Annotated in this window: 56 protein-coding genes and 2 pseudogenes (2 of these 58 only partly in view); 28 read left to right on the top strand and 30 right to left on the bottom strand. The window is 57.7% G+C overall.

All coding sequences use genetic code 11. The features are described from left to right. Positions 1-346, bottom strand: partial view of a helix-turn-helix domain-containing protein gene (locus tag ACK9YZ_RS26350; protein ID WP_416068206.1) — the 5' end (the start) only. The gene continues 563 nt to the left of window position 1, outside the view; only the first 346 of its 909 coding nucleotides appear in the window; its start codon is at positions 344-346; its stop codon lies off the left edge, out of view. Positions 347-431: 85 nt separating this feature from the next. On the opposite strand from ACK9YZ_RS26350, the gene ACK9YZ_RS26345 reads away from it, so the two are divergent. The 7 genes from ACK9YZ_RS26345 (at position 432) to ACK9YZ_RS26315 (ending at position 7445) form a co-directional block, all read left to right on the top strand. Beyond that, the gene (locus tag ACK9YZ_RS26345) at positions 432-1706 is read left to right on the top strand and encodes an extracellular solute-binding protein (protein ID WP_216760507.1); all 1275 of its coding nucleotides are present in this window, start codon (positions 432-434) and stop codon (positions 1704-1706) included. Between the two features lie 80 nt (positions 1707-1786). Beyond that, a complete protein-coding gene (locus ACK9YZ_RS26340; RefSeq protein ID WP_416068205.1) occupies positions 1787-2647 on the top strand; it encodes a carbohydrate ABC transporter permease in 861 nt (286 codons plus the stop codon). Further along, entirely contained in the window at positions 2644-3480 is an 837-nt protein-coding gene (locus ACK9YZ_RS26335; protein ID WP_416068204.1) for a carbohydrate ABC transporter permease, read from the top strand. Before ACK9YZ_RS26340 ends, ACK9YZ_RS26335 begins: the two co-directional genes overlap by 4 nt. Positions 3481-3491: 11 nt before the next feature. Further along, positions 3492-4577: an ABC transporter ATP-binding protein gene (locus tag ACK9YZ_RS26330; RefSeq protein WP_416068203.1), complete on the top strand. Its 1086-nt coding sequence runs from the start codon at positions 3492-3494 to the stop codon at positions 4575-4577. Between the two features lie 36 nt (positions 4578-4613). Beyond that, positions 4614-6617: an aldo/keto reductase gene (locus ACK9YZ_RS26325; RefSeq protein ID WP_416068202.1), complete on the top strand. Its 2004-nt coding sequence runs from the start codon at positions 4614-4616 to the stop codon at positions 6615-6617. Between the two features lie 170 nt (positions 6618-6787). After that, the gene (locus ACK9YZ_RS26320) at positions 6788-7006 is read left to right on the top strand and encodes a hypothetical protein (protein ID WP_416068201.1); all 219 of its coding nucleotides are present in this window, start codon (positions 6788-6790) and stop codon (positions 7004-7006) included. Positions 7007-7070: 64 nt separating this feature from the next. After that, a complete protein-coding gene (locus ACK9YZ_RS26315; protein ID WP_416068200.1) occupies positions 7071-7445 on the top strand; it encodes a hypothetical protein in 375 nt (124 codons plus the stop codon). 33 nt (positions 7446-7478) lie between these two features. On the opposite strand, the pseudogene ACK9YZ_RS26310 reads toward ACK9YZ_RS26315, so the two are convergent. Both ACK9YZ_RS26310 and ACK9YZ_RS26305 read right to left on the bottom strand, forming a co-directional pair. Next, positions 7479-7688: pseudogene (locus tag ACK9YZ_RS26310) on the bottom strand (DUF2934 domain-containing protein); the annotation flags it as partial. Positions 7689-8049: 361 nt separating this feature from the next. After that, complete coding sequence (locus ACK9YZ_RS26305) at positions 8050-8823, bottom strand: siderophore-interacting protein (protein ID WP_416068435.1); 774 nt, start codon at positions 8821-8823, stop codon at positions 8050-8052. Between the two features lie 320 nt (positions 8824-9143). Here ACK9YZ_RS26305 and ACK9YZ_RS26300 point away from each other — a divergent pair, with 320 nt between their 5' ends. Next, positions 9144-9407, top strand: coding sequence for a DUF982 domain-containing protein (locus ACK9YZ_RS26300; protein ID WP_183725293.1), 264 nt, complete (start codon positions 9144-9146; stop codon positions 9405-9407). Positions 9408-9523: 116 nt separating this feature from the next. Continuing rightward, positions 9524-10429 (top strand): transglycosylase SLT domain-containing protein, encoded by a 906-nt coding sequence (locus tag ACK9YZ_RS26295; protein ID WP_416068199.1) that lies wholly within the window; start codon positions 9524-9526, stop codon positions 10427-10429. A gap of 246 nt (positions 10430-10675) precedes the next feature. Here the strand turns inward: ACK9YZ_RS26295 and ACK9YZ_RS26290 are convergent, their stop codons facing one another. The 5 genes from ACK9YZ_RS26290 to ACK9YZ_RS26270 are packed head-to-tail and all read right to left on the bottom strand — an operon-like array spanning position 10676 to position 15624. After that, complete coding sequence (locus ACK9YZ_RS26290; protein ID WP_416068198.1) at positions 10676-11749, bottom strand: DUF2218 domain-containing protein; 1074 nt, start codon at positions 11747-11749, stop codon at positions 10676-10678. Then, positions 11746-12588 carry an ABC transporter ATP-binding protein gene (locus ACK9YZ_RS26285; RefSeq protein WP_416068197.1) on the bottom strand — a complete coding sequence of 281 codons (843 nt, stop codon included), beginning with the start codon at positions 12586-12588 and terminating at the stop codon, positions 11746-11748. Before ACK9YZ_RS26285 ends, ACK9YZ_RS26290 begins: the two co-directional genes overlap by 4 nt. Beyond that, positions 12585-13625: a FecCD family ABC transporter permease gene (locus tag ACK9YZ_RS26280; protein ID WP_416068196.1), complete on the bottom strand. Its 1041-nt coding sequence runs from the start codon at positions 13623-13625 to the stop codon at positions 12585-12587. The genes ACK9YZ_RS26285 and ACK9YZ_RS26280 overlap by 4 nt, the downstream gene beginning before the upstream one ends. Then, a complete protein-coding gene (locus ACK9YZ_RS26275) occupies positions 13622-14665 on the bottom strand; it encodes a FecCD family ABC transporter permease (RefSeq protein ID WP_416068195.1) in 1044 nt (347 codons plus the stop codon). Before ACK9YZ_RS26275 ends, ACK9YZ_RS26280 begins: the two co-directional genes overlap by 4 nt. Continuing rightward, positions 14662-15624, bottom strand: a complete 963-nt coding sequence (locus ACK9YZ_RS26270) for an iron-siderophore ABC transporter substrate-binding protein (protein WP_416068434.1) — start codon at positions 15622-15624, stop codon at positions 14662-14664. Before ACK9YZ_RS26270 ends, ACK9YZ_RS26275 begins: the two co-directional genes overlap by 4 nt. A gap of 379 nt (positions 15625-16003) precedes the next feature. On the opposite strand from ACK9YZ_RS26270, the gene ACK9YZ_RS26265 reads away from it, so the two are divergent. Next, positions 16004-18133 (top strand): TonB-dependent siderophore receptor, encoded by a 2130-nt coding sequence (locus ACK9YZ_RS26265; protein WP_416068194.1) that lies wholly within the window; start codon positions 16004-16006, stop codon positions 18131-18133. A gap of 37 nt (positions 18134-18170) precedes the next feature. On the opposite strand, the gene ACK9YZ_RS26260 is transcribed toward ACK9YZ_RS26265, so the two are convergent. Next, the gene (locus ACK9YZ_RS26260) at positions 18171-19067 is read right to left on the bottom strand and encodes a helix-turn-helix domain-containing protein (RefSeq protein ID WP_416068193.1); all 897 of its coding nucleotides are present in this window, start codon (positions 19065-19067) and stop codon (positions 18171-18173) included. A 494-nt stretch (positions 19068-19561) separates the two neighbouring features. After that, a complete protein-coding gene (locus ACK9YZ_RS26255) occupies positions 19562-19708 on the bottom strand; it encodes a DUF1127 domain-containing protein (RefSeq protein WP_113184802.1) in 147 nt (48 codons plus the stop codon). Between the two features lie 421 nt (positions 19709-20129). On the opposite strand from ACK9YZ_RS26255, the gene ACK9YZ_RS26250 reads away from it, so the two are divergent. Continuing rightward, positions 20130-20273, top strand: a complete 144-nt coding sequence (locus tag ACK9YZ_RS26250; RefSeq protein WP_416068192.1) for a hypothetical protein — start codon at positions 20130-20132, stop codon at positions 20271-20273. 83 nt (positions 20274-20356) lie between these two features. After that, positions 20357-21283 (top strand): TIGR03571 family LLM class oxidoreductase, encoded by a 927-nt coding sequence (locus tag ACK9YZ_RS26245; RefSeq protein WP_416068191.1) that lies wholly within the window; start codon positions 20357-20359, stop codon positions 21281-21283. Positions 21284-21290: 7 nt separating this feature from the next. Here ACK9YZ_RS26245 and ACK9YZ_RS26240 read toward each other — a convergent pair whose 3' ends face one another. Then, a complete protein-coding gene (locus tag ACK9YZ_RS26240) occupies positions 21291-22067 on the bottom strand; it encodes a DUF1194 domain-containing protein (protein ID WP_216760565.1) in 777 nt (258 codons plus the stop codon). 228 nt (positions 22068-22295) lie between these two features. Here ACK9YZ_RS26240 and ACK9YZ_RS26235 point away from each other — a divergent pair, with 228 nt between their 5' ends. Beyond that, the gene (locus tag ACK9YZ_RS26235) at positions 22296-22538 is read left to right on the top strand and encodes a DUF6074 family protein (RefSeq protein ID WP_216760564.1); all 243 of its coding nucleotides are present in this window, start codon (positions 22296-22298) and stop codon (positions 22536-22538) included. A gap of 6 nt (positions 22539-22544) precedes the next feature. Here ACK9YZ_RS26235 and ACK9YZ_RS26230 read toward each other — a convergent pair whose 3' ends face one another. After that, a complete protein-coding gene (locus tag ACK9YZ_RS26230) occupies positions 22545-22847 on the bottom strand; it encodes a hypothetical protein (protein ID WP_416068190.1) in 303 nt (100 codons plus the stop codon). Positions 22848-23275: 428 nt separating this feature from the next. Here ACK9YZ_RS26230 and ACK9YZ_RS26225 point away from each other — a divergent pair, with 428 nt between their 5' ends. The 3 genes from ACK9YZ_RS26225 to ACK9YZ_RS26215 all read left to right on the top strand — a co-directional run bounded on the left by ACK9YZ_RS26225 (position 23276) and on the right by ACK9YZ_RS26215 (position 26217). Continuing rightward, the gene (locus ACK9YZ_RS26225) at positions 23276-24307 is read left to right on the top strand and encodes an HlyD family secretion protein (protein ID WP_416068433.1); all 1032 of its coding nucleotides are present in this window, start codon (positions 23276-23278) and stop codon (positions 24305-24307) included. Between the two features lies 1 nt (position 24308). Beyond that, positions 24309-25919: a DHA2 family efflux MFS transporter permease subunit gene (locus ACK9YZ_RS26220; protein WP_416068189.1), complete on the top strand. Its 1611-nt coding sequence runs from the start codon at positions 24309-24311 to the stop codon at positions 25917-25919. 106 nt (positions 25920-26025) lie between these two features. After that, positions 26026-26217 (top strand): hypothetical protein, encoded by a 192-nt coding sequence (locus ACK9YZ_RS26215; protein WP_216760561.1) that lies wholly within the window; start codon positions 26026-26028, stop codon positions 26215-26217. A 57-nt stretch (positions 26218-26274) separates the two neighbouring features. On the opposite strand, the gene ACK9YZ_RS26210 is transcribed toward ACK9YZ_RS26215, so the two are convergent. From ACK9YZ_RS26210 to ACK9YZ_RS26185, 6 genes are all read right to left on the bottom strand, one after another. Beyond that, positions 26275-27345, bottom strand: coding sequence for an ABC transporter ATP-binding protein (locus ACK9YZ_RS26210; RefSeq protein ID WP_416068188.1), 1071 nt, complete (start codon positions 27343-27345; stop codon positions 26275-26277). Next, the gene (locus ACK9YZ_RS26205) at positions 27342-28169 is read right to left on the bottom strand and encodes a carbohydrate ABC transporter permease (protein WP_416068187.1); all 828 of its coding nucleotides are present in this window, start codon (positions 28167-28169) and stop codon (positions 27342-27344) included. Before ACK9YZ_RS26205 ends, ACK9YZ_RS26210 begins: the two co-directional genes overlap by 4 nt. Next, a complete protein-coding gene (locus ACK9YZ_RS26200; RefSeq protein ID WP_183725325.1) occupies positions 28166-29068 on the bottom strand; it encodes a carbohydrate ABC transporter permease in 903 nt (300 codons plus the stop codon). Before ACK9YZ_RS26200 ends, ACK9YZ_RS26205 begins: the two co-directional genes overlap by 4 nt. 104 nt (positions 29069-29172) lie before the next feature. Next, positions 29173-30405, bottom strand: a complete 1233-nt coding sequence (locus tag ACK9YZ_RS26195) for an ABC transporter substrate-binding protein (RefSeq protein ID WP_416068186.1) — start codon at positions 30403-30405, stop codon at positions 29173-29175. Positions 30406-30471: 66 nt separating this feature from the next. After that, a complete protein-coding gene (locus tag ACK9YZ_RS26190) occupies positions 30472-31374 on the bottom strand; it encodes a sugar phosphate isomerase/epimerase family protein (RefSeq protein WP_416068185.1) in 903 nt (300 codons plus the stop codon). A gap of 11 nt (positions 31375-31385) precedes the next feature. After that, the gene (locus ACK9YZ_RS26185) at positions 31386-32420 is read right to left on the bottom strand and encodes a Gfo/Idh/MocA family protein (protein ID WP_416068184.1); all 1035 of its coding nucleotides are present in this window, start codon (positions 32418-32420) and stop codon (positions 31386-31388) included. A 284-nt stretch (positions 32421-32704) separates the two neighbouring features. On the opposite strand from ACK9YZ_RS26185, the gene ACK9YZ_RS26180 reads away from it, so the two are divergent. Continuing rightward, entirely contained in the window at positions 32705-33745 is a 1041-nt protein-coding gene (locus tag ACK9YZ_RS26180) for a substrate-binding domain-containing protein (protein WP_416068183.1), read from the top strand. Between the two features lie 77 nt (positions 33746-33822). Here the strand turns inward: ACK9YZ_RS26180 and ACK9YZ_RS26175 are convergent, their stop codons facing one another. The 3 genes from ACK9YZ_RS26175 to ACK9YZ_RS26165 all read right to left on the bottom strand — a co-directional run bounded on the left by ACK9YZ_RS26175 (position 33823) and on the right by ACK9YZ_RS26165 (position 38012). Continuing rightward, positions 33823-34785, bottom strand: a complete 963-nt coding sequence (locus ACK9YZ_RS26175) for a rhizobiocin (protein WP_416068182.1) — start codon at positions 34783-34785, stop codon at positions 33823-33825. A gap of 181 nt (positions 34786-34966) precedes the next feature. Next, positions 34967-36271: an HlyD family type I secretion periplasmic adaptor subunit gene (locus ACK9YZ_RS26170; protein ID WP_416068181.1), complete on the bottom strand. Its 1305-nt coding sequence runs from the start codon at positions 36269-36271 to the stop codon at positions 34967-34969. A gap of 10 nt (positions 36272-36281) precedes the next feature. Next, positions 36282-38012, bottom strand: coding sequence for a type I secretion system permease/ATPase (locus ACK9YZ_RS26165; protein WP_416068432.1), 1731 nt, complete (start codon positions 38010-38012; stop codon positions 36282-36284). A 394-nt stretch (positions 38013-38406) separates the two neighbouring features. Here ACK9YZ_RS26165 and ACK9YZ_RS26160 point away from each other — a divergent pair, with 394 nt between their 5' ends. The 7 genes from ACK9YZ_RS26160 (at position 38407) to ACK9YZ_RS26130 (ending at position 45000) form a co-directional block, all read left to right on the top strand. Further along, positions 38407-39666 (top strand): ABC transporter substrate-binding protein, encoded by a 1260-nt coding sequence (locus ACK9YZ_RS26160; protein WP_216760552.1) that lies wholly within the window; start codon positions 38407-38409, stop codon positions 39664-39666. A gap of 61 nt (positions 39667-39727) precedes the next feature. Continuing rightward, the gene (locus ACK9YZ_RS26155; RefSeq protein WP_416068180.1) at positions 39728-40597 is read left to right on the top strand and encodes a carbohydrate ABC transporter permease; all 870 of its coding nucleotides are present in this window, start codon (positions 39728-39730) and stop codon (positions 40595-40597) included. Then, the gene (locus ACK9YZ_RS26150; protein ID WP_416068179.1) at positions 40587-41396 is read left to right on the top strand and encodes a carbohydrate ABC transporter permease; all 810 of its coding nucleotides are present in this window, start codon (positions 40587-40589) and stop codon (positions 41394-41396) included. Before ACK9YZ_RS26155 ends, ACK9YZ_RS26150 begins: the two co-directional genes overlap by 11 nt. A gap of 24 nt (positions 41397-41420) precedes the next feature. Then, entirely contained in the window at positions 41421-42170 is a 750-nt protein-coding gene (locus tag ACK9YZ_RS26145) for a glycerophosphodiester phosphodiesterase family protein (protein ID WP_416068178.1), read from the top strand. Then, complete coding sequence (locus ACK9YZ_RS26140; RefSeq protein WP_416068177.1) at positions 42167-43207, top strand: ABC transporter ATP-binding protein; 1041 nt, start codon at positions 42167-42169, stop codon at positions 43205-43207. The genes ACK9YZ_RS26145 and ACK9YZ_RS26140 overlap by 4 nt, the downstream gene beginning before the upstream one ends. 56 nt (positions 43208-43263) lie before the next feature. After that, a complete protein-coding gene (locus ACK9YZ_RS26135; protein ID WP_416068176.1) occupies positions 43264-44151 on the top strand; it encodes a MurR/RpiR family transcriptional regulator in 888 nt (295 codons plus the stop codon). A gap of 216 nt (positions 44152-44367) precedes the next feature. Beyond that, positions 44368-45000: a class I SAM-dependent methyltransferase gene (locus ACK9YZ_RS26130; protein ID WP_416068175.1), complete on the top strand. Its 633-nt coding sequence runs from the start codon at positions 44368-44370 to the stop codon at positions 44998-45000. 165 nt (positions 45001-45165) lie between these two features. Here the strand turns inward: ACK9YZ_RS26130 and minE are convergent, their stop codons facing one another. From minE to minC, 3 genes are read right to left on the bottom strand one after another with little or no spacing between them, the layout of a single operon-like run. Beyond that, complete coding sequence (gene minE, locus ACK9YZ_RS26125) at positions 45166-45423, bottom strand: cell division topological specificity factor MinE (protein ID WP_216760545.1); 258 nt, start codon at positions 45421-45423, stop codon at positions 45166-45168. After that, complete coding sequence (gene minD / locus ACK9YZ_RS26120) at positions 45420-46235, bottom strand: septum site-determining protein MinD (RefSeq protein ID WP_216760544.1); 816 nt, start codon at positions 46233-46235, stop codon at positions 45420-45422. The genes minE and minD overlap by 4 nt, the downstream gene beginning before the upstream one ends. 29 nt (positions 46236-46264) lie before the next feature. Next, on the bottom strand, positions 46265-47038 hold the full coding sequence (minC, locus tag ACK9YZ_RS26115) for a septum site-determining protein MinC (RefSeq protein WP_416068431.1): 774 nt from the start codon (positions 47036-47038) through the stop codon (positions 46265-46267). Between the two features lie 234 nt (positions 47039-47272). On the opposite strand from minC, the pseudogene ACK9YZ_RS26110 reads away from it, so the two are divergent. The 3 genes and pseudogenes from ACK9YZ_RS26110 to ACK9YZ_RS26100 all read left to right on the top strand — a co-directional run. Beyond that, positions 47273-47479: pseudogene (locus ACK9YZ_RS26110) on the top strand (transposase); the annotation flags it as partial. Between the two features lie 143 nt (positions 47480-47622). Next, positions 47623-47814, top strand: a complete 192-nt coding sequence (locus ACK9YZ_RS26105) for a hypothetical protein (RefSeq protein WP_416068174.1) — start codon at positions 47623-47625, stop codon at positions 47812-47814. A gap of 637 nt (positions 47815-48451) precedes the next feature. Further along, positions 48452-49234, top strand: coding sequence for a metallophosphoesterase family protein (locus ACK9YZ_RS26100; RefSeq protein ID WP_416068173.1), 783 nt, complete (start codon positions 48452-48454; stop codon positions 49232-49234). A gap of 20 nt (positions 49235-49254) precedes the next feature. Here ACK9YZ_RS26100 and ACK9YZ_RS26095 read toward each other — a convergent pair whose 3' ends face one another. The 4 genes from ACK9YZ_RS26095 to ACK9YZ_RS26080 all read right to left on the bottom strand — a co-directional run bounded on the left by ACK9YZ_RS26095 (position 49255) and on the right by ACK9YZ_RS26080 (position 53720). After that, positions 49255-49908, bottom strand: coding sequence for a hypothetical protein (locus ACK9YZ_RS26095; RefSeq protein ID WP_416068172.1), 654 nt, complete (start codon positions 49906-49908; stop codon positions 49255-49257). A 172-nt stretch (positions 49909-50080) separates the two neighbouring features. After that, positions 50081-50692: a hypothetical protein gene (locus ACK9YZ_RS26090; protein WP_216760540.1), complete on the bottom strand. Its 612-nt coding sequence runs from the start codon at positions 50690-50692 to the stop codon at positions 50081-50083. Between the two features lie 108 nt (positions 50693-50800). Then, positions 50801-52000 (bottom strand): polysaccharide biosynthesis/export family protein, encoded by a 1200-nt coding sequence (locus ACK9YZ_RS26085; RefSeq protein ID WP_216760539.1) that lies wholly within the window; start codon positions 51998-52000, stop codon positions 50801-50803. Positions 52001-52244: 244 nt separating this feature from the next. Next, on the bottom strand, positions 52245-53720 hold the full coding sequence (locus tag ACK9YZ_RS26080; protein ID WP_416068171.1) for an O-antigen ligase family protein: 1476 nt from the start codon (positions 53718-53720) through the stop codon (positions 52245-52247). A gap of 226 nt (positions 53721-53946) precedes the next feature. Here ACK9YZ_RS26080 and ACK9YZ_RS26075 point away from each other — a divergent pair, with 226 nt between their 5' ends. Then, on the top strand, positions 53947-54546 hold the full coding sequence (locus ACK9YZ_RS26075) for a transglutaminase-like cysteine peptidase (RefSeq protein WP_216760537.1): 600 nt from the start codon (positions 53947-53949) through the stop codon (positions 54544-54546). A 179-nt stretch (positions 54547-54725) separates the two neighbouring features. Here the strand turns inward: ACK9YZ_RS26075 and ACK9YZ_RS26070 are convergent, their stop codons facing one another. Both ACK9YZ_RS26070 and ACK9YZ_RS26065 read right to left on the bottom strand, forming a co-directional pair. Continuing rightward, positions 54726-55808 (bottom strand): acyltransferase family protein, encoded by a 1083-nt coding sequence (locus tag ACK9YZ_RS26070; RefSeq protein WP_416068170.1) that lies wholly within the window; start codon positions 55806-55808, stop codon positions 54726-54728. 97 nt (positions 55809-55905) lie between these two features. Then, positions 55906-56404, bottom strand: the final stretch of a protein-coding gene (locus ACK9YZ_RS26065) for a polysaccharide biosynthesis tyrosine autokinase (RefSeq protein ID WP_416068169.1). 1754 nt of this gene lie beyond the right edge of the window; the window shows 499 of its 2253 coding nt (coding positions 1755-2253); its start codon lies off the right edge, out of view — the gene reads right to left on this strand; it ends in the stop codon at positions 55906-55908.

Below are 56404 nucleotides of genomic sequence, written 5' to 3'. Positions count from 1 at the left end.
GACGTGTGCCTATGGTCGGAGGCAGGCGCATTCGAAAAAAATAGACGAGCGGCAGATGCGCGCCCGCGTAAAGGGAATCATCCGAGGAGTCATCCATCTGATGCGGCTGCCCTCCCCAGAAAAGGCACATCTGGCCGGCTTTGAGGGTAATATCATGGTCGTTCATCCGGTAGTGGACGCTGCCACGCATGATGTAATTGACCTCGACCTGAGCATGCCAGTGCGGCATCGCCATCACAGGCGGATGGGCATAAAACATCTGCAGCGCCATCGGCATGCCTTCAATGGTGCTCGCACCAGGCTGGTAAACAGGTTTGCCGACGACCTTACTTTCCGCCAATTCCATATTCCCTTTTTATGAGACAGCCGTTCCCGCCGCGCTAGATTAGCCACGTTCGCTCAGCGACGGCAATTGAAAAGGGAGGATTTTCATGCGCTCTAAACTCATCACGGCAACGACAGCGCTTGTGCTGCTTGCATCCGGATCTGCCTATGCGCAATCCGCTACGCTTACCATCTGGAGCTGGAATGTCGCAGCTTCCGCTCTCAAATCGACGGTCGAAGGCTTCAACAAGCAGTTTCCCGACATCAAGGTCGATGTCCAGGATCTCGGCAACCAGCAGGTCTTCGACAAGACGCTTGCCGCCTGCGCCGCCGGCGGCGACGGCCTCCCCGATATCGTGACGATCGAGAATTTCGAGGCCGAGATCTTCTGGAGCCGTTTCCCGGATTGCTTCGCCAATCTGAAGGACCTCGGATACAACGCCGACATGCAGGCGAAATTCCCCGAGTTCAAGCGCACCGAACTTGAGATCGGCGATGTCGCCTATGCCATGCCCTGGGATTCCGGCCCCGTCACCGTCTTCTACCGCCGCGATTATTATGAAAAGGCCGGCGTCGATCCGAAGTCGATCGTAACTTGGGACGATTTCATTGCCGCCGGCAAGAAGGTCTCGGCCGCCAATCCCGGCGTCGTGATGGGTCAGGCCGATTTCAACGGCGACAGCGAATGGTTCCGCATGCTCGCCAATGAACAGGGCTGTGGTTATTTCTCGACCGATGGCCAGTCGATCACTATCAATCAGCCGGCTTGCGTGCAGACGCTGGAAAAAGTCAAGGCGATGAAGGATGCCGGCACGCTGACGGCGGCAAACTGGGATGAGAAGATCTCCTCCAACACCGCCGGCAAGGTCGCAAGCCAGGTCTTCGGTGGCTGGTACGAAGGCACGATCCGCTCCGGCTCCCCGGACCTTTCAGGCAAGTGGGGCGTCTACGCCATGCCTGGCATGACGGCAGAGAGCCCGCATGCGGCCAATCTCGGCGGCTCCTCGCTCGCGATCAATGCCAATTCACAGAACAAGGAAGCGGCCTTCAAATATTTGACCTATGCGCTCACCACCAATGAGGGTCAGGTCACCATGCTGAAATCGTTCGGCCTCGTGCCGTCGCTGCTGTCGGCCGTTCAGGATCCCTTCGTCAACGAGCCGCAGCCCTATTGGGGCGGCCAGAAGATCTGGGCCGACATCCTCGCCACCCTGCCGAAGATCGTGCCGAGCCGCGGCACGGCCTTCCAGACTGACGCAGATGCCATCTACAAGACGACGCAGACGAAATATTTCGCCGGCGGCTATCCCGATGCGAAGACGGCTCTCGACGATGCCGCCAAGCAGATCGCGTCAGCGACGGGTCTTCCGATCGCACAATGAATGGCAAGCCGGGCGCCAAGGCGCCCGGCTTCGCTTGCTGCAGGAGGCGGCAGGCACATTCGTTTCGGTAAGGAGGTACCATGCCGATCAGAAACCGGAGCGCCTATGCGTTCCTTTCGCCCTATCTTCTGGTCTTCGCCGTCTTCTGGGTCTGGCCGATCATCAATTCGTTCCTGATTTCCTTCCAGAACACGCGCATCAATCCGTGGAAATTCAGCTTTCAGGCCAATTGGGGGCGCCTCTTCGGCGACCCGGCCTTCTATAACGCCGTTTATAACACGCTCATCATCCTGGTCATCCAGGTCCCCGTCATGATCACGCTCGCGACTGTCATGGCGGTACTGTTGAACTCGCCGCTCTTGAAGGCGCGCGCCTTGTTCCGCTTTGCTTTCTTCGCACCCGTCGTCGTCGGCGAAGTCGCCTATGCGGCCGTCTTCCGTCTGATGTTCAATCTCGATTTCGGCATCATCAACAAGCTGATCGGCGCCGCCGGGCTCGCGCCCGTATCCTGGTTCGACAATGCCAACGCTGCCATGGTCGTCATCATCATCGCCGTCACCTGGCGGTGGGCAGGCTACAATGCGATCATCATTCTGGCCGGCCTGCAATCGATCCCAGAGGATGTCTATGAGGCGGCAACACTCGACCGCGTCAGCAAGCTGCAGCAGTTCTTCCACATTACTCTGCCGCTTCTGAAACCCATCATTCTTTTCTGCGTGGTTCTGTCGGTCATCGGCACGATGCAGCTCTTCGCCGAACCCTTCCTGATCACCAACCGTGGTGGGCCGGGCGGCGGCACGGAGACGCTTGGCCTGCTTCTCTATCGCCAGGGCTTCACATCGCTGAACTTCGGCTATGCCTCGGCGATTGCCTATACGATGGCAGCGCTCGCAGTGGCCATCTCGCTTCTCAATCTTTGGGTCGGGAGGGATCCGAAATGAGATCCAAGTCGCAATCCCTTCTCATCCGCAAGATCGCCCTGCATGCTTTCCTGCTGCCGCTTGCAATCATCTGGCTCTTTCCGCTCTGGATGATGTTCGTTTTCTCGACCATGCCGGATTACGGCATCTTCAGCCCTGAGATCGTCCTCTGGCCCTCGACCAATTTCGTCGCGAATTTCCAGAACCTGCAGGCGGACACGAACTTCATCGGCGCGATGGTGATCTCGATTGTCGTTGCCACCGTCTATACCGTCTTGTCCGTGCTGCTGACCTCCATGGCCGGCTGGGCGCTCGCCCGCTATCGTTTCGTCGGCCGCTCGCTGGTCATCGCCATCATCCTCGGCACGATCACCCTGCCCTATTTCGTCGTGGTCATTCCGCAATTCATCATGGTGGCGCGTGAGTTCAAGCTCGCCAATACCTGGGTTGCACTCATCGTGCCACCGCTCTTCAATTCGCTCGGCGTGCTCTTCATGCGGCAATCCTTCTCCATGATGCCAAACGATCTTTTCGATGCGGCACGCGTCGAAGGCGTCAAGGAATGGCAGATCTTCCTGCGCATTGCGCTGCCGCTCGCCCGCCCGACCATGGCGGCACTCGCGATCATCCTCTTCCTCGCCTCCTGGAACAATTACCTCTGGCCGCTGCTCATCAACTCGAGGCCAGGCATGATGACGGCTCCAGTGGCGCTCGGCGTTCTGATCGGTCTCACCAAGGTTTCCTGGGGCGGCATCATGGCGGGCGCCGTACTGTTGACCGCGCCGATCCTTGTCATCTTCGTGGCTCTACAGCGTCACTTCATCGCCGGCATTGCGGCCGGCGCAATCAAATAATCGGGGAGCCCATGGCAGAGCTTTCACTCCACAACATCATCAAACGCTACGGCGCATTGGAAATCATTCACGGCGCCAATCTCGACGTGAAGGACGGCGAGTTCGTCGTCTTCGTCGGCCCTTCCGGCTGCGGCAAGTCCACGCTGCTCCGCATGATCGCCGGCCTTGAAGATATTACCGGCGGCGAGCTGAAGATCGGAGGCCGCGTCGTCAACGACGTCGAGCCGGCCGATCGCGGCATTGCCATGGTTTTCCAGTCCTATGCGCTCTATCCGCATTTGACCGTCGAGGAGAACCTGAGTTTCGGCCTGCGCATGAACGGCAATCCGAAGGCCGATACCGAACAGCGGGTGGGCCGTGTCGCCGAGATCCTGCAGATTACGGAACTGATGAAGCGCCGGCCGAAACAACTGTCCGGCGGCCAGCGGCAGCGCGTGGCGATCGGCCGGGCCATCGTACGCGAACCGCAGGTCTTCCTGTTCGACGAGCCGCTCTCGAATCTCGATGCGGAACTGCGCGTGCAGATGCGCGTCGAAATCTCCAGGCTGCACAAGCAGCTCGGCACGACGATGATCTATGTCACGCACGATCAGACCGAAGCGATGACGCTCGCCGACAAGATCGTCGTTCTGCGGGCCGGCAATATCGAGCAGATCGGTGCGCCCCTGGACCTTTACGACGATCCAGCCAATCAGTTCGTCGCCGGCTTCGTCGGCTCGCCGAAAATGAATTTCCTCAAGGCCGAGGTAGTCGACGTGCACGCGGGCAAGGCAACGGTCGTGCTCACCGGCGATAAGACGGCTCGGCTGGAGGTACCACTTTCCGACCCGTCCGTAACATCAGGCGCGGCGGTAACGCTCGGCATCCGGCCCGAGCATTTCGGTGAGGCGGGCCAGGGCGAAGCGGATCTGACGGTTGCCGTCGACGTTGCAGAGCACCTCGGCAATACCAGCTACATCTATGCGAACTTCGGCGGCGACCAGCTCATCATCGAGCAGCCGGAATCCCGCAGCCTTGGCAAGACCGAGACGCTGACGGTGTCGCTGCCCACCACCCGCACCTTCCTGTTTGATGCCGCCGGCAAGCGGCTCCGCTAACGTAATCCCAGGACTGAAAGACGAAAGAGGATAGTCATGACTTCAGATAATCCAATCCGCTGGGGCATCATAGGCCCCGGCACCATCGCCCGCACCTTTGCCGATGGCGTTGCGCATTCGCGCACCGGCAAGCTGGTTGCAATCGCCACCCGCAATCCCGACAAGCCAGGTCTTGCCGAGGGTTTTCCCGGCGCACGTATCATCAACGGTTACGAGGCGCTGCTGACGGACCAGGAAGTCGATGCGATCTATATCGCCACCCCGCATACCGGCCATGCCGAATGGGCGATCAAGGCGATCCGCGCAGGTAAGCATGTGCTGGTCGAAAAGCCGATCGCTCTCTCGGCCTATGATGCCGAGGCGATCTATTATGAGGCGAAGAAGGCTGGCGTCTTTGCCGGCGAAGCCTTCATGTATCGTGTGCATCCGCAGACGGAAAAGCTGATCGAGCTGGTCAAGAGCGGCACGATCGGCGATATCCGCATTATCCGCTCCTCGTTCGGCTTCAACATGGGCACCTACAAGCCGGAACACCGCCTGTTTGCCAATGAAACGGCCGGCGGGGGCATTCTCGATGTCGGCGGTTATCCCGTTTCCATGGCCCGGCTGATTGCCGGTGCTGCGGCCGGAAAACCCTTCCTGGAGCCGCAAAAGGTGGCCGGTGTTGCCCATCTCGGCCAGTCCGGCGTCGATGAATGGGCCTCTGCCGTGCTGAAATTCCCAAACGATATCATTGCCGAAGTCTCATGTTCGATCATGGCGCAGCAGGACAATGTGTTGCGCATCATCGGCTCGCAGGGCCGTATCGAGGTCAAGGATTTCTGGTTTGCTTCCGGCCACAAGGGCGGTGTCGGCAGGATCGAAATCTTCAGGAACGGCGAGCAGGAAACGGTCGAGGTCAAGGAAGACCGCTGGCTCTACTCCTTCGAAGCAGATGCGGCCGGTGACGCGATCCGTGCCGGCGAGAAGGAATTCCGTTCACCCGGCATGAGCTGGGCGGATTCGACCAACAACCTCAAAGTGCTCGACCAATGGCGCGCTTCGGTCGGTCTCGAATATGGTGTCGAGAAAGCCGTCAAGCGCAACCTGAACATTGCCGGCGGCACCGTTCAACGCGGCAATTCTATTCCGAAACGGCAGATCCCCGGCATTTCGAAACCGGCTTCCGTCGTGACCCTCGGCTTCGAATTCTTCCCGAATTTCGCTGCCGCCTCCCTGACCCTCGACACGTTCTATGAAGCGGGCGGCAACGTCTTCGATACGGCCTTCGTCTACGGCGGAGGCAAGACGGAAAACATTTTTGGCGACTGGCATACCAGCCGTCAGGTGCCGCGCGAAGAGATCGTACTGATCGGCAAGGGCGCCCACTCTCCGCTCTGCTATCCTGACATCATCAGCAAGCAGCTCGATCAATCGCTCAATCGGCTGAAGACCGATTATGTCGATATCTATTTCATGCATCGCGACAATACCGACGTGCCTGTCGGCGAATTCGTCGATGCCATGGATGCCGAGGTCAAACGCGGCCGCATCCGCGGTATTTTCGGTGGCTCGAATTGGACGCGCGAGCGTTTCGATGAAGCGATTGCCTATGCGAAGAAGAACGACAAGGCCGCGCCTGCCACGCTTTCCAACAACTTCTCGCTGGCCGAAATGCTCGATCCGATCTGGGCCGGCTGCGTGGCCTCCTCTGACGATGAGTGGAAGACGTGGCTGAACGAAAAGCAGATCCCGAACTTCGCATGGTCGAGCCAGGGCCGCGGTTTCTTCACCGACCGGGCCGGGCGCGACAAGCGTGACGACGAGGAGATCGTGCGTTGCTGGTATTCGGACCGCAACTTCGGACGGCGTGACCGAGCAATCGAGCTTGCCAAGCAGCTTGGCAGACATCCGATCCACATCGCGCTTGCCTATGTCATCGCCCAGCCCTTCCCCGTTATCCCGCTCATTGGACCACGCACGATCGCCGAGCTCGAAGACAGCCTCTCGGCGCTGGATATCAAGCTGACACCCGAACAGGTGAGGTGGCTGGAGGGCTGATTGCCTCCCCCAGAGAGTATGTGATGACAAGCGGCAGGCCTGTGTGCCTGCCGCTTTTTTGTTGCGCGACGGAGCAATGACGAACGCCAACTAATCCGTTAGTGTTGCATTCTCGCCATTGCGCTCAACCATAGGTCATCTACTGTGAGGCTGCATCAGGGAGCAAGGCGATGACGCGAACGGTTTGGCCGAAGGAAGCGCTGACGTCGGAGGTGATGAACTTTCTCGACGGCATTCACCGGGAATGGTGCTCGGCCGCTCGTTGCCGCCGTGACAGCGACTTGGGAATGGCAAGGGCGAAAGCGCTTATCGACTGGTTTGAATTCGGCGTGCGGGATCGCGACGAACTGCTGGGTCTGCTGTCACAAGATTTTTCCGGCGCTGCCTGAGGTCCCACTTGCTTTTACCGCATTGGCTCTACCTCATCCTAAACAATGTTCAGAGGAGAGACCTTTGCGTAAACGTTTAGTATTATTCGGTATTGTCCTGTTTCCGGCGGCAGCTTTCGCGCAATCCCCCGATCTCGAGGCGACCTGCCAGGCAGTTGCCAAGGGCTTCTTCATGACGGAACAGCTTTCGATCGGCTCCGTGCAGTCCTTTCCGGAACTCAAGCCACCAGGCGTGCGGATGACTTACTCCACCCGCGCGGGAACCGCTCCGGCTGACATGACTGATACATTTGAATGCGAATTCGACAAGGCCGACAAGCCGCATCATCTGGCGCGGTTCTGTGTGTCGAATACCTGGTATTCGCCGAATGAAGACGATGGCGACCGAAAGCGCCGCTTCGAAGAGGCGCGCATTCTGCTCGAGCGAGCGGAAAAATAATCCACCTATACGCGACTAGCGACGAGAGTGAACATCGCCACTCTCACCTGCACCTTGCAGCAGAGCGGCATCGTCGCGATCATCCTCGTCGATCAATTCCTGCAATGTCTCATGTTCCTCGTCTTCGCTGAATTCATCGGATGCCTGCAGCCAATGGCGAAGCGCATTCCCTTCCGGACGGCCTTCCTGCTCCCAGATCTCGTAGGCACGCTGACGAATTACTTCTTCCTTGTCCCTGGCCATCGCCCTACCTCCAATCTCCGCATGGTCGCCGGCATGACTTCTCAGTGCTACGACGGGTCACTCGCTTTCATCCTTTTTGTCCGGCGGTCGGACCGTTGGCGGAGCAATTGATCCGACGTCCTTCGCGCGGCGCTGTTCGGCTTGGGCGTTGGTGTGGTCTGCATCCATGGCCGTATCTCCTTTGCTTAGAAACACCACCATCCGCCCGATGTTCCGCCGCACGGCAAAACGAGAATGAGCGGCTTCGCGCCGCACGGGCAGCAATGGTGAACACGATCGAGACGGAGCTCGGTGGCCCCTCCGCAGATGGGGCCATTCCCTGAGCGATGGGCGGAAGCTCCTAAACGCCATCAGTTCGCTGCTATCCGAACTTCTCGGTCGTATCGGCCTTGCCCTTGACCCAATAGCCCGATGCCTTGATCCAGCTAAGCGGATATCCGCGATCTTCGGTGAGATATGAGCGGATTGCCCGCACCACCGACGCCTCAGCCGCGATCCAGACGAATGTCTGGGGAACGATGTCGATCCCTGCCAAAGCAACGATCAGCGGTTCGGCATTCGTCGCATCGGAGAGAGGACGGTAAACCCAGAGCATCGTAAGCGTTGCAGAAGTCTCGAACGACTGCTGCTCTTGCGGGTCTGCGACTGCGGCGATTGTCGTAATCGTCGTTTCAGCCCCGCTCTCCTCAATTCGCCGGCCGATGGCGGGCAAAGCCGTCTCATCGCCGATCAGAAGCCACCTATTCACTGTACCGGCGACAACGGCCGAACCACGCGGGCCACCGATTTCAAGAGGCGTACCAACGCGGGCATCGATTGCCCATTGCGTGATGGGACCCGCCTCATGCAAAGCGAAGTCGATGGTCAGACGACGAGCTGCGTTGTCGTAGCGACGCGGGGTGTAATCCCGACGTTCCTCGGCGCCATCGGCACCGGGCACGATGATCTTGATATGGTCGTCGGGTGCCAGGCTCGTGAAATCGGCGAGATCTTCCCCTTTCAGCACGATGCGTCGCATGCCAGGCGTAATATCCGTCACGCTCTCGATCGTCAGGAAGCGGCGACGCAATTCATGGCGGACCCGCTCGATTGAGGGCGCAGGGAACGAGTGATCTGTGGATTGCTTGTTATCCATCATGTCCTTCCGGGGCTTCGGAAAACGATCCGCAGGACACAGTCGCGCAGATCGAAACCGCAAAGCCGTTCGATCATACGCGTTGAGTGACGTTAACGCTTACGTGGCCCGCTCGCATCCGGCCAATGACGATCTTTCTTTAGCGGGGGGTTGAATGCCGTGCAATGAAAACTTGAGTTTTAATATCCATTTTTCTAGCGTTGCCCGGCCGCCAAATCCGACCCCGCAGCCCTAAAGTTGTCGGATGCACGATTTTCACACGCGATCGGTATGGTTCTTGCAACGTTACCAATATCCTTACGTTGGGGAGACCAAGTGTAATGGAATGGAACATATACGAGCGCTTTCCACCTCTGGTGCTGATGCTGGGTGGCCGAGAAAAATACAGGGTCCTCAGAACGTTGAGAGACGCCGCTGAGGTTTTGATTGCGGACTGGCCGTCCGAGGACGGCGAGGAATATGTTGTGGCCGTCAAGGCCTGCGTCGATGCCATCACCGGACAAATCGATGTCAGCGAACTGCAGGATGCCATTCGCCGTGCGGCTGCCGAAGCAGGCATTGCGATCCTGACGGTTGTGCACTGAAGCCCGTTGCCCGCGGCCTTGGCCGCGGGCGAGGAAGGACGCTTGCCGTCTTGCTTGAAAACCGCGACGATGTCGTCAGGCAAGGTTTGGCGATGATGAGATGCGGCAGATTCTTAATGGCTGCGGTGCTGGTTTCCGCAGTATGGGCTGCGGCGGCGCCCGCGATCAGCACTGCCGAGCCGTCCGCTCCAGAAGCGGCTTGCCTTTACCAGGGTGACGTTGGTGACGGGCAAACGCTCTGCATCCGAAAAGATCACTTCAATGCCGATCTCTGCGCCGTCATGGACCGTTTCGCAGCGATTCACAACATTCCACCTGCCTTCTTCGCCCGCCTGATCTGGCGCGAAAGTCTGTTCCGTCCGGAAGCAGTCAGCCCCAAGGGCGCGGAAGGCATTGCGCAATTCATGCCGGGCACCGCCCGCTTGAGAGAGCTGGAAAACAGCTTCGATGTCGTTCAGGCGCTAAAAGCCTCTTCCCGCTATCTCGACGAACTTAGGCTTCGTTTTGGCAATCTCGGGCTTGCGGCGGCCGCCTATAATGCGGGCGAGTCCGGTCTCAGCCGGTTCCTCTCCTCCGGCCGCCTACCGATCGAGACCCGCGACTATGTTTTCGCAATTACCGGCCAGACCGTCGAAACCTGGCGGGACAGCCCTCCGGAGACCGCCGCTCCGGACCTGCGGGACGGAATGCCATTCCGGGAGGCATGTGTGGCGCTCGCCGAAACGCGGCAGATGAATGAGCCCGTCCTCACTGGATCGGCTGACTGGGCGCCCTGGGGCGTGCAGCTTGCCGCCCACTATAATCCGTCCGTCGCGGACCGGCTCTTCACGGTATCGGTGGCAAAGCTTCCCGACCCACTGAATGCGGAGCGCGCGGTGATCGTGCGGCAGAGAGGCGGAAATTTCGGATACCGGCCACGCTATGCTGCAAGGATCGGCAGAGAGACGCGTGCCGAGGCGACCAAGCTCTGCAGCACGATACGCGCTGCCGGCGTTGCCTGCACGGTCTTCAGGAATCGCTGATTCCGAAACCTATCCGACTGTTTAGTAACGGAGCGCCATCCGGGCTGCTAGGTTTGAGAGGTTTGATGTAAAGGAGATTGAGATGATCAAGACAGCCGAGCCAGCCAACAAGCCTGCGGACACTGAAAGCGCTGAGCAGGAGCAGGACGATTTTCTTGAGGAGTCGCTCGAAGAGACATTTCCGGCAAGCGATCCGATAGCGCCCGGTCGACCGGTTCGGGAACCGTCAAAGGATGCATCCTCAAGCTAGTCGGCTTCCCGTTCCCAATACCAGGCGACATACATGCTTTTCCTATCGTGTCGGCGGGACTTCAGGTAGGTGCGCATGGCGCGCACATCCTCCTTCTCGCAGGCAAACCAAATGAAGGTTTCACCCTCGGTTGCGGCAATCGCCCGTTTGGCTTCTTCCAGCAGGACGCCATTGGCGCCATTGGCGCCATTGGCATAATCCCGGCGGTGCAACCAGCGCACATCGAGCGAGCCTGCCGAATATAGTGGCTGTTCTTCCGTCTCGTCGGCGACCTCGATGATTGCCTGCAGCCGCGCACCCGCTGGTACTTCCTCGGCGATGCGGGCAATAGCCGGAAGCGCGCTTTCGTCACCGGCAAGCAGGATGGACTGCGCCGCCGGGAGACTGCCGCCGCCGGGACCGAGCAGCGCCACTCGTTGGCCGGGCTCAGCGTCGCGGGCGAAATCGGCGCCGGGCGTTTTGATGCCGGGTGTCGAATGCTGCAGGAAATCGATCCAGAGTTCGCGTTTTTCGACATTGATGGTGCGGATCGTGTAGACGCGCACCAGAAGCGCGTCTTCGCCCTCGGGCCAGGCAACGCGGCCATCCGCGCGCAGGCCTGGCCAGACAGGTGCCCTGCCCTTCGGCGGCGCGAGCAGGCGCACATGCATGTCGCCGCCGATGAACGGGGTGACATCGGCGCAGGCGAATTTCACCCGGCGCATGTGTGGCGTCACGTCCTCTGCGGAAATGACGGTCGCCTCATGAATATTCGGCAACATGGCAAGCGATGCCGGATCGGACCAGGCAAGCTCCAGCGGATCTTCGCCGGCGAAATAGAAGAGATGCTCGGCAAGCATCTTGCGGCTCATCTGCAACGCCGTCTCCGAGGGGCAGGAAAGCTCGATCAGCAGCTTGCGGTCCTGAATACGGACCTCGGCAGTGCCGCCCTTGCTCTTGAGAAGCGCGAGATCGCCGCGCCGGTGCACCTCCGCATGTTCGACGAAGTGCTCGCAGATTTCGCCGAGCATGGCAGCCGCATCTCGGGGAAGCGCGACACCCGAGAGCTTGAATTCCTGAGCGATGGTCATCTGCCCTCCTTGAGGAATGCGTGTTGAGGGTCGGCCCTGCCCTCCGCCATGCCGTGGCGACCGATCGGCAGCATGATCGGCCGGCCGGATGTGGGATCGGTGATGATGCGGCTTTGAAGGCCGAAGACCTGCCGCACATTGTCTTCCGTCAGCACATCCTGCGGCAGACCGGACGCGTGGACGCGGCCATCAGTCATGGCGACGAGGTGGTCTGCGTAGCGCGCCGCGAGATTGAGATCATGCAGCACCATGACGACGGTAGTGCCGCGCACATGGTTGAGATCGGTCAGGAGGTCCAGAACCTCGACCTGATGGCTGATGTCGAGAAAGGTCGTCGGCTCGTCGAGCAGCAGGATTTCCGTCTGCTGCGCCAGCGCCATCGCAATCCACACGCGCTGGCGCTGGCCGCCCGAGAGCTCGTCGACCGGCCTTTCGGCAAGTTCCGAAGTCTTTGTGGCGTTAAGCGCGGCGTCCACTGCCTCGTCATCTGCACGGGTCCAGCGTGAAAACAGGCTCTGATGCGGATGGCGCCCGCGGCTCACGAGATCTGCGACGGTAATGCCCTCGGGCGCGATCGGCGATTGCGGCAACAGCCCCAGCTTGCGCGCAAGGTCGCGCGGCGGCATGCGATGGATCGACTTGCCGTCGAGCAGCACTTGGCCCCTACGCGGCGAGAGCAGCCGCGACATAGCGCGCAGCAGCGTGGACTTGCCGCAGGCGTTCGCCCCGACGATGGCGGTTATCTTGCCGGGAGGTACGGCGAGATCAAGACCATGCAGGATCTCGTCTTTGCCATAACCTGCGGAAAGCCCGGTGACTGTGAGGGTATGAACGGTCATAGCGAGCCTCCGGTCCGGTTGACGCGCACGATCAGGAAAATCAGATAGGGGGCGCCGAGCGCGCCGGTGACGACACCGACCGGATAGCGGCTCGGCAGCAGAAACTGGCCCGCATAATCGCCCGCCAGTACCAACACCGCACCGACTAGGGCGGCGGGAATGAGCATCGAGCCGTTATTTCCGACGATGCGGGCGGCAATCGGCCCCGACAGGAAGGCGACGAAGGCGATCGGACCTGTCATCGCCGTTGCCGAGGCGATCGTGCCGACGGCTGCGATGATGACCACGACGCGCGTGCGCGACACACCGACACCAAGGGCGGCAGCCATATCATCGCCGAGCCGCAACGCCTCCAGGTCGCGTGTGCGGCTGAGCAGCAGTCCGCCAAAGACGGCAAGCGCCAAAAGCAGGGGAGCCGCCTGGTCAAGCTGGGCGCCGTTGACGCTGCCCGTCAGCCAGCGGATCGCTTCCTGCAGGCTCCAGGCCGGCGCCTGCGACAGGATGTAAGCGATGACGCTTTCCAGCATCGCGGATACGCCGATGCCGACGAGGATGAACCGTGTGCCCGCCACTCCGTTGCGGAATGACAGGCCATAGACCAGCAGCGCCACACTGAGGCCCGCAATGACGGCGACGACAGAAACGATCGGCCCCTTCAGCGACAAGACGACGATGACGAAGACCGCCGCCGCACTCGCCCCCGAACTGATGCCGATAATATCGGGGCTTGCGAGCGGATTGCGCAAGATGATCTGGAAAGCGACGCCGCCGAGCCCGAAGCTCAGGCCGGCGAGTGCCGCAAGTACTGCTCGTGGCAGCCTCAGCTGTCCAACGGTAAAGGCTGCTCCCTGCACATTCTCACCGAGCAACACGCGGATGACATCGCTGGGCGAGGTGAAGGACTGGCCAAGCGACAGAGTGAGCGCAAAGAGTGCGACGGCAAGGCAGAGCAACAGAAAAACCATGAGCGCATGCCGACGCGCTCTGCGGCGGCGGTTATCGATGATGCTATTGAGGGAAGAGACAAGCACGGTCATAATTCACGCACCCGCTGGCGCCGGACGATGGCAATGAAGAATGGTGCGCCGACAAGCGCGGTGACAATGCCGACATCGAGCTCGGCAGGTCTCGCAACGATGCGCCCGACGATATCGGCTGCGAGCAGCAGACTGGCGCCGCCGATCGCCGAAAAGGGCAAGAGCCAGCGGTGATCGATCCCGACCAGCAGGCGGCAGAGATGCGGCACGACGAGGCCGAGAAAGCCGATCGGACCGCAGACCGCCGTGGTCGCGCCGCAAAGAAGGATGGCGCCGAGTGCTGCAACGCCGCGGGCAAACGCCACGCGTTCACCAAGGCCGGCGGCCAACTCATCGCCGAGCGCCAGCGAATTCAGCTTTCGCGCCGACAGCAGGCTGATGAGGAAGCCGATCGCCAAAAACGGCAGAACAGGAAGGATGCGCTCAAAGGTCGCCCCGCCGACCCCGCCGATCTGCCAGGAGCGGACACCGCCGGCGATGTCATTGCGCGGCAACACGACGGCAATGACCATGGAGGCGAAGGCGACCGAAGTCGCTGCGCCGGCAAGCGCCAGTTTCAAAGGCGTTGCGCCGCCGCGTCCGAGCGAGCCGATCGTATAGACGAAGACCGCCGAACATCCGGCGCCGAGGATCGCCGTCCAGATATAGGCCTCGTTCGAGGAGATATCGAACCACGCGACCGCAACGACGACTGCGAGCGATGCGCCCATGTTAACACCGAGAATGCCCGGATCAGCGAGCGGATTGCGTGTCACCCCCTGCATGATCGCGCCCGCAAGGGCCAGCGCTGCACCAGCGACGACGGCAAGCAGCGTGCGCGGAATGCGTACCGTCACCGCCGCCTGGCCGATATTGTTCGCATGCCCGGCCAAGGCGGCGAAGATATCGACCCAGTCCACATCGCGCGTGCCGACCGTGACCGAGAGCGCACAGAGGCACGCAAGAGCCGCGGTGAGCCCGATAAGCCAGAGGCTGCGAGCCTGGTTCGACCGGGCGGATGCTGGCGGCCGGGACGATGATTTTCGGCTGCGTACGATCATTGAGACTTGTTAGCTGACTTTCCGGCGGCGTCTGTGAGCAGCGCTACATAATCTTTGAGAACCCAGGAGATCGACAGCGGCGTCGGATTGGCGGCAGTGCCGACCGGATCGCGGCCAAGTGTCACGAGCGCGCCCTTGGAGACAGCTGGCATTCTGGCCATCAGCGGGTTCTTCTCCAGCACTTCGAGCAACTGCTGGTTTCCGTAGGTGACGACGATATCGACATCATCGAAGGAATCGATACGTTCGGCGCTGATCGAACCTGCGAACTTGCCCGGCACGGAGGCCTCCACGACGCTCTTTGGAGACTTCAACCCGAGATCGGCGAAAAATTTCACGCGCGTATCGTTCGTCGTGTAGAAGTTGACCATGCTGAGATCGGTCGCATTGAGATGCGTGATGAACATCGCCGACTTACCCTGCAATTCGGGATGGCCGGCGACGGTCTCTGATATTTCGCCCTCGATCATCTTGATCAACGCTTCGCCTTCTGCGGCCATGCCGAGCCCGGCACTGTCCAGTCGGATCATGTCGCGCCAGTCGGTCGACCAGGGCGCATCCGGATAGGCGACGACAGGAGCGATCTGGCTCAGCGTATCGTAATCGGACTGGCTGAGGCCGGAATAAGCCGCCAGAATCACATCCGGCCGGGTGGCCGCGACCGCCTCGAAATCGATGCCGTCACCTTCGTCGAACAGGACGGGCTTTTCGACGTGCAATTCCTTGAGCTTGCTGGCCACCCAGGGCAGCAGTCCGTCACCGTCATCATCACCGAAATTGGCAGCCGCAAAACCGACAGGCACGATGCCGAGCGCCAGCGGCACTTCATGATTGGCCCAGGCGACCGTCGCGACCCGCTCCGGCTTCTTGGTGATGACGGTCGTGCCGAAAGCATGCTTGATGATGACAGGATAGGACGTGCTCTCGTCAGCCCAAACGTTGCCGGGCGCAGTGGCCATCAGCCAGATACACGTTACCGCCAGTTTCGCGGCCAGAAGCAAAAAGCGCAGCATCACGCAAACTCCGCCTGTTTTAAGTTGACCTCCACTTTCAGGTTAATCTACCTGCGTCAACGGTCATGCCAGCGCTTCAGGGCTGTGGCGTTGAGATTTCCGTGGGATCCTACAAAACACGGGAAATTTACAATACTGGACAACATTGCTCAAGTTATTAGCCATCGCAGGGACATCGAACCAACCATTGCGGCTGCCGATCCGGGCAAATCTCCCGTTCGCGCCGGCCGCTGACGTGCCGTTCGGACCGACCCTCAAACCGGCATTCCATTCGGCGCCCCTGTCGAAGGGCCGAAACGGCGACACCAACTTCTGGAACGTGAACATGGATATCGAAAGAACAGGCGCTCACTCGAGACAGACCCTCCTCCGCTACCGGAATGCGGTCCTTCTCGGTTGCACGGCGCTTGTCGCCCTTGCGCCGGGCGCGGTGCTCGGTCAGGAGAGCGAGAATTCCAATACCGTTACCAATCTCGCGCCCATCGTCATCCAGGGCAGCGGCCTCGATACCGACAATGATTCAAAATCGATCGTCGCGACCAAGACGATCAGCGGCAACGGTATGGCGACAGACATTCTCGACACGCCGGCCTCCGTCTCCGTCATCACCTCGAAGGAAATTCAGGAGCGCGGGGCGCAGGATACCGAGCAGGTGTTGCAATATACATCCGGCGTCACCACCGACTTCTATGGCTCGGACGACCGATTCGACTATTTCAAGATCCGCGGTTTCGATGCCTATACCTATCGCGACGGCCTGACGCTCGGCGACCCCTTCGGCGGCATTCGCGAAGAGCCCTTCGCTTTCGAGCGCGTCGAAGTGCTGAAGGGGGCCAATTCCACGACCTTCGGCGTTTCCGACCCTGGCGGCGCGGTCAACTTCGTGACCAAGCGGCCAAAGAGCGAGCGCTTCGGCGAGGCCTATGTCACCGGCGGCTCCTTCGATCATCGCGAGACGGGTGTCGATTTCGGCGACAACATCACCGAGGACGATACATTCTCCTACCGCATCACCGGCAAGGTAAAGCGCGCCGACGAGGAATATGATTACTCGCAGGACGACGAGAATTTCTTCATGGGCGGCCTGACCTGGCGCCCGGGCGCCGACACCAACCTGACCGTGGTCTATGACCATCTGGACAAGAACGGCGTGCCCGGCAGCGGCGGCCACCCGGTCGGCTCGGATTTTGCGAGAAGCCGCTTCTTCGGCGAGCCTGATTTCAACTATCGCGACGTCAACAGGAACACGCTGAGCGTCATGTTCGATCATGACTTCGGTTCGGGCCTGACCCTGAGCTCGAATGCGCGCTACAGCAATACCAAGAGCAATTTCGGCTATGCCTATATCTCGGCGACGCCAACGAACGGCTCGACCATCGCCGACCGCGCCTTCTTCGCCAATGACCAGGCGGTCGAAAACTTCATCATCGATACCCGCCTGCAATATGAGACGAATTTCGAGGACATCGACAGCCGCAGCCTCGTCGGCCTCCAATACAACAATCTGCAATCGGACAATGACGGCTATTTCGGCGGAGCTCCTGGCATCGACTGGACGAACCCCGTCTATACAGGCGCACCGACCTCGGTTCCGCTCTACCAGAGCCTGACAAACAACCAGAAGACCACGGCCCTCTATTTGCAACAGGACCTGACCTTCTTCGACAAGCTGACCGCCTCCGTCGGCCTGCGCAACGACTGGCTTGACCTTCAGCAGCAGAACAACATGGCTGGCTTGACGACCAACGCCGATCTCAGCGAGTTCACCAAGCGCGCCGCGTTGAGCTACAAGATCATCGATCAGGTGGCGACCTATGTCAGCTACGCGGAATCGGTGCTGCCGGCCTCGCTGACACTTGATCCCGAGCGCGGCGAACAATGGGAGGTCGGCGTCAAATACCGGCCCGACGAATTCCCTGCCCTTTTCAGCGCAGCGGTCTACGACCTGACCAAGAACAACATCACCCGCACCAATCCGGCGACCGGCTTCCAGGAGACGATCGGCGAGGTGCGCGTGCGCGGTATCGATCTCGAAGCCAAGGCTGAAGTCACCGACAATATCAGCCTGACGGCCGCCTATTCCTATATGGTTTCCGACATCGTCGAGAACGGCACGCTTGGCAACGAGGGCAACGAGATGTCCTTCGTGCCCAACCATACTGCCTCGCTCTGGGTCAATTACGGCATTCCCGGCAACGGCTTCCGCGGCGACATGAACTTCGGCCTCGGTGCACGCTACACGGGCTCCTACTACTTTAACGACGCCAACACCCAGTCGACGGGCAGCAGCATCGCCTTCGATGCCGCCTTCAGCTACAAGATCCAGGAAAACACATCCTTCGATGTGAACGTCAGCAACCTCTTCGATGAAAAGCATGTCGCTTATGACGGCTTCGGAGCGGATTTCTATAACCCGGGCCGTGCGATCTACGCGACGCTGCGCCAGACCTGGTAACCGGCCGGTCCCGCCTGCATCCTGCGGGCGGGACTGCTTACGAACGGATCTGCCTCATCCGCCGCCAGGCGGCAGGTGTATCGCCGACGATCTGGCGGAAGACCTTGGTCAGATGCGCCTGATCGGAAAAACCGAGCTGAGCGGCGATATCGGCGACAGCAAGTTCGCTTTCGATGAGCAGCGTCTTGGCATGGTCGATCCGTTTGCCGAGCTGCCATTGCAGCGGCGTCTTGCCCGTCGTCTGCTTGAAGACGTTGGAAAACCAGCTTTCAGACAGGCCGACTGTCTCTGCCATCTCGGCAACCGTCAGGCGGCAATCGCTCAACCGTTCGACGCGGGCGATCAGCTTATTCATCTGCGCCTGGGTCAGCCGGCCATTCGGTTGTTCGACACCCTGTCGAGGAATATCCAGCAGACCGCTGACGATACTGCCGACAAGGCTCTCGCCAAAGATCTCATGTTTCGACGGGCTGGAGACCTCGTCGACGACGAGGCGGGCAAGCGTTTCGATCGCTCCGGTGTCCTGCACCTCGACCGGATTGCGAAGTGCCGTCATCGCCGCGGAATTGCCGACCGAAGGCGCGAGATATCTCAGGAGCCGGTCCTTATGCATGTGCAGATTGAGATGCGAGAATCGGTGCGTCGTGCCGCTCGTCGTCCACATCGGCATGCCGGGCGGAACATAGACCGCCCGCGTCATGGGCCGGTAATGCTGCTGAAAATCACCGTCGCGATTCGACATGCGGATCTGAGACGAGACATCGCTGAAGAAGATCATGATGCGCGGATCGTCCGAGAGGTAATAGCCCCTGGCGCCCGACTGGCTTTCGGCTTCCCAGAAGACACTCACGAGCCCGTCGAACTGGCGCCACTTGACCGGCGCCATCACCCGGATGCCTTCGGTATGCCAGACCATGGAATGCCAGAAACTCAAACTATGGATCCATCCTTGCTCGGCATCGACGACATCGTGCTTTTCATCCCGGCTTCTAAGTCAAAATTAACATGAGTTCAATTATCATGTTTATGGAACGCGGCAAGCGGCGATAGAAGGCCGGTGTGTGATCGCTGTAAAAAAATTGACTACGCTCTTGGAGATGACCGGCAGATGAGGCAAGCGCCAAAAAATAAGGCGTCTGCCGAGGGAGGAGATCCGGCAGACGCCTTTTATGACGCGTGGCGACGGGAGGAGGATGCCGCCACGTAGACGCTGGCTCGGGAGGAGGTAAGCCGCGTCTCGGACGAAGCGACAAGGGAGGAGTTTCATCGCTTCGTTGAAAGAAGATATACGCTGAGCCCTGCCATTCTTCTAGGCACATATTTGCAAGGCTGCCATGCGCTATGCGTCAGGCGAAAGGCTCGCCAAACAAAAAAACACGCCCGCCTTGGGCAAGGCGGGCGTGTTTTTGAATTCATTCAGCAGCGATCTTAGCGGCCGACGGCTGCGCGTGCGACGTCGCGGATATCCCCACGTGCGATGCCCAGGTCATTCAACTCGCGGCTCGACATACGGCCAAGCTCAGTAACGGTTTGACGATACTTGCGCCAGTTGTTGAAGGTCCGTGCGATGCTCATTTCAATCCCCTTTCCGTGGGTCTAGCGACAGCTGCCAGATAGCGGCGCTTCGTTCGCTTCGATGAGAAGTATATAATATGGGACTGCGAGAATGAGTAGCGTTCAGACTACAGCTCACCTATGCAGCTGATGCATAGCGGAATGAGACAACAGCCTATTCCGGCGCCGTTCCCCTATTCGCGAGTATAGTTGAAGGAAGACCGGCCAAACCCCACGTGAATTTACAATCCTCCAATGCCGGTCAAGGACACATCCGATGTCTAGCTCAGTCTGCGAAACCTATCCTGGAATATGCAGTAAATCCCGCCTCGCCCAACCTCGCCCTACCCGCCTCCTCCATCCAGCAAACGACAACAGCCGGACCGCCGCACGACCGCATATCGCTCCACCCACTGCGTCTCTCGCATCGGTCAACAATCCCATGTCAGTCATCGAAGCCGGATCGGTCATCTCGATGCTGGGGCTGCTCATTTTTGCGGCTCATGAGGAGATCGTGGCGATTGCTCCGGCGCTCGCTTTCGCTTTCGATCAGTTTTTTGCAGGCGCGCCGGTCGCACTCTGGTAGTGACCGCCGGTCTATAGTGTTCCGGCTATTGCAAACCTCACTGGGATCACCCACGTGCGGGCAGGCAACGCAGGAAACGACGGATGCTCTTCGAAGATTCACGGCTGACGGTTGGTGTCGTTCTCCCCATGCAGGCGCAGCAACGGCAGGACATCGACTTCGGCCTTCAACTGGAGCTTGCCCGGCGCGCCGATGAGCTTGGCTTTGCAGCGATATGGGTTCGTGACGTCCCCTTGAACAGTCCGGCCTATCCGGATCCCGCAGGTCATTCCGACCCCTGGGTCCTGCTTGGCGCGCTCGCCGCGTCCACCCGATCGATCACGTTGGCGACAGGCGCGATTGTCCTGCCGTTGCGCCATCCCCTGCACGTCGCCAAGGCGGCCCTTTCGATGGACATGCTTTCATCGGGCAGGTTCGTTCTCGGCCTCGGTTCCGGTGATCGGCCATCGGAGTTTTCAGCATTTGACCGCAATGTCGACGACCGCCGGGAATTGTTTCGGGCGAACTGGGCCGCTCTCGAAGACGCGCTTGACGACCGCGTTGGCAACCAGACAGACGAGAACCAATTCGAAATCCGGCCGCGCAGCGGCCGCCGCATTCCCTTAGTCGCAGTCGGTTCATCCTCGCAGTCGCTCGAATGGATCGCCAGAAACGCTGGAGCCTGGATGACCTACCATCGACCGTTCGCCGCACAGAAAGACAGGATCGCTCTATGGCATGGGGCCGTGCAGCGCACGACCGACGAATTCCGCGGAATGGGCCAGGCCATGGCGCTCGAGCTCGTCGATACATCTGCCGACCGTCTCGAAGACATCAATCTCGGGTATCGGGCGGGGCCGAATGGATTGCTTGCCGCTCTTGTGGCCCTCCGCGAGCTCGGTGTGCATCACGTCGCGTTCAACCTGACCGCGGACAGTCGTAAGGCGTTATCCGACCTCGAAACCATCGCAAGGAAGGTCCTGCCTCGGCTGGAGCAGGCAGGACCTGTCGCCGCAATTTCGAAAGCATGATGAGCACTCAGCGATCGAAGAAGTTCTGCCACAGTTTTTCGCCGACAAGACAGTCCGTTGTCGGTTGATTGGCCGCTTTGCGGATCTGTGATCGGGGCTCGAGGCCGCTGATTTCCCAAACCAGCTTCCTGCGGACCGCAACTGCGAAATCCTCGATCTTGTGAACCGGCAAAACGAAGGAGCCGGGGCCGCCGATGACGCAATCGGCATAGTATTTATCGAGCCCCTCCGGCACATCGGATGGTCTCAGCATGATGGCAAGGCCATTGATGACGGCGCCCGTCCTGAGCGCCGTGTCGCGGGCAGGCGTGACGGGGTCCCCCGAATTGTTGGGACCATCGCCGGAAACGTCGATCACTTCGCGATTGCTTTTGTAGGGGCTGGCGGCGAGCATCGAGACGCCTTGAACGATCGCTGCGGATATGGATGTGCGGCGCTGGGTGGCAATCGGCCTCGCTTCGAGTTTGTCGGCGAAATCCAGCGCATCCCTTTCCGTTTCGATCACCTGCCAGTCGAGGACGGAGCCCGGTACGACATAGCCGGCCCATTCAAAATAGCTGATGGCGATCCGTCCGGTCAGCCCTCCTTTCACGGCATCGAGGAACTCCTTGTGCCTGAGCGCCTCGACATAACCCTCGCGCTGTATGCGGACTTCCTCGTAATCCATGGAGCGGGACGTATCCACGGCCAGCACCAGCTCGACGTCGACTTCATTTTGGCTTGATTGCGCGATCGTGGCGGCAGCGCCAGACAGGCTCGCGAGCATCGCAAGTGTTGTCAGCATCATCACTTCCCATCACTGCGTTATCTTCAGAACTCTAACATAGCTTGACGCGGCGGCGACCGCCGCCGCCGGAGTGTATTGTGTCAATTTTCGGTGATGTGGGGTGCCATCGAACGAAGGGGCAGCATTTGAGGAGCCATGTCTCCGCGACCGGCTTCACCACTTGTGAAGAACTCATAGCCATTCTGCGGGACACTTGGCGATTCGCCCAGCAATGACGGAGATAGCATGCCGCTTCTGCAGTTTCCCGCCGACCGACGCACAGCCGATATCAGGCGCTGCGCAGAGGCCCTTCAGAACCTTCACGGCGAGGCCGCCAACCGCTTCTGGCGGTCGGAGATGGCCGGGTTCGCGGCCAATTTGAAAGAACAAGGCTGCAGCGATGCTGAGCTCTCGAGGCAGGCCGCCCTGTTCATGGATGCGGTCCAGATGGAGCTTCAAGTCGTCTACGCCACAGCGGCCGAGCGATAGAAAACACTAATTGGGAAAGCGGTTGTAGAAGGATTGCGGGTCATAAACGCACTCGTAGTCGAGCACGCACATTTCCCCGTTGGCCGCGCGCACTCTGGCCACGCTATATTTATCGCCTAACTGGCATCGCGCAGGCGGGTAACGGAAACTCCGGCCGCCGATGCCCATACGAACAAAGACGGCCTTTTTCTGCTGGATAATCTGCGCGAGCTCACGGCAGGAATGGTCGCGGGCATTGACCTCGACGGCCTCGACGGCAAAGGCAGCCGTGGGGAGCAGAACAGCGGCCGCCAAAATTAAACGTCTCATAACACCTCCTGGGCGGGTCAGCAGCGCCTGTGGCCTTCAATCGTAACAGCAGCGCTGATCGCGCACGATAAAGGTAGGATCGGGGCGGCTGACAAACCAGATCGGTCGATCCACATTGAAGACGCGCGGGCTTCAGATCTTGCCGCGGGAGGCTGAGCCCAGCGTCTTCAATTGCTCATAAATACGCGCCCTGCCTTCACAACCTGGAATTGTCCACCAGTTGCGAGCCCGCAGGTACGTTGCGACATTTTCGACCGGAACCAAAGCCGATGATCCGGCGTTGGTTTCCGGTTTTCAAACTGAAAGACATTGTCGTGCCCCAGAACCAGCCCGCCTTCGCCGGGCATGATCAGTCCGCCGATCCCGCAAAAAACGAAGCCCCTGCCAAGGCAGTCGAGAAGGACAAGGAGGCCGAGAAGCGGCCTTCAATGATCAGGCGCCATCCGGTCGCGACGCTTCTCATCGTTCTTGCGCTGATTGTTCTTGCTGTCGCCGGCTATTTCATCTGGCTCATCTATTTCCATCCCTACGAGACGACGGACGACGCCTTCATCGATGCCCGCAGCTTCTCCGTCGCGGCCAAAGTGTCGGGTTATGTTTCGGATGTTCCCGTCTCCGACAACCAGCATGTCGACGCCGGCGCAGTCATCGCCAAGATCGATCCCCGCGACTACCAGATCGCGTTGGATCAGGCGCATGGCCAGGTCGGTGTCGCGAAGGCAGCGATTTCTAGCGCCGAAGCACAGATCGCCGCCGCAGCTGCAGCGATCGACGAGGCCAAGGCGCAGCAGACCTCCGCGGAAGCCGCCCTTCAGTATGCGCAGGATGAAAACGACCGGCAGCAGCAACTGGTGAAAAGCGGCGCCGGTTCAGAACAGGCCGCACAGCAGGCGGCATCCACGTTGCGGCAGGACAAGGCAAGTACCGCTCAAGCGCAGGCAAGCGTCACCTCGGCCATCAAGAACAAGGCGGCCGCGGAAGCGCAACGAGCAAGCGCTGTCGCCGGCCTGCATCAGGCCGAATCCCAGGTCGAAGCCGCCGAACAGAACCTGAGCTACACGACGATCACGGCCGCCCAGCCCGGCCGCATCGTGAAGCTCAGCGGCTCGAAAGGGCAATATATTCAGGCAGGACAGGCAGTCTCCATGTTCGTACCCGATGAAATCTGGGTGACGGCCAATTTCAAGGAAACCCAATTGACGGATATGCGACCGGGTCAGCCTGTGGATGTGACGATCGATGCCTATCCGGATCACGTCCTTCATGGCCGCGTTGATTCCGTTCAGCCCGGCTCGGGCACAGCCTTCTCGCTGCTTCCAGCGGAAAACGCCACCGGCAATTATGTGAAGGTAACCCAGCGCGTTCCGGTCAAGATCGTCATCGACAACTGGCCGAAGGATGTGGCGATCGGCCCCGGCATGTCCGTGGTGCCGACGGTAACCGTGCGCCCGAGGAACTGACATGAGTGATGCCGCAACAGCGGATGGCACCCCGACATCGGGTGCCAGGATTGCCAATCCATGGCTGATCGCACTTGTCGTTTCGCTCGCCACCTTCATGGAGGTTCTGGATACGACGATTGCCAATGTGGCGCTGCGCTACATCTCCGGCGGTCTTGCCGTCAGCGCCGACGAGGCATCATGGGTCATCACGACCTATCTCGTTTCCAACGCCATCATTCTCGTCGCCAGCAGCTTCATCGCCAAGCGTTACGGGAGGCGACGTTTCTACCTGCTCTGCCTTGCGACATTTACGGTTGCTTCCATCTGTTGCGGCCTTGCGTGGAACCTGCAATCCCTGCTGATTTTCCGCATGATCCAAGGCTTCGCCGGCGGTGGCATGGTGCCGATCTCTCAATCGATCCTGGCCGACTCCTTCCCGCCGTCGAAGCGTGGCCAGGCCTTTGCCCTCTTCGGCGTCGCCGTAGTGGTGGCCCCTGTCGTCGGGCCAACGCTCGGCGGCTATCTCTCTGACAATTTCTCCTGGCACTGGTGCTTCCTGATCAATGGGCCGGTCGGCCTCTTCGCCTTCGTCCTCGTCTATTTCCTCGTTAACGAACCGGATTCACTGCGGCAGGAGCGGGCAAACATGCGCAAACAAGGCGTGCGCTTTGATATTGTCGGCTTCCTCCTGGTCGCGACCTTTCTCGGCGCACTGGAACTGGTTCTCGATCGCGGCCAGACGGAAGACTGGTTCCATTCCAATTTTGTTGTAACGATGACTGCAGTCTGCGTTGCCGCCCTTGCTCTCTCCATCCCATGGCTGATGAACACAACCAACCCGGTCGTTGACGTACGCTTGCTGGCAAGTCGGCAATTCGGCTCCTGTTTCATCGTCATGCTTGCGACCGGGGCGATCCTGATTGCCACGACCCAGTTCATTCCGCAGGTCCTGCAGCAGAATTTCGGTTATACGGCGACTTGGGCCGGGCTGGCACTTTCGCCCGGCGGCCTGGTCACGATGTTCATGATGTTCGTAGCGGGGCGGATCTCCAACAAGGTTCAGCCAAAATATCTGATCGCTATCGGCACTGCGATTATTGCGTTCGCTATGTATGATATGACGCGGCTCAATGCCGACCTGAACTTCGGCTTCTTCGTCTGGTCGCGCATCTATCTCGGCTTGGGTCTGCCGCTGATCTTCATTCCGATGACTTCTGCCTCCTATGATGGCTTGAGGCCAGATCAGACGGATCAGGCTTCTGCTCTCATCAATGCGGCGCGCAACACCGGTGGCTCGATCGGCGTTTGCATCGCATCAAACGTGCTTGCCCATCGGGAGCAGTGGCACCAAAGCCGGCTGGTCGAACATATCATCCCCTCCGATCCGGCCTACAATCACGCATTGCAGGGCGCGACGCGATATTTTGCCGACAGAGGTGCGGGAGCCGTCGACGCACAATCGCAAGCCATGGGCTGGATCGGCCAGCAGGTGCAGATCCAGGCGAGCTATCTCGCCTATATCGACGTTTTCCACACGCTCATGTGGCTCTCGCTCGCCGTGCTGCCGCTCGCCTTCATCCTGCGCAAGATCAATCTCGATGAAGGATCGGGCGGACCAGCGGGCCATTGAACTGCTCTTTTTCAACAACCGTTTATATATCCCCTGATCTGGGGGTTCATTCGAATCGCCGGATACACTATATTCACGGCGTGATATTCACACGAGACAGGTACTGATGACCCCAGAAATGTCCGGCTTTGAATGCACCCGCGGCAATGCCGTTTCCGGCAAGCTCAGGCTTTCAAGCAAACTCCCCTACTTTATCGTCGCAGGACTTGCTGTCGCCATGTGGGCAAATTCCAGCGAACAAGCTCGTGATACAGAGGTGGCAGCCAAGCAAGCTACGCCGGCCTCGCTCGCTCGATAAGAACGGCAATATCCCGCAGCCAATCGCTGCGGGAACTGATCCGGCAGAAGCCGGATCTCAAATTCTGACGCCGCTCGCCTCATCGAAGAGATGCACCTGCACCGGATCGACTGTCATACCAATCGTCTGGCCCGGCTGAACCGTTCCCCTGCCTGTTTCGACGATAGTCAGTTCAGGGGTCGTTGCGGCGGTGATGTAGGTCGAAGACCCCGTGGATTCGACCACGTCAACCGGAACATCAAAACTCCCCTGCCCTTGACCGGTAATGCCGATATGCTCCGGGCGGATGCCGGCTGTGACGCGCCGGCCGGGCTGGAGCTGATGGTCTATAGAAATCTGCGGCCTCACCGAACCGAGATCGAGCGTCAGGCTCTTGCCATCCTCGCCGACGATTGCCGGTATGAAGTTCATTGCAGGTGAACCGATGAAACCGGCGACGAATTTGTTGACGGGCTTGTCGTAGAGGTCGAGCGGCCGGCCCTGCTGCTCGATGATCCCATCACGCATGACGACGACATGATCGGCCATGGTCATCGCCTCGATCTGGTCGTGCGTCACGTAAACCGAGGTCGCATGCAGACGATCGTGCAGCGCGCGGATTTCCTTGCGCATATGGACGCGTAGCGCCGCATCGAGGTTCGACAAAGGCTCGTCGAAAAGGAAGGCCTTCGGGTGGCGGATGATGGCGCGGCTCATGGCGACGCGTTGGCGCTGGCCACCGGAGAGCTCACGCGGATAGCGCTTCAGCAGATGCGAAAGGCCTGTGGTGGCCGCGACCTCCTCGGCTGCCTTCTTCGCCTGCGCTTTTGCAACGCCCCGCATACGCAGGCTGTAGGTGAGGTTTTCTTCCACGGTCATATGCGGATAGAGCGCATAGGACTGGAACACCATGGCGACATCGCGCTTGCGCGGCGGCACGCCGTTCATCAACTCGCCGGCGATCTTCAGGCTGCCGTCAGAAATGGTTTCCAGGCCGGCCAGCGAGCGCAGCAGGGTCGACTTTCCGCAGCCGGATGGGCCGACAAGTGCAACAAAGGTACCCTTGGCGATGGAGAGATCGATATTTTTCAGTGCGTGAAAGGCGCCGTAATATTTGTTGACGCCGGCAAGCTCGATCTGAGGGGTCATTTGAGGGCTCCCGAGGTGAGGCCGGACACGATGCGGCGCTGCAAGAGAACGAAGATGGCAAGGATCGGCGTCACATACATCGTGGCATAGGCCATGATGTTGTTCCACTCGTTGGTATTCGGCCCCATGAAGGAATTGAGCCCGACGCTTGCCGGCTGAAGCTCGGCGGCCTGGATCATCGACTTGGAATAGACGAACTCGCCGAAGGCCTGCATGAAGATGAGTATGGCGCTGACCAGAATGCCGTTACGGGCAAGCGGCAGCACGATATTGAAGAAGGCGCCGACGCGCGAATTGCCGTCGACGAGAGCCGCCTCTTCCAGCTCCATCGGAACCGCCATGAAGGTGGCGCGCACCAGCACGACGAAGAAGGGCATGCTCTTTGCGGCAATCGCGATGATGACGGCAAGCCGAGGATAATTCAGCATGCCGATCTGAGAGAAGCCGACGAAGATCGGCGTGATCATCAGCGAAGCCGGCAGAACCTGCAGCATGAGGATGAGAAAGAGGCCGATATCCACCCAGATGTTGCGGTAGCGCGCCAGCACATAGGCGCAACCGACGCCGAGCAAGGTGATGATGACGACCGCGCCGATCGCGATCACCAGCGAGTTCCAGAGATAGAGACCCATGTTCCGGCTTTCCCAGACATAGGCATAGGTGCCCCACTGCGGCGAGGTCGGCCAGAAGCTTGGCGGTGTGGCAAACATCTCCGAGCCGCTCTTCAGCGCGGTAATGTACATCCAGTAGAGCGGGAAAAGATAGATCGCCGCCATGATGATGGCGATCAAGAACATCAGGCGATTGCGTGCAGTCTCGCTCATCCGCGCACCTCGTGGCGGGTCGAGCGGACATAGACCACGGAGGCGAACATCACGAAGACGATCATGATGACGGAAATGGTCGCGCCCTTGGCGAAGTCATATTGGCGGAAAGACAAATCCCAGGCCCAGTATTGCGTGACGTTGGAGGAGTTGTTCGGCCCGCCCGAGGTGATGGCGGCAAAGAGGTCGAACTGCTGGAGTGTGAAGATCAGGCCGAGTGCGATGATGGCGCCGATCGTCGAACGCATCATCGGCAGCGTAATCGTCCAGAAGCGCTGCCAGGCGGTGGCACCGTCGAGTTCGGCCGCCTCATAGAGATCGCCCGGAATACCCGAAAGGCCAACGGAAAGCAGGATCATGTTGAACGAGGTGCCGAGCCAGACATTCGCGATGATGACGGCATAGAGCGAATAGTGTGGGTCCGAACGCCAGAAGATATTGCCTGAGATGATGCCGCTTTCTTTCAGAATGAAGTTCAGCACGCCGAAGTCACCAGAGAGGATCCAGTTCCAGATAGCACCGACGACGAGGCCGGGCATGACCCAGGAGACGAGAAACAGACCGCGCAGCCAGGAGGCGCCGGGGAAGTTCACCCAGAAGAACAGCGCCAGACCGAAACCGATCAGGAATTGGCCGGCGATCGAGCCAACGACGAAGATCGCCGTATTGTACAGGATCGGCAGCGTTTCAGGCTGCGCAAAGAGATCCACGTAATTCTTGAAACCCACCCACGGGCGCGAGAAGGTGCCGAGGCTGAACATGTCAACCTCCTGGAAGCTCATCACCACATTGTAGATGAGCGGCAGGCCTGCCATCAGGAACAGAAAACCGAGCGGAAAGGCGACGAGCACGATATCGAAACCGCGGCCATCCCTGATGCTGGAAAAGGTCCTTCTCATGGGTCCTCCAATGCTCCGAACGGGGCTGCCTTGGCCGATGCCTGAGCAGCCCCTTCCGGGAGGAAAAGGGGGATGGCCGTCAGGCCATCCGGTGATGCGGGAGATCAGCCGAGAACCGCCTTGATCTTGTCGGCAGCCTGATCAAGCGCATCCTTCGGGCTCATCTGGCCGGTCAGTGCGGCCTGAATGGCGTCCTGAATCGCCTTGGAGATCTTCGGCCACTGCGGATGCGGGCCGCGCGGCTTGGCATATTTCAGCTGTTCGAGGAAAACCTTCAGCGCGGCATCCTTCAGCGGCTGGCCGGTCTCGGGGATGGAGATGTCGGAACGGGCCGGAAGCTGGCCGAAGTTCTTGAACATCTTGTCGTCCTGCGAGGCGAAATATTCGAGCGCCTTGAAGGCTTCGGCGGGATGCTTGCTGGTCGAGAAGATCGCCCAGTTGAAGTCACCCATGGCCGAAGAGCGTTCAGCGCCTTCCTTCGGAACCGGCAGCAGCGTGACACCCCAGTCGAACTTGGCTTCCTGAACCATGCGGTCCAGTTCCCAGGGTCCGGAAATCGCCATGGCGGCATTGCCGGAATTGAAGGTGCCGGTCGAATCCCACTGGCCGCGGGTCAGCGTATCGGGCGAGGCGAGCTTCTCGTCCATGATCGTCTTCCAGACTTCGAGTGCCTTGACCGCACCGTCGGCATTGATGTGCTCATAGCTGCCGCCGCCCATCTGCGCCCAGGGCAGGAACTGGAAAGTGCCTTCCTCATTGGCCTTGGCCGAGAAGGCAAGACCGTAGACGTTCTTTGCCGGGTCGGTGAGCTTACGGGCATCCTCGACGAGCTCGTCCCAGGTCTGCGGCGGCTTGTTCGGATCGAGGCCCTTCTCCTTGAACATGTCCTTATTGTAGTAAAGCGCGATCGTATTCGTCGCCTTCGGCACGCCGAAATATTTGCCATCCCATTCGACCGATTTCAGCGGCCCGGGGAAATAATTCTCGGGTTTGATGACCTTCGAATTCTTGATCATGTCGGTGAGATCAAGAAAGGCGCCACGCGAAGAAAACAGCGCGTGCTCGGGATTGTCGACAGCGATGATATCGGGCGCCTGGCCGGTAGCATAGGCGCGCATCGCTTCGGTAACGACGTCATCGAATTGGATCAGGCGATATTCGATGGTGATGCCGTTGTGCTGGTCGTTGAATTCCTTGACCAGGGTCGGCGCCGGCTGGGTATCCTTGTCCAACGACCAGAGCGTCAGCTTGACGTCTTCCGCCTTGGCGGAAAGGCCGAAGAGCGACACGCCGGCAAGAGCCAGCACGCCCAGAACTGCAAATTTGCGGATAGCCATGGTTCTCCTCCTTTGTGGTTATCCTTGCGATGGCCGGCGATTTCCTCCACGCCGGGCAACATTCTCTCACACCGGATCGACGACGAAATCGCCGCCCCGGGCATGTTTCAGATGATTGAGTGCATAGACCTGACCGGTCATTTCAAGGGCGTCGCGATAGACCGGGTCATGCCAGCCCTCGATGTCGATGGAGCCGGACCAGCCGGCAAGCCGCAGTTCGGAAATGATATCTGTCCAGTTGCTGTCGCCAAAGCCCGGCGTGCGCATGAAGACGAACTTTTCCTTGCCGAAGATGCCGTGCTCGCTGATGACATCCCAACGGATCGTCGCATCCTTGCCGTGGACATGGAAGATCTTGCTCGCCCATTTGCGGATCTGCGGCAGCGGTTCGATCAGATAGACCATCTGATGGCACGGCTCCCATTCGAGGCCGATATTGTCGTCGGGCGTCTCGTTGAAGATCAGTTCCCAGGCATCCGGATTATGGGCAATGTTCCAGTCACCGGTTGCCCAGTTGCCGTCCATGGCACAATTTTCGAAGGCGATCTTGATCCCCTTGTCGGCGGCGCGCTTGGCGAGTTCGCTCCAGATCTGCTTGTAGCGCGGCAGGCTCTCGGTTAGCGGCTTGTTGCGGATGCGGCCAGTGAAGCCGGCAACGCAGGTGGCGCCGAAATGATGGGCGTTGTCGATGCAATCCTTCCAGCCCTGCAGTGTCTGCAGGTCCATCTCGGTCTCCTCGAGCGGATTGCCGAACATGCCGAGCGTTGAAATCGTGATGTCGCGATCGCCGATCGCCTCCACGCTGCGCTTGCCGAGTTCGGCAAGATCCTGACCGTTGGTCGTCTGCCAGAAGAAGGGCTCGAAGCTTTCGAAACCCATATCGGCGATCTGCGCTATGCGCTTGTCGGCGCCGCCCTTCGAGGCGCTGACCATGGTACCGATACGAATGGCTTTGGCGGGGTTGCTCACGTCATCTGTCCTTATGCTGAAATGTCGACGCGCCGCCCGGTCTTGGCGCTTTCGATCGCCCCGAAGACCATAGCGAGGCTTCTGATATTGTCGGAACTGACCGTCTCCGGCCGCTTTCCGGTGCGGATCGCCTCGACGAAGCTTGCGATCACGCTGGCGTGGCCGTGGGTTTCCTCGGCACGTTGAGGCGCCGGAACCGCGACGGGTGAAAAGCCGTGAAGCAGTCCTGGTTCATTGCCGGAGACAGCCGCCTTGAAACCATCCTCACCGTCCCAGGTCAGCATGCCGTTCGAGCCGACGATGCGCCACTGGCTTTCCCAGCTCGTGCGCTCGCCTTCCGCGCACCAGGAGCCGCGATAGGTGAAGACGACGTCGTCGGAGAATTCGAAGGTGGCATTGGCCGAAGCGCCGTGGCGATACCAGGAACCTTTGGGATTGCGTTCGACGCAATAGACTGCGAGTGGCTTCTTGCCGGCCACATAGCGGGCGGCATCGAACGTGTGGATCGCCATGTCCAGCAAAAGGACATTGTCCATCTCTTCACGGAACCCGCCGAAATGAGGAGCGATGAAGAAATCGCAATGAATGCCCGTCAGATCGCCGATCGCCCCGCTTTCGACGAAGCGACGCAGGCGGCGCACGCCGGAAATGAAGCGGCGGTTCTGGATGATCGCGTGGATCTTGCCGGTCTCGGCGGCGAGATCGATGAGTGCGGCCCCTTCGGCAAGCGAAGTCGCCATCGGCTTCTCGCTGAGCACATGGCAGCCGGCCCTCATGGCCGTCGAGACGATATCGAAACGGGCAGTCGGGATAACGACGTCGAAGACGATGTCGGCCTTGGTCTCGGCAATGACGGCCGCGAGATCGTTACCGATGCGAGCCGCGCTCAAGCCGAATTCGTCGGCGAGCTTTTCGGCGGCGGCACGGTTGACGTCGACAAGGCCGACGATCTCGATCGCCTCAGCAAGATCAGGCGTTTCTTTGATAGCGCGCAGCCAGCCATTGGACATAGCTCCGCACCCGCACAGAACGGCATTCAATTTCACGATTTCCTCCAGCGGTGCGCTTCAGATTCCTCCCGAAACGCCTTCCGTAAACGTTTACGATACTAAGCGGAAACGTTTACTGCTGTCAATCCCGGCGTCGCTCGACAAAATATTGCGAAAAATCACAATGCGAACGGGCGTTTAGGCAAAACCTTCGGCGATGCAGCAACAGATTTTTTCAGATTGCGTAAAAATACATTCCGCCTTCACGGCAAATGCTTTCCGTAAACGTTTTCCCATGGCAATAAGATGAGAGGATCCGCCTACCGGAAGAGAGATTGCAGATGAAGGGTATCCGCCAGCTCGCAGAACATCTCGATATATCGATCGGGACGGTTTCGCGTGCGCTGAACGGAAAGGCCGATGTCAATGAGGAGACCCGCAAGCGCGTGCTGGCTGCCGCCGAAGAATTCGGTTACGTGGCCAACCAATCCGGCCGCAGCCTTCGTCAGGGAACGACCAATGTTATCGGCTTGATGATTGAATCCAGCAAGGAGACGGTCGAAAATAGCGATAACTTCTTCCTCGGCGTGACTGGTGGGCTGCAGAGCGTGCTATCGCGCCATAATCTCGATCTCGTCATGCTCCCCTGCCCCAGCGACGAAGACCCTTACGAATATCTGAAGCGCATGGTGGCGCGCCGGGTCGTCGATGCCATGATCATCTCCGCAACGCAACGCATCGACAAACGTATCGATCTGCTCATCAAGGCGAAGATTCCCTTCGTCGCTCTCGGCCGCAGCTCTTCCGGCGGCGGCAACTTCACCTGGATCGACCTTGATTTCGAAGGTGTCGCAACCTGCGCCGTCGACCGGCTCGTCGGCAAGGGGCATCGCCGCATTGCGATTGCCGCACCGTCAGGGGAGATCAATCTCGGTTATATCTTCGTGGATGCCTATCGGAAGGCTTTAGAACGGCACGGGATTAAATATGATCCGGAGCTGGTTATCCGTGTCAAGTCCAGCGAACAGGGCGGCTACCGGGCCGGCGACGAACTGCTGCGGATCGAGGACCGACCGACAGCGATTATCCTGATCTACGAACTGATGGCGATCGGCCTCTACCGCCGCCTGGTCGAAGCCGGCATCGTCCCCGGCCGCGACCTCGCCGTCATCGGCTTCCGCGAGGAACCCCGCGCCAAATTTCTGCAGCCGACGCTCACCTGCTTCCGCATGTCGCTGCCCGACCTCGGCGCAGCACTTGCCGAAACCTTGCTTGCGGGCATGCCTGCCTATTCGGAAACCTACCGCAATAGGGTGCGTAACCGGATCTGGCCGTTGGAGCTTGTGCCCGGGGAAAGCGATGCTTTTAGTCTGAACGGTTGAATAATTCCCGCTGAGGCCGTAAACACACATGCCGCCTCGCAGCGGCATGTTCATCACCTCAACGATGCTTCGGATCGTTACGCAGTGAACCAGTTATGGAACCCACCAGCGTCGACGTTGCTGAGGATAATCTTCTCGCCCTGATGAGCGACTTCAGCGCCGATATACTTGATAATGGCGTCACCATCGACAGTCTGTGCTTGCCAGTCGGATTCCACCGTACCCACAAGTTTAAGCTTATCCACTGCCGTGTTGAAGCCTTCGATAGTATCCGTGATGAAAGACTTGGCCATGTCGCCGAGATTGAATACGAACGTATCTGCACCGCCGCTTGCAATCATATGATCGACTCCGGTGCCACCGGTGACCGTCGAGGACTTCAGATTGACGCCGTGAAGATCAATGGTGTCGTCTCCAGCACCTGCATTGATGATGACGGACGAATTACTACCATCCGTAATACCGTTGCCACCGTTAACGGCTTTTGCCCCAGTGATGCCGCCAATGGCACTCAGGCCCTGGCCGGCCTTGATCGTAATCGTGTCGTTGCCAGCACCCGTGTCGACCGTAGCTGCGTTTACCCAGCTCTTGTCATTTGACAAAAGCGAGATGGTGACAGTGTCGTTGCCTGAGCCGGTCGAGACGTTTGCACGCTTGACGTTGAGAATTTCGACGGTCGAAGCGGTGGTACCGCCAAGATGGACGTCGGCCTGAACGAAATCCTTGAAGTAGACGTTTTCCGCACTGTCAGACTGCGCCAAAACGTTCTTAACTGAATTCCACTTGCCAACAACGTCAAAGTTGAAGGAATTCGTATTCGCGTCAAAATTGACGGCGACATCGCCGCCCGTACCGGAACCACTGACCGGTGCAACGCCTACATTGACAGAGCCGGACTGAAGGATCGATCCGTTTTGGTCGGTCACTTCCTGCTTCTGGGTGCTGTTGTCAAGGGCACTGTTGTTCTGGGCATCAATGCTCTGAAGGTCGAAAACGGTGGAAGCACCACCGTTACCGAACGTGACTGTCAAACCTGCCATGAATGTTCTCCATTCCTTTGTTTGAATAAAGCTTTTCTCGTTGCGACGCTCGATACACTAACTCAACAGCGACAAACGCCTTTCTTTACTAATAGATAAGCATAATATTTTGGCAAGTCTGTAACAGCGCTGAAAGAGGTATTTAATTGAGCCCTTTTTGGGACAATATCCCGTTTCACTATCACTCTTCTCTGAACGCCAATCGCAACCTATCTTTGAAAGGCCTGACGAAATACGATATTACCGTGCGGTCCGCGATCTTGATAAATATTTCTGCGGGCATGCCCGGATAAAGGGAGCGTTCGGACAGGTTTTGCAGTGTGGCCAAGTCAGGCGTTATGCGCAGCGTATAGAAAACCGCTCCCGTCCGTGGGTCCGTCTGAAGATCGGGCGAAATGACGGAAACCTCTCCAGCAATATCAGGCGTCGTTGTCTGATTGAAAGCCGTAAACCGGATATCGACCGGCTGCCCCTTGTAGATCTGATCAATATCCTTCGGGGCGATGGTTGCCTCGACCTGCAACTCATCGTGCTCCGGGACGATGAGCATCAGAACCTCACCCGGCTGGACAACTGCATTGATATTGTGAACGCCGAGCTGGTAGATTCGGCCGGCAATCGGCGCGCGGATCTCCAGGCGAGCGAGCTGGTCCTTTGTCGCGGCCAGTCGTTCCTCATATTCTGCGATACTGGCCTCGACAGAGGTCAGATCCTTGGAAACCTCCGACTGCCTATCTTCATCAAGTTGCAGGAGCTGAAGATCAAGCTCACCGATTTTGCCTTCGGTTTGTGCACGGGCGGCGATACCCTGCCCCATCTGCCCTTCGAGCTCAGACTTACGACGTTTGTAATCATTCAGCCGCTGTTGCGTCGTCAGGCCCTTTTGATAGAGCGTGTTTACCTTCTCAAGATCTTGATTAACAAGGTTAACCTGATCCCGTATAGCGTCAATCTGAACCGTCAGACCATTGACCTCGTCCGTCAACTGTTGCTTGCGTGTTGCAACCTGCCTCCTCATGCCTTCAAGCGCATTCTTTCGGCTGATATACAGGTTCTGTTCGCTTGCAACCAGCGTTGCGGCCGACTTGGACGTTGTGAGCTCGGACAATTTTTCAGGAACTGTCAACTCGGGTGCGCGGGATGCCTCGGCTTGAAGCCTGGCGCGGCGTGCATAGAGTTGCGCAAGCGTATTTTCGGCGATCGAGAGATTAGCCTGTACGACGGTTCCGTTCAGGCGGACAAGCACCTGATCCGCGTCAACCCTATCGCCCTCTTTCACGTCGATTTCACTGACAATTCCGCCAGCGAGGTGCTGTATCTTCTTTGTATTGCCCTCGACGATGACACGCCCGGACGCAATGACTGCACTCGAAAGCTCGGTCGTCATCGCCCATCCAAAAACACCGACCACCAACCCGAATGCCAGCAGAACGACAGCCGCGACGTGCTTGGCAAGCGGTAATTTTGCTAGATTTCGCAAACGCATGGCGGCTCCATCACATATCGTTCGAAGCGACGGACGATCCGGCATCTTCAATCGCCCGCGGCTGATGGTCGGATGTGACCGGTCGGATATTCTGACGCAGCACCTGCCCGAAAATCTCTTCCTTCGTACCAAATCGCTGCAACCTGCCAGCGGCGATAACTGCGACCAAATCCACGTTGGCCAGCGCACTCGGCCGATGTGCGATTACGATCACAATCCCGCCCCTTGCCCTGATATTGGCGATCGCATTGCTGAGGGCATTTTCGCCTTCCGCGTCGAGATTGGAATTTGGTTCATCCAGCACAATCAGGAACGGATCCCCGTAAAGCGCGCGGGCCAGGGCAATGCGCTGCTTTTGTCCCGCAGAAAGAGCTTCGCCGTTAGAACCAATCTTGGTCTTGTAGCCATCCGGCAAGTTCAGGATAAGATCATGAACATTCGCCGCTTTAGCTGCATCGATAATCGACGCAGCAGTCGCGTCAGGCCGGAAACGAGCAATATTCTGCGCGACCGTGCCGGCCATCAATTCCACAGTTTGCGGGAGATAACCGAGATATTGGCCGAGCTCATCCATGTCCCATTGGTCAAGGCTCGCACCATCAAAGCGCACTTTGCCGTAACGTATTGGCCAAGCGCCGACAACAAGGCGGGCAAGCGTGGATTTTCCGGATGCACTCGGTCCAATCACTCCGAGTGCGCTTCCAGCCTGCAGTTCAAAGGAGACGTCCATTAGCGTAATTGCGGACCCGCCTGGCGGCGAACCGGTTAGATTCTCGACCGAAAAGGTAAAGGCCGGCCGGGGCAAGGAAAGGGCGGCTTCCGTTTCGGGAGCGATCTCGAAAAATTTCTGAAGGCGCCTCCAACCCTGCCGGGCCGACGTAAAGCTGCGCCAGTTGCCGATTGCCTGCTCTACAGGCGCAAGAGCCTTTGCCGACAGGATCGATCCGGCGATGATACTGCCCGCCGTCGCATCGCCATTGACGACCAAGACAGCCCCCACCGCCATGACGCCGGACTGGATGATCATACGCGCCACGCGCGACGCAGCACCGTAGGCACCGATGATATCGGCACCCCGGCGACTCTGGCGTTTGTATTCGCCGTGAAGGTCACGCCACATCATCATCATGGTGCTCGACATGCCCATAGCCTGAATGGCTTCGGCATTGCGGACGCTGCCGCTCGCAAACATGTTACGCTGGCCGCGGGCACTCGCCGCGCTCTCGTTCAGTGACGCTGTGGACCAATTGGTCAGCACCGTTATGACGACCAGGATGACTGCACCGATCAGAACGCTGACGCCGATCCACGGGTGCAGCATGAAACAAATGAGCAGGTAAAATGGCAGCCACGGGAAATCGAACAACGCGTTAGGACCGTTGCTCGAAAGAAATCCGCGAATTTGGTCCAGATCGGAAAGGGCCTGGAGACCGTCACCCCTGACCTCGCCGGAGAAGGGCATTTTGAGAAGCGCCTTATACATGCGCCTTTCAAGTTGCTGGTCCAGAATGTCGGCGACCCGGGTCAACATCTGACCCCGAACCACATCGAATCCCATCTGAAACCCGTAAAGCAACAAGACAAGGACACATAAAGCAATCAGGGACGGGATGCTCTTGCTCGGCAGAATGCGGTCATAAACCTCAAGCATGAACAATGAACCGGTCAAATGCAGCAGATTAATGAACCCGCTTGCAACCGCAACCGCAAGGAACGCATGCCATGTTCGAGATAGAGACACTTCGCTATCGATTTGTTTACTAAGTTGAGCGTCATCAAGCACATTCTGATGCACAGATCAATCAATGCGTGAAATTATAGCGCGCCATTTTTGGGTATCTCTACGATTGAAATACAATCATTACTAGGTTTGGTAACTAGTAAATTCGCAAATAATACAACTTATGCTGAAATGATCTGAATTCGCTTTGGTTGTCTTTTTAAGACATAGGTACTTATGCGCGCGGCGTCATCGTAGAATATTGCCGCAGACGGACGTTCCAGCACGGTGGATTCAAGTCGTTTGCGCGACCTCTTTTGTCACCAAAACTTCATACGGCTTTCAAGAAACTGTCTCCTGCGCGCGGTAATCCCTGCCAAAACGGAATGCATTTTTTTTTGCAGAGGAGAAAATTATGTTAGTAAAATTGCAGAACACAGTCGCAGCCGGCGTTGTCGCCCTGATGTCGATGGTCGGTTCGGCACATGCCGATACGACGGTGAAGTTCTGGCACAGCTTCAGCAAATCCTCAGGCGAGGCGCTCAACAAGATCATCGCCAATTTCGAAGCCGCCAATCCCGGTATTCATATCGACGGCGAGTTCGTCGGCGATTATAATGATATTGTTGCCAAACTGCAGGCCGCCATTCCCGCCAAACGTGGGCCTGATGCCGTCATCATGGAAGTCACCCGCTATGGTCTCTTCGCCGACCGCGGCGCTCTGATCGATCTCACGCCCTATTTCAACGCCGACCCGCTGAAGGACGACCTTTACGACTATGCGCGTGAAGTCGGCGTCTATAACGGCAAGAACTACATCGTACCGTTCAACTCCTCCACGCCTGTCCTCTACTACAACAAGGACATCCTTGCGCGCGCCGGCTTCACGACGGAGCCGTCGCTGAAGACTTTCGCAGATATTCTTGCCGTTTCGAAGACAATCACCGAGAAGCTCGGCTCGGAAGGCATCACCGGTATCGCGGCCCCCGGCCAGTTCGCCCGCTGGGGTCTCGTGATGTCCAATGACAGCGAACTGATCAATTCCAAGACCAACGATATCCTGCTCGACTCGCCGAACACGATCGAAGCCTATCAGTGGATGGCCTCGCTCGTGCATGACCAGAAGGTTGCCTCTCCGGACGGCGTCACCGATGAAGATGTCGGCCGTGATGCCTTCTTCGCCGGCAAGGTCGGTATCTCTCTGAATTCCACGGGCGATTACGGCGGCGCCAAGAAGGCGCTCGGCGACAAGCTCCAAGTGCGTCCGATGCCCTGCAACAAGGTCTGCTCAGTTCCGATCGGCGGCGCCGGTATCGGCATTCTCGCGACTTCGCAAAAGGACGTTCAGGACGCCGCCTACAAGTTCATCAGCTATGCCGCCTCGCCGGAAGCTAATGCGATCTGGTTTGCTGCAACCGGCTACCTGCCGATCAACAAGAAGAGCGCGACACAGCCAGTTGCCGCCGAAGCGCTTGCCAAGAAGCAGGGCATCGATGTTGCCATCAAGCAGCTCGATTTCGCTCATGGCCGTGCCCGTCCTCCCGTCGTTACCTGGATGCGGACGACCGAATACAAGATGTGGGAAGCCATGGCGCTCGGCCAGCGCGATGTCACCGAGACTATGAAGGACTTTGCCGCGCAGACGCGCGAAGAAGCCAAGCGCTCCAGCAACTGAGCCTCTCACTTCAGCAAGACGACGGCCTTGAACGGCTCGTCGTCTCAACTGTTTCGGTCCCATGCTGCGCAAACTCACACCCTATCTTCTCGTTGCACCGCTGATCATCTTCATCACGGTCTTCACCTATATCCCCGTCATCACCAGCGTGAACCTTAGCTTCCGGCATTGGGACTTCCTGTCGCCGACCATGCCCTTCGTCGGCTTCGAGAATTATCGCCTGTTACTGAATTCGCGAGATTTCTGGAATTCACTTCAGGTCACAGCGATCTTCGCGCTGATTTCGGTGCCGATACGGCTGGCACTGGCTCTTGCCGTTGCAAGCTATCTCGTCCGTAAGACATTGCCCTCGCGGCTCCTGCGCGGCGCACTCTTTCTTCCGTCGGTCACGTCTACAGTCTCGATCGCCGTCGTTTTCTCCTGGGTCTTTGCCACCGACTACGGCATGGTCAATGCCGCACTGACCTCACTCGGTCTCGGCAAGGTGCAATGGCTGCAAGATCCGCAGCTCGCCCTCTGGGTACTGATAACAGTCAATACGTGGAAACAACTCGGCTACGATATCGTCATCTATATTGCCGGCCTGCAGGCTGTACCGCAGGAACTCTATGATGCTGCTTCCGTCGACGGCGGACGGCGTTTCCATGTGTTCCGGCGAGTCACCGTGCCGCTCGTGATGCCGACCACCTATTTCCTGCTGGTGATTTCCGTCATCGAGGCATTCCAGGTCTTCACCATCGTCAACATCATGACCCATGGCGGCCCTGCGGGTGCTACCGACATGCTCGTCAACCTGCTCTACCGCGTGGGTTTCACCCTCTTTGATATCGGTAGAGGTTCGGCGCTCGCCGTCCTGCTCTTCATCTTCCTCATCGTGTTGGCGCTGATCAAATCCTTCGTCATCGGCCGGAGGGTCCATTATGAAGCTTGAGAACCCGATCGTTACCAGTCTCGCGCTTTTTGCGGGGCTGATCTTCCTGTCGCCGGTGCTCTATTCCATCTGGATGTCCTTCGAGACGGCGCAGTCCTATTATACAGGCCAATACGAGTTCACGTTGGACAACTACGTCCGTGCCGTCGCCGAATATAATTTCGCCCGTTATCTCATGAACAGCATCATCGTCTCGGGGCTTGTGACGCTGCTCGGCATCACGGTCGCGACAATGGCGGCCTTCGCCTTTGCCCGTTACCAGTTCCGCGGCGGCAACCTTCTCTTCGGGGCAACGGTCGCCACGTTGATGATCCCGAGCCATATCAGTCTGATCCCCAACTATCTGACGCTCGCCAAGGCGGGCCTGCTCGATACCTATGCCGGCCTCATCCTGCCGGCGATTTCGAATGGTTTTGCCGCCTTCTTCCTGCGCCAGTACATCAAGGGCATTCCGAAGGCGCTGGATGAAGCAGCCTATATGGATGGCGCAACGCCGCTACAGGTGTTGTGGCGGGTGATCGTACCAATCGCCCGGCCCGCCATCTTCTCGATGGGCCTCTACATCTTCATCACGGAGTGGAACAACTACATCTGGCCGCTTGTTGCCGTCGGCAAGGAAGACCTCTACACGCTGCAGATCGGCCTTGCCCGCCTCTACCGCATCAATCCTGGTGAGGGCCTCGTCGACTGGCCACTCGTCATGGCCGCCTGCACCCTCAGCATGCTGCCAGTGCTGCTCGGCTTCCTGCTGGTCGAGCGCCATCTCGTGCGCGGCATCACGCTCGGCGCGGTCAAATAAATCGTGAAGAAGGACAAGCATAGAATGACACGCATCGCTTCGCACCGCGGCGGCACTCTTGAGTTCGGCGACAGCACGCCGCAAGGCTTTGCGGCTACAGCAAGAATGCCGCTGGAAGAGGTGGAGTTCGATGTCCATCCCACAGCAGATGGTGCAATCATGGTCCATCACGACGCAATGCTGGACAGCACGACGGATCGCAGCGGCGCAATCGCCACCATGAGCGAGGCAGAGGTTCGCGCGGCCATCATCAACTATGGCGCCGGCGGACATCCGATCTCGCTTGTGGATCTCTGCGCCATCTACGCCGATAGTTCCGTGGATTTTCGCTGCGAGATCAAGCCTGGCGCCGATGGCCGTCCCTATGAGAATTTCGTGCCCCGCGTCGTCGAGACGCTGGCGCGCCACGGCATGCTCGAAAAGACGATCTTCTCCTCCTTTCTGGTCGAGTCGCTGGATGCTCTTTCCGCCGCTACTGGCCGGCCAAAACTCTGGCTCGTCAGCCCGCCGGTGCTGCGTCAGCTTGGAACCATTGCGGTGATCGAAGTCGCGAAGGCGCATAAGATCCGCGAAATCGGCGTCCACGTGGATACAGCCGATTCCGCGCTGATGGCCGAGGTCACGGCCGCCGGCCTCGATTTCGGCTGCTGGGCTGCCCATTCGCCCCGGCAGATCGAAAAGGTGCTGGCGCTCGGCGTCAAGGTCTTCACGACAGACCGGCCAAGTCTTGCCATCGCCATTCGCAATCGCCTCGAAGCGGAGACCGCGCAATGAGCGGCATTACCCTTCGGGACATCAGAAAATCCTATCCCGGTGGGCCGGAAGTCCTGCACGGCGTTTCCATGGATATCAGATCAGGCGAATTCATCGTCATCGTCGGCCCGTCAGGCTGCGGCAAGTCCACCCTGCTGCGCCTGATTGCCGGCCTGGAACGCTGCGAAGAGGGCGATATCGAGATCGGCGGCCAGCGTGCGAATGATCTTGCCCCGCAGGACCGAGACATCGCCATGATCTTCCAGAACTACGCGCTTTATCCGCACATGACGGTGCGCGAGAATATCGCGTTCGGCCTGGAACTGCGCGGCATGCCGAAGGCCGAGCGCAATGCTCGGGCCGAAGGCGTGGCCAAGACGCTCCAGCTCGAACCCTATCTTGACCGAAAGCCGGGCGCGCTTTCCGGCGGCCAACGCCAGCGTGTGGCGATGGGCCGCGCGATGGCGCGCAACAGCTCCATATTCCTGATGGACGAGCCGCTGTCGAACCTCGACAATGCTTTACGGGTCGCCATGCGCACCGAGATCAAGGAACTGCATCGCCAACTCGGCGCCACCATCGTGTATGTCACGCATGATCAGACCGAGGCGCTTTCGCTCGCCGATCGGATTGCGGTCATGAAGGACGGCGACCTGCTGCAGTTCGACACGCCTGAAGCAATTTACGATCAGCCGCAGAACCGTTTCGTCGCAGGTTTCCTCGGCGTTCCCTCAATGAATTTCCTGCCTGTCGAACATCTGCCCGGCTGGCATGGCCGGCTCGGCCTGACGGCAGGACTCAGGCCCGAATCCATGGCGATATCAGCCGAAAAACCGCATGAGCCCGCCCTGCTTGTCCGCCTCATGCTGTCGGAGATGACGGGTTCTGATATTATACTGCATTGCGATAGCCCGGCCGGACGCATCACGCTCACCAGTCCACGCAAGGACGTGCCGCGCCATGCCGACAATTTCTGGGTCATGTGCGACCTTGACCAGGCGGTGTTTTTCGATAACCAGAGCGGGAGCCGCGTCGATCTCTCATCCGGAGATCGTTGAATTTAGAAGCCCCGGGCAGGCTCAGGTTCGCAAGCAGCGCCGCAAGAAGTGATGCAATGGAAAGACAGAACGAAATTCCGCAGCGTCTCGGCGATCTTATCAGCCGCAACTCGACAAAGCTCACCGAGGCCGATACCCGCCTTCTCGATGTGATGATGCAGGATCCGATCCGCGCTGCAATGGAGAACGGCAAGGCCGTCTCCTTCCGTGCTGGCGTGCATCCCGCTTCGGCCGTGCGGCTTGCACGCCGTCTCGGTTTCAAGGGTTATCCTGAATTCCGGACCTTCCTGCAGGCAAACCTAATCGAAGGCGGCGGCGATTTTGAAAGCCCGGCGGCTCGCATGGCCGCGCGCCTCGTCCGGGCGGAAGAAGGCGGCGTACTCTCTTCCGTACTCGACAGCGAGATTGCCGCACTCCAGCAGGTGCGAAACGCCGTCGCCGATGCCAATGTCAGAGGATTTTCGGAGATCCTGCGCGACAGCCGTCGCGTCCTCGTCTTCGGACGCGGCCACTCTGCCGCCCTCTCCTCGCTGATTGCCCTGAGGCTCAATCGCTCCGGCTATCCATCGGTCGATCTAGCAAGCCAGATGCATCTGATCGCCGAAGCACTGGCAACGTTGGGACCTGGCGATGTCGTCTGGCTGCTCGCCTTCCGTAAGGCTTCACCGCTTATCCATCAGATCAGGAAGATCGCGGCCGCGCGAGGCGCCAAAGTCTTGGCGCTCACCGATCTGCTCAGCGCGCGCTTCGATCCTGTGCCCGATTGCCAAATTTCGGTTTCCCGCGGTGAAGCGGGTGAATCCCAGTCGCTCGTCGTTCCGATGACGATCGCCAATGCGGTCATTCTCGATCTTGCAGCCATCGATGATGGACGTTCGCTGCGCGCGCTCAGCGCCTTCAAGGCTTTTCGTGCTGATTGCGGTTTGTCGCCGGCGATTGTGTAGTGTCAAAACGCAGGCTCCAGGCGTCGGCGAACTGAAGGGATCTCGGCGGCGCTCACCTTTCATCGCCTGCAGCCCAGTTGTTCGACAACCCAATGTCCCGTGAAGAACAGATGTCACGATCTGGCTTTCAAAATCACATTAACAACACACTGCGATCAAACTCCAGTCCAACTGGTCGCTACGATGGTTGCCTGTGACTACGGTCAAGGAGGGAATATGTCTGTCGACCTTAACGCCAGCACCTATGTTCATTCGAAACCCGCCACAGCCCACAACTATCTTATGCCGACAGTTGTCGATGTACTTGAGGATAATTTCCAGGCAGTCGACGAAACAACAGTTTTCGACCTAGGTTGTGGTACTGGAGGCGCCGCAGCCCTGCTTTCTGACAAGGGCTATGAAGTTGCCGGGGTCGATCCGTCACGAGACGGCATAGCGAAGGCAAATTTCGCCTATCCAGATCTTTCGTTGGAAATCGGATCTGCCTACGACGATCTTGCCGACCGATACGGAACCTTCGACGCTGTCATCAGCCTTGAGGTCGTGGAACACGTCTACGATCCCAGAACTTTTTCATCGACCATGTTTGATCTGGTTAAACCTGGGGGGATAGCCGTCGTATCGACGCCATTTCATGGCTACTGGAAGAATCTGGCACTGGCGCTAACCGGGAGGATGGACAATCACCACATGCCCCTCAAGGATCATGGGCACATCAAATTCTGGTCTCCGGAAACTCTTAAGACCCTTCTGCTGGATACAGGATTTGAGAGTGTTGATTTCGAATATGTCGGACGAATTTCGCTTCTCGCAAAATCAATGATCGCCGTCGCCCACAAGCCTAATTGAGGTCACTCACCAGCCTGGTCTGGCTGTGTCGCAACCAAACGTTCGGCCCGGAAAGTGCAACCGGCAGTATTGGGGTGAGCATCGCGGTATTACATGGTGCTTGCGCAGACGTGGCGGGCTTCAGCCGAAAGACTTCCGCAGTCTTCCGGCTGACAGTCGCGATATTTATGCCGCCCGGGCGGCCTTGGCGGGAATTTCCACATCGATCTCGAGGATCGAGACGTGCTCGCCGCGGTCGATCCTGATCTGCAGGCGATCGCCTTCGATTTCCACGTGCTTGGCTATCACTGCAAGGATCTCCTCTCTGAGAAGAGATACGAGATCCGAACCGGGAGAGATACGCTCGTGTGCCAGAAGCAGTTGGAGGCGTTCGCGCGCGATCGGCGCGGTTTTCCTCTTCTGAAAGAAATCGAATACGCTCATGCTGCCCTCCGTCCGAAGATCTTGCCGAACAGACCACGCTTCTCGCCTGGTACCGTCACCGGGAGAACTTCACCGTTGAGGCGGCGGACCGCTTCGAAATAGGCCTTTGCCGGGGCGCTGTTTTGGTCTGCAAGCGTCACCGGAGCGCCGAGGTTTGAAGCGCGCAGCACATCCATGCTTTCAGGAATGATGCCGAGCAGCGGGATCGACAAGATCTCGAGCACGTCATCCACCTTCAGCATGTCACCGCGTTCGGCGCGCGTCACGTCGTAACGGGTGAGAAGCAGGTGCTTTTCAATGCGCTCACCGCGCTCCGCCTTTTCCGTCTTGGCATCCAGAAGGCCGATGATGCGGTCGGAGTCGCGCACCGAGGAAACTTCCGGATTGGTGACGACGACGGCGATATCGGCGTGCCGCATCGCCAGCGTTGCACCGCGCTCGATACCAGCGGGACTGTCGCAGATGACCCAGTCGAAATGCTTCTTCAGCTCGGTGATGACGCGCTCGACGCCTTCTTCGGTGAGGCAATCTTTGTCGCGGGTCTGGGATGCCGGCAGAAGGAACAACGTTTCCAGCCGCTTGTCGCGGATCAGCGCTTGGGTCAGCTTCGCATCGCCCTGAATGACATTGATCATGTCATAGACGACCCGACGTTCTGCCCCCATGACGAGATCGAGATTGCGAAGACCGACGTCGAAATCGACGACAACAACCTTCTCGTTCCTCTGCGCCAGCGCTGCCCCCAACGCTGCAGTCGAGGTTGTCTTGCCAACGCCACCTTTACCCGAGGTTACAACAATGACTTTTCCCATATCCCTCTCCTGTTTGAACCATTCACCCGTTAAATCAGTCGCGACGCCATGATCGCCTCGTTCTCAAGCCATAATTGCGCGGACTGACCGCGCAGTTCGGCCGGCAGGTCGTCGGCCGTCTTATAAATCCCGTCGATTGCCAGAAGCTCGGCTTCCAGCTTGCGGCAGAAAATTCGCGCCGCCGAGTTGCCGACCGATCCGGCAAGTGCGCGTCCACGAAGCGCGCCGTAGATATGGATCGAGCCGCCGGCGATCACTTCCGCTCCCGAGGCGATGGACCCGATGACTGTCACATCGCCTTCGGGAAAGATGATCGACTGGCCGGAACGCACCGGCTCATGCAGCACCAGCGACGACACAGGGGCGCGGACAATCGGCGCAGCAACCTCCTGCACCTCTGCCGGCTTCGCCTTATGCGGCGCCTTCCCTTCAGCCTTAACCTCTGCTGTCGGCACGTCCACATCCGCTGCCGGACGTCCGCCAGCCATGCCCGGCGGCATGCTGGCGTCGAGCTGCGACGGCCGCGCGCCTTCGATGCCCATCACCCTGACATTGCGCTCGCCGAGAGCTTGCACCATTGCCTTCAGCGCGGCACGGTCCAGCGAGAGCTCGGTGACGTCCAGAACAACTGGCCTTCCGAGGAAGAACCCGGCAGAGCGAGCAGCGAGATCGTCGAGACGAACGAGCCAGTCCTCAAACGGCAAATCGGGTGTCAGCACGACTGCAAGGAACGATCTGCCTTTGATGCGAATGGAGCGCGCTTCAGTTAACACGTTAGTAAACTTAGTTAATTTCGATTTAATAGCTTTAGCTGCTTCATGGTTAACAAATCGTTAACGATGGGTCGAGCCATCAAAAAACCTCTAGCAGTTGCTGAGACTGGCGCTGCGTTGCCGCAATCGAAGGCTTCGGGTGCGATTCTTTGACGGATTGCGGTGAGATTTGAGCCTCAGGCCACACCTTAGCACTACTTTGGCAGATAAACTGACCATTTACGATGATGGGCCATCTTGGGCACTTTCACAGGGGTGTGCGAGATGGTGGAACTGGATGTTGCACTGGCAGATGGGCAGCCGTTCGTTGAGAAGCTTGGCCACAAGAAGCGGCGACAGATGTGCCCGGTGTATATTTCGGGCCTCATCGGACCTGGCGATCGCAAGAGTATCGAGCCCATGGCGGAGCGCCTGGCACCTGATCGCTACGACCGCCTGCATCATTTCATCTCGGATGGGATTTGGGATGCAGTGTGTACCTGCTTATTCGTCCGCGGAGCGTGTCGCAAAACAAGACAGCCTTTGCCGATTTGGTTTGATTCGATTAAGTTTTTAACATAGAGTCGTTCCATTCTAGAACGTGAATTCCCTTCAGAATGGAGCGCGGCGGCTCGATGGATGATCAGAGATTCAATTTCTTTCCTGCGTTTCTTTTAGCGGCTGTGATGCTGCCTTTCATGCTTCTGACTGTGGGTTACAGCCTTATATGTGGCGTTTTTGAGCGGCGCTTAGGTGTAGATCTGTGGTTGGGTCTTGTCAGCGATCCTGATGACAGCGAAACTATTGATTCGATTGCGCGAATTTGACAGGCTCTCGACTATGGTGGAGGGCGTTTGAGAGCAGCCCACCGGTTTTCGCTGACATGTTCACTCACCTGCTAACTGGTTCGCAATTGTCGCCCAATTCGATCCCGTGACAGGCTATGCACGCGACCAATTGGATTTGAAGCATTCGACAGTTGACTGAATTCTTGCTCTACATCCCGAAATGGTCAAAATTGAATGGTTAGCGCCGAGCGACGCAGTGTATAATATGACATTCTGAGACTACGAAAGAGAGCAACTTAGGCTTCGAACCTATGAGCCTGGCGCTATCTGCGCGGCGGCGCTGCTGTCCAAAACCAGGCCCGCCAGCCGGAAAAGGCGATTTTGTCCGATGAAGCACCGAGTACATTGTGCTTTTTTTAATCGGAATAGTGTGTAGTGCACAACATACTGTTTCCAAGCTTCAAGATTAATGGGCGTGATGAGATCGCGACCGAAGATGGTCGATAGCGTGTGCCGATTGGCGATGGTTGAAAATGCCGAATGGAATCTCGGTCTCTGGCGGAATTGATAGGGGCCGCATGACAACAAGTGGTATTTCGCTTCCGAAATGTGCGACGGTCGGGATACAGTTTGTGCCGTTGGCTTTTTCCGCTGCAACAGCGGGAGGAAAATGGCCTTGATTCGTACCATTCGTAGATTTGTCGGGCATCTTTCAAAAGATTCATCTGCTGGTCTTGCCCCTGCTCGCCCGCGACTTGTGATGGATCAGGCTGAATGGCCCCTTATCTATGCGATCGGCGATGTACACGGCTGCTACGAACAGCTCATGGATGCCGAAAGACGTATTTCCGAGGATTCGGGTGGTGGGCGCGCTTTGATGGTGCTGGTGGGCGATTACGTGGATCGCGGTGCACGATCCCGCGATGTCTTGGAACATCTGTGCCAACCTTCGCCGCGCAATATCCACAGGATTGCGCTTTGCGGCAATCACGATGACTGGTTTTCAAGATTTTTGAACAATGAGCTTTCCACCGCGGCGTGGCTACGGTTCGCTGGATACCAGACGCTGACCTCCTATGGCGTTGACGCTGCGCATATACTTCGTGTCGGCGATACGATGGGATTGCGAAACGCAGTGGATCAGGCAGTTCCAGCCAGCCATCGAATCCTGCTGGGAACGTTGCCCTCGATGTTGCAAATCGGAAATCTCATTTTTGTTCATGCAGGGATTCGTAATGGATTACCTCTGGAGCATCAAAGCGATGAGGACCTGATGTGGATCAGGGAGCCGTTCCTCACACGAGGGCCAGAGCTTCCAATCATTGTGGTCCATGGACATACCCCCCAGATCCGGCCCCACCTTGGTAATGGTCGAATTGGAATTGATACGGGTTGCTACGCCACAGGCAGGCTGACGGTGGTCAAAATTGCCAATGGTGCCGCAAAGATTCTTTCTTAGTTGCGCCTGCTGTGGCGCAGTCAAGGCAACTTGGCGATGTCCAGACCACTTCTGGCGAAAAGTTTCTTGCGAGAATCGGACAAGGATATCGAGGCGCGTTTGATGTAGGGTATCAAAGCCGGCTCAACATTCGGAATGCGCTGCGCAATCTGGAGAGGATCCCCCAATTGGAAGAGAACATCGAGATCCTGCTCGACCATAGGACTGGAAGATCTCAGTGTCGCTTCACTGAATCTGTTCCAAAAATAGAGACGCGCGAGAAGGGTTACCTGATCAGCTGGCGCCAACTTCACGGACTGTGCCATCAACTGCGCTGTAGCCTGCGGATCCTCCGCAATAACTGCTCGCACGACTGCGAGGCGAAGCCACAGGTTACTGTCAGTAGGCATGCAGCTCAGCGCATGCTGCAGGAATTTCTCAGCCATGGTAACGGCAGACAGCCAGCCTTCATAGTCACTGGTCTGGTTTGAGGTGTCTATCTGCGTCAGCACGATGGTCGTGGCAGCCAAAATGATATCAGAGCGGCAATAGCCTCCCTCGACAACTTCTGCGGGCATGCCAACGACCCGAGAAAGACTCTTGGTGCTGACTACACCGTCCTCCTCGATCTGCCTGGCCACGACAAACATATCAGCAAACTCAATCGAGCGATGGAGTTCGCTGGCGGCAAGCATCAGAAAGGCACCAAGAACCAAAATGAAGCAGCAAGACAAGAAGGGCGCACGACGAACCCCCAAAGAGATTGGGGCCACCCTTTCTTTTCTTTTTGAGCCCTTTTGAGTGCCGCGAACTTCTCCCCTGGTCAGCACAATTCGCCCACTAGCTCAAATTATTATATGCGTGCTGTCAGATACCGCTCGGGCTGACGGACTGGGTGGTGGTGGTGGTGAAATTGCCGGCGCTACTTGCCGAAGTCCGCAGCAGGTTGGCGGTCGAGTTCTGGGAACCATCAGTCGACCCACCGCCTTCACCGCCACCAATAATGGCGCCGGCAGGGCCGTTAGTAATGTCAGCAGCAGCGGCCGCGGCAGAGCCGGGGGATCCCAACGCCGCGGTTGCGGTCTGCCCGTTCAGCGCCTGCACAAAGGCTGTCTGAAGGCCGTCCAGCGTGGTATCGGCCAGCAATGCATCGGCAATCGCCTTGGTGATCGCATCAGCCAGTTCCGGATGTTGAGGGCGGCATACGTTCGCAGCCCTTCCAAGACCGGCGCCGATCGCTGCTCTCTGCGCGGGCGTGCCAGCCTTTGCGAGGCCGATCATCTTTGCCGTGAGATCCGTTTCCGTTGCGGTATAAGACCGCACCTGATCAGACAGACCAATGACTGAGGCATTCGCAAACAAAAATGCCTCCGGAGATGCATTAAATGCGCTGACCATCTCCGGCGATGCCATTCCTGGCCCGGAAAGGCAATTTCCCGCGAAGGAAACCGACGAAAAAGAAAGGCTGGCAACGATCATAGTCGCGGCGCCGACAGCCGTCATAAGATATTTATTTGCCATTCTACTTAGTCCTTCGTTTTCCAAGCCGTATCGACTGAGTTAAATTTCTGTTCTGCTGTCCCGGCCTTAGTCCAATTCTCGTACAGCGTCGCGCGTGTCAACAACGTCCGTAGATACGCCCCTTGCCGTAGACGTTATCGAGTTCAGGATATCAAGGAACTTGACCAGCTCGACGGAGCCCGCGTTCGATATATAAATGACGTCCTTGTCCTTCATCAGGAATTGCTGAATTGCAAACATCGTCGCTGGATCGCGCAGGTTGGCTCGGAAGATCACCGGAACATCCGCTCCAGCAAACCGCGATACGTCAATGTTCAGCTTCTGCAAGGTTTTCTTGTCGACCTGACGGTAGAGGACGACTTCCCGTGGATCCGCCCGGTTATCCAGGACGCCGCCGGCCTTGGCGATTCCCTCGCCAAGTGTAAGGTTCGAATCCTCGAATTCGATACGGTTCTGCTGCCCTGTGGCACCGAGGGCAATATAGGTGCGGCGTTCATGCTCAACAGAAACAGTGTCGCCGGGCGCAACGTAGATATTTTCCGAGGGATTGCGCAACAGGGTCTCATAAGCAACCGTCGCCGTTCTTCCCCGCCTCTGCAACGTCACGTTCGTCTCTATGTTGGGTGTCGTCAGACCGCCCGCTGTCGAGATCACATCCAGAATGCGATCGCCTGCCGGAGTGAGCTGCACCTTCTGCGGATCATTGACATCACCAACGACAGCAACCTCTGCAGACTTAGTCGTCGTCGTTGTCAGGACCACCTGCGGTTCGATTGCGCGGCTGGCAAGCCGGTCTTCGATATCGCGTTCCACCTCTTCTTTCAGCCTTCCGGAGGCGGGCACACGTCCTGCGTAGGGAACGCTGATCGTTCCATTCTTGTCGATGGTCTGAGCAGGTAGCGTAATGAAATTACCTGGACGGCTGCCAGCATCCGACGGGATAAAAAGACCGCCAGCCTGCGCTTCAAAAATAGAAATCTGAACGACGTCGCCAGCGCCGAGCGGAATATCGGGCGCGCCGCCTTTGCCGCCACCGAAACCGCCCAGCGAGCTGGACTTAACCTCGTTAAAGAAGGGAAGAATTGCCTTGTTCAGATCAATTAGCGCGTAATCAATCCCGACCTTCCTGTCCTTTGTCGTCACCTTCACCGAAGCGTCTTTATCGAAATCGGTGTGATCGGGACCGGATCGAGGCAATGAAGTGCAGCTCGACAGCGCGATTAGCGTCGCAGCGACGATAGAGGTGCGTCGAAAGTTGATGCTCATCTTATCCCTGTTAAGTTTTCCGTCTGGCAGGTTGGCGTCTATGCAAAGCATAAAACAGGGGCAATATCTGCTAGAACGGGGTCCATGATAGCCAATAAATCGTTAATGTGGCAACGGCGCAACATGGAGGCAGTGGAATTATGGTTAATTTCTGGCGATCTATGTCGGATTTCTAATTAACCAATCCGAATAAGCCGGAAAAGTCTTCGAATATATTATCAGGTGTTTCATAATATATTCCCCATCAATATATTAATTCCAATTCAATTTCATCATTATTATACTTGTGCAACGCAGCATTTTTGCTGGCCGCCGGCTTTAGCGTGTGCTTGTAGCACACACATACGACACCGGAAAGGAAAGCGGCGTAAAAAACCGAAAAGCCCGGAATCTGGATGGAAAAGTCGACAAGCGCATGTCCCCAAACGAGAATAGTTGCCGCCAAACCCAGCACCGCATAGTGCCTATTGCGCCTTCTGTTGCGATAGCCGCGCCAGAAAATGAAAAGGAGGGCGGCAAGGACAAGCAATGCGACAACTGGAAATATGACCCCAAGCGTCAAAAAGCCTTCGAGATAAGTATTGTGGGCCCGATCAAAGATATTGAAGATACCACAGCGGAAATCCCTATAACCGGAAAATACAGTTCGGAACGTGCCAAATCCAGTGCCAAAAAGCCAGTTGTTGTATGTCGCCCTGACCACATCGGGCCAGATACAGAAGCGAGCATCCTCAAGTCCTTGAATATTTGCGCGTAACATCGCTTTCGATGCAAAAAGAAGAAAAAATCCCGTCCCCAGGCAAGCGGCGGCGATCACGACAGCTACACGAAGCCATCTGGAACCCAGTCGCACGAATGAATTTGGAAATATCCTGAGCCACTGGCTTGCCAGGAAAGGCGTATAGACCAGTATCGCAAATGCGGTCAGAAAAACCCCGGCGCGTGACTGCGTAAGCATCAAAGCCGCAAAAGTAGCAAGGGATATGAAGCAATAGTAGAGACGTGGTAGCGTCGCATTGCTCTGCAACTCAGCCGATGCTTTGTCGGTTTTGACGAGAAAAGAATCAAATAGCAGCGTGAGCTGCATCAGCAATCCCAAGCCAAAAAAAGTGGCATTAGTGTTCCTGTTCACGAAGGTGGCCGTCAGGCTTTCCTGATAGGCTTTCTTTGTCTCGCCGAGCAGTGTGTCGGGAAGGAACAGGAACTGATAAAGACCATACATCGCCAGGATTCCTGCCGCCGAGGCCAGAAACCTGAGCATCGCTTGATCATCCTTTGAGCGATCGGCGACGATAAGCCCCGTTAAAAACGTCACAGCGGGCAGCGCTATTTGCAACAGCGCTGCGAGCGTGTCCGCGGGTTCAACGGAGATCGTCTTCGCTGCTGCCGCCATCGTGCGTGCCTTGGCCCATACCAAGTCATCAGAGCGCGTAACGGGAATCTCAACAGTCTGAAAGAGAATCCAAAGGGCCATGAGCGAAAAAATGGCGAGTGCGGTGCCGAATACCCATTGTCCGCGCTCGGGTGGGCCATAGAGAACAACGGCGAGCCCGCCCAATAGACATATAAGGATCAAGATCAGCGTTTGAGGCAAAATATCAACCAAGCCGAATGGTACGACCGACAGAACAATCAGGCCGCAGTAAATATAAAGCAGTAAATCTGGAGAAATTCGGAGCGAGGTCATTTGAAATAGAAAATGTGGCAGGTCAGGCGCCATGCCTGCACCAACTGGCAGTCCTTTTCAAGGAGTTTTTACTGCAGAGACAACGTAAATTTCACGCCAATAGATAAAAGGAAAATCGCTAAAATTGTAACTATCGATTTAAGCCGATGAACAGCCTTGTTCTGTAGATTGGATCCCATCTCAGGCAAGACAAATTCCAACGAGATGTCAGTTAGTTGCATCCAAAGTGGCGATTTGTCATACACCGAATAGAGGCAACATGTCGGCTCGTAAATTTCTGGCTGCACTCGTCCTGGTTTCTTTAGCAGGTACTCAAGATCTGCAGGCCGGTGTACTGTCTGGTCTCACACGTGATTTGCACGAAACTCCATCGGTCAAATATATCCAGGCAAGAAAAAGGACCATGGCGCCCTTCGCGCATGTTATGTTTTGCGCCCGTCAACCGCAGGAATGTGAGGCGAAGAGTGGCTCAGCCGTTGTGGCACTCAGCGCCTATGCGGACAAGCAGCTGCGCGCGGTCAACGCATCGGTCAATCGCTCGATCGTTCCACGCAATGATGCAAGCGGAAAGATCGCTGACGATGTATGGGAAGTGAACGTCAAAAGCGGCGATTGCGAGGACTTCGCTCTGACTAAACGTGACCATCTTATCGCGATGGGCTGGTCTTCGAAGGCGCTCAGAATCGCGGTGGCAAGAACGCCCTACGGCGAAGGGCACGCGGTTTTGGTGGTGAAAACCAATGTTGGCGACTTAGTTCTAGACAATCGCACCAACGCTATAAAAACTTGGGATAAAACCGATCTGAATTGGGTAATGATCCAATCTGGAGATGATCCGAGGGTTTGGTACGAACTGTAAGAGGCTCGACCTGTCAGCCGGTGCTGGAATGATAGACCCGGTGAGGTGAGTCAGACCCGATTTTCCACGCCGGAACACACCATTGACGTAATGGCAGTAGCGGTTTTTTTCAGAACTTCTGCTTTGCCCTACTTTTTGGCATGAAGTAGCCTCGGATCTTGACGAGCGCTTCAGCTCTTTCAAATAGCCGGTCGTCGTCGAGGAAGAAGGAATTTGAGCATTAGGTTTTTACCTTTAAGTTCAAATGCGCGGTAGGACACATAAGACAGAGCAATAGTCAGTAACAGATACGCCAAAAGCGCAAGAACGAAAGCGACTTCTGACCCGATCAATAAAAAAAGGCGCTTCGCCAGCTTCACGGAGAACGAAATGAGCAAAGGGTGGATCAGATATAACGAATACGATACTTCTCCGACGAAATAGACAATCCGATTGCCGAATATCCCTTCGCCGATTCGAGATCCTTGTGCGATCAACCAAACAAGACAAACAAGCAACGCATACTTGATCAAATCTGTTTCATCGAAGTACCAGCTAACAGCCAAGATACATATACAGACCGGCAAGAGCCGGGTAACTACTCCCTGATCTCCCAGGGCTGTCCTAACTGCAATGGAATACCCAATAACACCGAGGCCAAATCCACAAGCTGCTCGCAGCAAAGAATACGAATGATCCGGAGAGACGATATCCATCGGCCCTTGAACGCCTAAACCCAGTCGTGCAAGGCAGACGATACCGCCGAAAAAAGCCACAGCGACTGCCCATAAGAGTGTAACATTGCCCTTCGTTAGCAACGCGAATAGCGGAAACAGTAAATAACAGAAGAGTTCAGCACTTACGGACCAGGAGACTCCAATGATCGGAGTGGCATGCAAACCCCAACCGGTTAGCATAAAAATGTTGCAAAAAGCGTCCCATGCGTCGAGAACCATAGGTGGTCCGCCGCCACCTAGATTTGCACTCACTTTGACAGTGGCGAGAGCCAAAATCCCAAGATATGCCGGATATATGCGGCATATGCGTCTTATTAAGAAATCGCGATAATCGTTTCGATCAAAGCGGTCGGCGAAAGTTTCCGCATAGTTATATGCCAGCACATAGCCGCTAAGAACAAAGAACGCATCAACCGCAATATAACCCGAGCTTACAACGAAGAATGAATTCTCCCCGAGCCCACGAGCAAAATGATAGGAAGCAACCACCAGAGCAGCAATTCCGCGAAATCCGGTTAAAGCGCGTATCTCACTTTTTTTGATCAACCGCGGCTCCCAAGTCCACACCAAACTGCCAGACGGCGGTCATAAGTATGCCTGCCATCAATGGAGCCATTATGACTACCCATCGATTCAACAGCCTCTAGTTTTCCTGATAGTAATTAGAATAACGGCTATAATAGTACTCACTTGAGCCGTGAGATCTGTAGAGCTTTATTTTCTCCAAATCGACTTTGTTAAGGATTACGCCTGCGCATCGTTTCCTTATCTCGGGTTGTTCAGCCATTATCGATTGCACAATCCGGCGCGAGGTCTTACCCCATTCTACTACCAGCAATACCGTGTCGAGTAGATGGCTGACTGCACGCGCATCGACGACAGGCCCAAGCGGGGGAAGATCTAGGATAATATAATCGAATCTCTTTGCGGCCTCGCTCAGGAGGTTGGCCATTGCCGCCGAAGCCAATACATCTGAGGAGTGCGGCACCCGATATTTGACCACAGCCGGCAAAAACGAAAGGGTAGTTGCCGGGTCGGTCAAAATGAGCTCATCCAAAGACCTGTCTTGAAGCAACGCCTCCAACAGTCCATTGGCTGCATGCTGCCCAAGGGCTCTCGTCGCGCCAGGATTTCTGAGGTCG

It is taken from the genome of Rhizobium sp. ZK1 (assembly GCF_047782645.1).
Classification (GTDB): domain Bacteria; phylum Pseudomonadota; class Alphaproteobacteria; order Rhizobiales; family Rhizobiaceae; genus Rhizobium.
Note: the sequence above shows the minus strand (reverse complement) of the source record. Positions and strands in the feature narration are given on the sequence as shown.

Coding starts and splice junctions, on each gene's coding strand:
- ACK9YZ_RS26345 (WP_216760507.1), top strand. CDS start 432: ATGCGCTCTAAACTCATCACGGCAACGACAGCGCTTGTGCTGCTTGCA.
- ACK9YZ_RS26340 (WP_416068205.1), top strand. CDS start 1,787: ATGCCGATCAGAAACCGGAGCGCCTATGCGTTCCTTTCGCCCTATCTT.
- ACK9YZ_RS26335 (WP_416068204.1), top strand. CDS start 2,644: ATGAGATCCAAGTCGCAATCCCTTCTCATCCGCAAGATCGCCCTGCAT.
- ACK9YZ_RS26330 (WP_416068203.1), top strand. CDS start 3,492: ATGGCAGAGCTTTCACTCCACAACATCATCAAACGCTACGGCGCATTG.
- ACK9YZ_RS26325 (WP_416068202.1), top strand. CDS start 4,614: ATGACTTCAGATAATCCAATCCGCTGGGGCATCATAGGCCCCGGCACC.
- ACK9YZ_RS26320 (WP_416068201.1), top strand. CDS start 6,788: ATGACGCGAACGGTTTGGCCGAAGGAAGCGCTGACGTCGGAGGTGATG.
- ACK9YZ_RS26305 (WP_416068435.1), bottom strand. CDS start 8,823: ATGGATAACAAGCAATCCACAGATCACTCGTTCCCTGCGCCCTCAATC.
- ACK9YZ_RS26300 (WP_183725293.1), top strand. CDS start 9,144: ATGGAATGGAACATATACGAGCGCTTTCCACCTCTGGTGCTGATGCTG.
- ACK9YZ_RS26295 (WP_416068199.1), top strand. CDS start 9,524: ATGGCTGCGGTGCTGGTTTCCGCAGTATGGGCTGCGGCGGCGCCCGCG.
- ACK9YZ_RS26290 (WP_416068198.1), bottom strand. CDS start 11,749: ATGACCATCGCTCAGGAATTCAAGCTCTCGGGTGTCGCGCTTCCCCGA.
- ACK9YZ_RS26285 (WP_416068197.1), bottom strand. CDS start 12,588: ATGACCGTTCATACCCTCACAGTCACCGGGCTTTCCGCAGGTTATGGC.
- ACK9YZ_RS26280 (WP_416068196.1), bottom strand. CDS start 13,625: ATGACCGTGCTTGTCTCTTCCCTCAATAGCATCATCGATAACCGCCGC.
- ACK9YZ_RS26275 (WP_416068195.1), bottom strand. CDS start 14,665: ATGATCGTACGCAGCCGAAAATCATCGTCCCGGCCGCCAGCATCCGCC.
- ACK9YZ_RS26270 (WP_416068434.1), bottom strand. CDS start 15,624: ATGGCCACTGCGCCCGGCAACGTTTGGGCTGACGAGAGCACGTCCTAT.
- ACK9YZ_RS26265 (WP_416068194.1), top strand. CDS start 16,004: ATGGATATCGAAAGAACAGGCGCTCACTCGAGACAGACCCTCCTCCGC.
- ACK9YZ_RS26255 (WP_113184802.1), bottom strand. CDS start 19,708: ATGAGCATCGCACGGACCTTCAACAACTGGCGCAAGTATCGTCAAACC.
- ACK9YZ_RS26250 (WP_416068192.1), top strand. CDS start 20,130: ATGTCAGTCATCGAAGCCGGATCGGTCATCTCGATGCTGGGGCTGCTC.
- ACK9YZ_RS26245 (WP_416068191.1), top strand. CDS start 20,357: ATGCTCTTCGAAGATTCACGGCTGACGGTTGGTGTCGTTCTCCCCATG.
- ACK9YZ_RS26240 (WP_216760565.1), bottom strand. CDS start 22,067: ATGCTGACAACACTTGCGATGCTCGCGAGCCTGTCTGGCGCTGCCGCC.
- ACK9YZ_RS26235 (WP_216760564.1), top strand. CDS start 22,296: ATGCCGCTTCTGCAGTTTCCCGCCGACCGACGCACAGCCGATATCAGG.
- ACK9YZ_RS26230 (WP_416068190.1), bottom strand. CDS start 22,847: ATGAGACGTTTAATTTTGGCGGCCGCTGTTCTGCTCCCCACGGCTGCC.
- ACK9YZ_RS26225 (WP_416068433.1), top strand. CDS start 23,276: ATGATCAGGCGCCATCCGGTCGCGACGCTTCTCATCGTTCTTGCGCTG.
- ACK9YZ_RS26220 (WP_416068189.1), top strand. CDS start 24,309: ATGAGTGATGCCGCAACAGCGGATGGCACCCCGACATCGGGTGCCAGG.
- ACK9YZ_RS26215 (WP_216760561.1), top strand. CDS start 26,026: ATGACCCCAGAAATGTCCGGCTTTGAATGCACCCGCGGCAATGCCGTT.
- ACK9YZ_RS26210 (WP_416068188.1), bottom strand. CDS start 27,345: ATGACCCCTCAGATCGAGCTTGCCGGCGTCAACAAATATTACGGCGCC.
- ACK9YZ_RS26205 (WP_416068187.1), bottom strand. CDS start 28,169: ATGAGCGAGACTGCACGCAATCGCCTGATGTTCTTGATCGCCATCATC.
- ACK9YZ_RS26200 (WP_183725325.1), bottom strand. CDS start 29,068: ATGAGAAGGACCTTTTCCAGCATCAGGGATGGCCGCGGTTTCGATATC.
- ACK9YZ_RS26195 (WP_416068186.1), bottom strand. CDS start 30,405: ATGGCTATCCGCAAATTTGCAGTTCTGGGCGTGCTGGCTCTTGCCGGC.
- ACK9YZ_RS26180 (WP_416068183.1), top strand. CDS start 32,705: ATGAAGGGTATCCGCCAGCTCGCAGAACATCTCGATATATCGATCGGG.
- ACK9YZ_RS26175 (WP_416068182.1), bottom strand. CDS start 34,785: ATGGCAGGTTTGACAGTCACGTTCGGTAACGGTGGTGCTTCCACCGTT.
- ACK9YZ_RS26170 (WP_416068181.1), bottom strand. CDS start 36,271: ATGCGTTTGCGAAATCTAGCAAAATTACCGCTTGCCAAGCACGTCGCG.
- ACK9YZ_RS26160 (WP_216760552.1), top strand. CDS start 38,407: ATGTTAGTAAAATTGCAGAACACAGTCGCAGCCGGCGTTGTCGCCCTG.
- ACK9YZ_RS26155 (WP_416068180.1), top strand. CDS start 39,728: ATGCTGCGCAAACTCACACCCTATCTTCTCGTTGCACCGCTGATCATC.
- ACK9YZ_RS26150 (WP_416068179.1), top strand. CDS start 40,587: ATGAAGCTTGAGAACCCGATCGTTACCAGTCTCGCGCTTTTTGCGGGG.
- ACK9YZ_RS26145 (WP_416068178.1), top strand. CDS start 41,421: ATGACACGCATCGCTTCGCACCGCGGCGGCACTCTTGAGTTCGGCGAC.
- ACK9YZ_RS26140 (WP_416068177.1), top strand. CDS start 42,167: ATGAGCGGCATTACCCTTCGGGACATCAGAAAATCCTATCCCGGTGGG.
- ACK9YZ_RS26135 (WP_416068176.1), top strand. CDS start 43,264: ATGGAAAGACAGAACGAAATTCCGCAGCGTCTCGGCGATCTTATCAGC.
- ACK9YZ_RS26130 (WP_416068175.1), top strand. CDS start 44,368: ATGTCTGTCGACCTTAACGCCAGCACCTATGTTCATTCGAAACCCGCC.
- minE (WP_216760545.1), bottom strand. CDS start 45,423: ATGAGCGTATTCGATTTCTTTCAGAAGAGGAAAACCGCGCCGATCGCG.
- minD (WP_216760544.1), bottom strand. CDS start 46,235: ATGGGAAAAGTCATTGTTGTAACCTCGGGTAAAGGTGGCGTTGGCAAG.
- ACK9YZ_RS26105 (WP_416068174.1), top strand. CDS start 47,623: ATGGATGATCAGAGATTCAATTTCTTTCCTGCGTTTCTTTTAGCGGCT.
- ACK9YZ_RS26095 (WP_416068172.1), bottom strand. CDS start 49,908: ATGCTTGCCGCCAGCGAACTCCATCGCTCGATTGAGTTTGCTGATATG.
- ACK9YZ_RS26090 (WP_216760540.1), bottom strand. CDS start 50,692: ATGATCGTTGCCAGCCTTTCTTTTTCGTCGGTTTCCTTCGCGGGAAAT.
- ACK9YZ_RS26085 (WP_216760539.1), bottom strand. CDS start 52,000: ATGAGCATCAACTTTCGACGCACCTCTATCGTCGCTGCGACGCTAATC.
- ACK9YZ_RS26080 (WP_416068171.1), bottom strand. CDS start 53,720: ATGGCGCCTGACCTGCCACATTTTCTATTTCAAATGACCTCGCTCCGA.
- ACK9YZ_RS26075 (WP_216760537.1), top strand. CDS start 53,947: ATGTCGGCTCGTAAATTTCTGGCTGCACTCGTCCTGGTTTCTTTAGCA.